The 57,671-nt window shown below is 38.5% G+C and carries 52 protein-coding genes, 1 tRNA gene and 1 other RNA gene (2 of these 54 cut by a window edge); 28 read left to right on the plus strand and 26 right to left on the minus strand.

Features of this window, described 5'->3' with window-relative positions:
* The 5 genes from cyoB to PSE83_RS09745 all read right to left on the minus strand — a co-directional run.
* Positions 1-1,811 carry the 5' portion of a cytochrome o ubiquinol oxidase subunit I gene (gene cyoB / locus PSE83_RS09725; protein WP_036958554.1) on the minus strand. Its footprint begins 181 nt before the window's first position, so 1,811 of the gene's 1,992 nt are visible here — the first part of the coding sequence; the start codon lies at positions 1,809-1,811; its stop codon lies off the left edge, out of view.
* A 4-nt stretch (positions 1,812-1,815) separates the two neighbouring features.
* On the minus strand, positions 1,816-2,787 hold the full coding sequence (gene cyoA, locus PSE83_RS09730; protein WP_004905454.1) for a cytochrome o ubiquinol oxidase subunit II: 972 nt from the start codon (positions 2,785-2,787) through the stop codon (positions 1,816-1,818).
* A 428-nt stretch (positions 2,788-3,215) separates the two neighbouring features.
* Positions 3,216-3,986 (minus strand): nucleoside-specific channel-forming Tsx family protein, encoded by a 771-nt coding sequence (locus PSE83_RS09735; RefSeq protein WP_094962140.1) that lies wholly within the window; start codon positions 3,984-3,986, stop codon positions 3,216-3,218.
* A 272-nt stretch (positions 3,987-4,258) separates the two neighbouring features.
* Complete coding sequence (ampG, locus tag PSE83_RS09740) at positions 4,259-5,761, minus strand: muropeptide MFS transporter AmpG (protein WP_004905450.1); 1,503 nt, start codon at positions 5,759-5,761, stop codon at positions 4,259-4,261.
* Positions 5,762-5,891: 130 nt separating this feature from the next.
* A complete protein-coding gene (locus PSE83_RS09745) occupies positions 5,892-6,473 on the minus strand; it encodes a YajG family lipoprotein (protein ID WP_036958553.1) in 582 nt (193 codons plus the stop codon).
* Positions 6,474-6,730: 257 nt separating this feature from the next.
* On the opposite strand from PSE83_RS09745, the gene bolA reads away from it, so the two are divergent.
* The 9 genes from bolA to PSE83_RS09790 all read left to right on the plus strand — a co-directional run bounded on the left by bolA (position 6,731) and on the right by PSE83_RS09790 (position 17,592).
* Entirely contained in the window at positions 6,731-7,069 is a 339-nt protein-coding gene (gene bolA / locus PSE83_RS09750; RefSeq protein WP_004905448.1) for a transcriptional regulator BolA, read from the plus strand.
* Positions 7,070-7,421: 352 nt separating this feature from the next.
* The gene (gene tig, locus PSE83_RS09755; RefSeq protein WP_004905445.1) at positions 7,422-8,726 is read left to right on the plus strand and encodes a trigger factor; all 1,305 of its coding nucleotides are present in this window, start codon (positions 7,422-7,424) and stop codon (positions 8,724-8,726) included.
* Positions 8,727-9,264: 538 nt separating this feature from the next.
* Complete coding sequence (gene clpP / locus PSE83_RS09760) at positions 9,265-9,885, plus strand: ATP-dependent Clp endopeptidase proteolytic subunit ClpP (RefSeq protein WP_004905443.1); 621 nt, start codon at positions 9,265-9,267, stop codon at positions 9,883-9,885.
* 114 nt (positions 9,886-9,999) lie between these two features.
* Positions 10,000-11,277: an ATP-dependent protease ATP-binding subunit ClpX gene (gene clpX / locus PSE83_RS09765; RefSeq protein WP_094962144.1), complete on the plus strand. Its 1,278-nt coding sequence runs from the start codon at positions 10,000-10,002 to the stop codon at positions 11,275-11,277.
* A 206-nt stretch (positions 11,278-11,483) separates the two neighbouring features.
* On the plus strand, positions 11,484-13,922 hold the full coding sequence (gene lon, locus PSE83_RS09770; RefSeq protein WP_004905440.1) for an endopeptidase La: 2,439 nt from the start codon (positions 11,484-11,486) through the stop codon (positions 13,920-13,922).
* Positions 13,923-14,148: 226 nt separating this feature from the next.
* Complete coding sequence (hupB, locus tag PSE83_RS09775; RefSeq protein WP_004914513.1) at positions 14,149-14,424, plus strand: nucleoid-associated protein HU-beta; 276 nt, start codon at positions 14,149-14,151, stop codon at positions 14,422-14,424.
* Positions 14,425-14,599: 175 nt separating this feature from the next.
* Positions 14,600-16,471 carry a peptidylprolyl isomerase gene (ppiD, locus tag PSE83_RS09780; protein WP_136134841.1) on the plus strand — a complete coding sequence of 624 codons (1,872 nt, stop codon included), beginning with the start codon at positions 14,600-14,602 and terminating at the stop codon, positions 16,469-16,471.
* Positions 16,472-16,615: 144 nt separating this feature from the next.
* A complete protein-coding gene (locus PSE83_RS09785; RefSeq protein WP_036958552.1) occupies positions 16,616-16,987 on the plus strand; it encodes a ComEA family DNA-binding protein in 372 nt (123 codons plus the stop codon).
* A 176-nt stretch (positions 16,988-17,163) separates the two neighbouring features.
* The gene (locus PSE83_RS09790) at positions 17,164-17,592 is read left to right on the plus strand and encodes an acyl-CoA thioesterase (protein ID WP_036958551.1); all 429 of its coding nucleotides are present in this window, start codon (positions 17,164-17,166) and stop codon (positions 17,590-17,592) included.
* Positions 17,593-17,652: 60 nt separating this feature from the next.
* On the opposite strand, the gene queC is transcribed toward PSE83_RS09790, so the two are convergent.
* Positions 17,653-18,342: a 7-cyano-7-deazaguanine synthase QueC gene (queC, locus tag PSE83_RS09795; RefSeq protein WP_036958550.1), complete on the minus strand. Its 690-nt coding sequence runs from the start codon at positions 18,340-18,342 to the stop codon at positions 17,653-17,655.
* Positions 18,343-18,619: 277 nt separating this feature from the next.
* On the opposite strand from queC, the gene PSE83_RS09800 reads away from it, so the two are divergent.
* The 5 genes from PSE83_RS09800 to amtB all read left to right on the plus strand — a co-directional run bounded on the left by PSE83_RS09800 (position 18,620) and on the right by amtB (position 24,491).
* The gene (locus PSE83_RS09800; RefSeq protein WP_004905429.1) at positions 18,620-19,081 is read left to right on the plus strand and encodes an Lrp/AsnC family transcriptional regulator; all 462 of its coding nucleotides are present in this window, start codon (positions 18,620-18,622) and stop codon (positions 19,079-19,081) included.
* A 75-nt stretch (positions 19,082-19,156) separates the two neighbouring features.
* Positions 19,157-20,902 (plus strand): SmdA family multidrug ABC transporter permease/ATP-binding protein, encoded by a 1,746-nt coding sequence (locus tag PSE83_RS09805; protein ID WP_164564616.1) that lies wholly within the window; start codon positions 19,157-19,159, stop codon positions 20,900-20,902.
* Positions 20,899-22,683, plus strand: coding sequence for a SmdB family multidrug efflux ABC transporter permease/ATP-binding protein (locus PSE83_RS09810; RefSeq protein WP_004905423.1), 1,785 nt, complete (start codon positions 20,899-20,901; stop codon positions 22,681-22,683). Before PSE83_RS09805 ends, PSE83_RS09810 begins: the two co-directional genes overlap by 4 nt.
* A 172-nt stretch (positions 22,684-22,855) precedes the next feature.
* Positions 22,856-23,194 (plus strand): P-II family nitrogen regulator, encoded by a 339-nt coding sequence (gene glnK / locus PSE83_RS09815; protein WP_004905421.1) that lies wholly within the window; start codon positions 22,856-22,858, stop codon positions 23,192-23,194.
* A 10-nt stretch (positions 23,195-23,204) separates the two neighbouring features.
* Entirely contained in the window at positions 23,205-24,491 is a 1,287-nt protein-coding gene (gene amtB, locus PSE83_RS09820) for an ammonium transporter AmtB (protein ID WP_096864791.1), read from the plus strand.
* Positions 24,492-24,629: 138 nt separating this feature from the next.
* On the opposite strand, the gene tesB is transcribed toward amtB, so the two are convergent.
* Positions 24,630-25,499 (minus strand): acyl-CoA thioesterase II, encoded by an 870-nt coding sequence (gene tesB / locus PSE83_RS09825; RefSeq protein ID WP_036958583.1) that lies wholly within the window; start codon positions 25,497-25,499, stop codon positions 24,630-24,632.
* A 238-nt stretch (positions 25,500-25,737) separates the two neighbouring features.
* Here tesB and PSE83_RS09830 point away from each other — a divergent pair, with 238 nt between their 5' ends.
* Positions 25,738-26,196, plus strand: a complete 459-nt coding sequence (locus PSE83_RS09830; RefSeq protein ID WP_004905418.1) for a YbaY family lipoprotein — start codon at positions 25,738-25,740, stop codon at positions 26,194-26,196.
* Between the two features lie 141 nt (positions 26,197-26,337).
* Positions 26,338-26,434: signal recognition particle sRNA small type (gene ffs, locus PSE83_RS09835), an RNA gene on the plus strand.
* Positions 26,435-26,779: 345 nt separating this feature from the next.
* On the opposite strand, the gene PSE83_RS09840 is transcribed toward ffs, so the two are convergent.
* From PSE83_RS09840 to gloB, 4 genes are all read right to left on the minus strand, one after another.
* A complete protein-coding gene (locus PSE83_RS09840; protein ID WP_004905417.1) occupies positions 26,780-26,983 on the minus strand; it encodes an HHA domain-containing protein in 204 nt (67 codons plus the stop codon).
* A 74-nt stretch (positions 26,984-27,057) separates the two neighbouring features.
* Entirely contained in the window at positions 27,058-27,426 is a 369-nt protein-coding gene (gene tomB, locus PSE83_RS09845; protein WP_004905413.1) for an Hha toxicity modulator TomB, read from the minus strand.
* Positions 27,427-27,949: 523 nt separating this feature from the next.
* Positions 27,950-29,320: a murein transglycosylase D gene (gene mltD, locus PSE83_RS09850; RefSeq protein WP_110592389.1), complete on the minus strand. Its 1,371-nt coding sequence runs from the start codon at positions 29,318-29,320 to the stop codon at positions 27,950-27,952.
* An 81-nt stretch (positions 29,321-29,401) separates the two neighbouring features.
* Positions 29,402-30,157 carry a hydroxyacylglutathione hydrolase gene (gloB, locus tag PSE83_RS09855; protein ID WP_004905408.1) on the minus strand — a complete coding sequence of 252 codons (756 nt, stop codon included), beginning with the start codon at positions 30,155-30,157 and terminating at the stop codon, positions 29,402-29,404.
* 40 nt (positions 30,158-30,197) lie between these two features.
* Here gloB and PSE83_RS09860 point away from each other — a divergent pair, with 40 nt between their 5' ends.
* Positions 30,198-30,932, plus strand: a complete 735-nt coding sequence (locus PSE83_RS09860; RefSeq protein ID WP_272660831.1) for a class I SAM-dependent methyltransferase — start codon at positions 30,198-30,200, stop codon at positions 30,930-30,932.
* On the opposite strand, the gene rnhA is transcribed toward PSE83_RS09860, so the two are convergent.
* On the minus strand, positions 30,929-31,399 hold the full coding sequence (gene rnhA / locus PSE83_RS09865; RefSeq protein ID WP_004905405.1) for a ribonuclease HI: 471 nt from the start codon (positions 31,397-31,399) through the stop codon (positions 30,929-30,931). The two genes, PSE83_RS09860 and rnhA, sit on opposite strands and share 4 nt — an antisense overlap.
* Before the next feature lie 54 nt (positions 31,400-31,453).
* On the opposite strand from rnhA, the gene dnaQ reads away from it, so the two are divergent.
* Together dnaQ and PSE83_RS09875 are read left to right on the plus strand one after the other, a co-directional pair.
* On the plus strand, positions 31,454-32,215 hold the full coding sequence (dnaQ, locus tag PSE83_RS09870) for a DNA polymerase III subunit epsilon (RefSeq protein WP_094962150.1): 762 nt from the start codon (positions 31,454-31,456) through the stop codon (positions 32,213-32,215).
* Between the two features lie 153 nt (positions 32,216-32,368).
* Positions 32,369-32,445: transfer RNA gene (locus tag PSE83_RS09875), tRNA-Asp, on the plus strand.
* A gap of 273 nt (positions 32,446-32,718) precedes the next feature.
* Here PSE83_RS09875 and PSE83_RS09880 read toward each other — a convergent pair.
* The 9 genes from PSE83_RS09880 to PSE83_RS09920 form a co-directional block, all read right to left on the minus strand.
* On the minus strand, positions 32,719-33,000 hold the full coding sequence (locus PSE83_RS09880) for a helix-turn-helix domain-containing protein (protein WP_004905402.1): 282 nt from the start codon (positions 32,998-33,000) through the stop codon (positions 32,719-32,721).
* 560 nt (positions 33,001-33,560) lie between these two features.
* On the minus strand, positions 33,561-34,055 hold the full coding sequence (locus PSE83_RS09885; protein ID WP_004905400.1) for a FidL-like protein: 495 nt from the start codon (positions 34,053-34,055) through the stop codon (positions 33,561-33,563).
* On the minus strand, positions 34,048-34,773 hold the full coding sequence (locus tag PSE83_RS09890) for a winged helix-turn-helix domain-containing protein (protein WP_164564619.1): 726 nt from the start codon (positions 34,771-34,773) through the stop codon (positions 34,048-34,050). The genes PSE83_RS09885 and PSE83_RS09890 overlap by 8 nt, the downstream gene beginning before the upstream one ends.
* A gap of 525 nt (positions 34,774-35,298) precedes the next feature.
* The gene (locus tag PSE83_RS09895; protein ID WP_136135582.1) at positions 35,299-35,976 is read right to left on the minus strand and encodes a fimbrial protein; all 678 of its coding nucleotides are present in this window, start codon (positions 35,974-35,976) and stop codon (positions 35,299-35,301) included.
* A 94-nt stretch (positions 35,977-36,070) separates the two neighbouring features.
* Complete coding sequence (locus PSE83_RS09900; protein ID WP_096864796.1) at positions 36,071-37,687, minus strand: fimbrial protein; 1,617 nt, start codon at positions 37,685-37,687, stop codon at positions 36,071-36,073.
* Positions 37,688-37,712: 25 nt separating this feature from the next.
* Complete coding sequence (locus PSE83_RS09905; RefSeq protein ID WP_272660832.1) at positions 37,713-40,208, minus strand: TcfC E-set like domain-containing protein; 2,496 nt, start codon at positions 40,206-40,208, stop codon at positions 37,713-37,715.
* Between the two features lie 19 nt (positions 40,209-40,227).
* The gene (locus PSE83_RS09910; RefSeq protein WP_096864798.1) at positions 40,228-40,911 is read right to left on the minus strand and encodes a hypothetical protein; all 684 of its coding nucleotides are present in this window, start codon (positions 40,909-40,911) and stop codon (positions 40,228-40,230) included.
* Between the two features lie 94 nt (positions 40,912-41,005).
* Positions 41,006-41,614 carry a common pilus major fimbrillin subunit EcpA gene (ecpA, locus tag PSE83_RS09915; protein ID WP_004905392.1) on the minus strand — a complete coding sequence of 203 codons (609 nt, stop codon included), beginning with the start codon at positions 41,612-41,614 and terminating at the stop codon, positions 41,006-41,008.
* 97 nt (positions 41,615-41,711) lie between these two features.
* Entirely contained in the window at positions 41,712-42,017 is a 306-nt protein-coding gene (locus PSE83_RS09920; RefSeq protein WP_004905391.1) for a helix-turn-helix domain-containing protein, read from the minus strand.
* A gap of 1,718 nt (positions 42,018-43,735) precedes the next feature.
* Here PSE83_RS09920 and tkt point away from each other — a divergent pair.
* The 4 genes from tkt to fbaA all read left to right on the plus strand — a co-directional run bounded on the left by tkt (position 43,736) and on the right by fbaA (position 49,454).
* The gene (tkt, locus tag PSE83_RS09925; protein ID WP_272660833.1) at positions 43,736-45,730 is read left to right on the plus strand and encodes a transketolase; all 1,995 of its coding nucleotides are present in this window, start codon (positions 43,736-43,738) and stop codon (positions 45,728-45,730) included.
* Between the two features lie 312 nt (positions 45,731-46,042).
* Positions 46,043-47,062, plus strand: coding sequence for an erythrose-4-phosphate dehydrogenase (gene epd, locus PSE83_RS09930; protein WP_004905387.1), 1,020 nt, complete (start codon positions 46,043-46,045; stop codon positions 47,060-47,062).
* Between the two features lie 92 nt (positions 47,063-47,154).
* A complete protein-coding gene (pgk, locus tag PSE83_RS09935; protein ID WP_004905385.1) occupies positions 47,155-48,318 on the plus strand; it encodes a phosphoglycerate kinase in 1,164 nt (387 codons plus the stop codon).
* A gap of 59 nt (positions 48,319-48,377) precedes the next feature.
* Positions 48,378-49,454 (plus strand): class II fructose-bisphosphate aldolase, encoded by a 1,077-nt coding sequence (gene fbaA / locus PSE83_RS09940; protein WP_094962157.1) that lies wholly within the window; start codon positions 48,378-48,380, stop codon positions 49,452-49,454.
* A gap of 65 nt (positions 49,455-49,519) precedes the next feature.
* Here the strand turns inward: fbaA and PSE83_RS09945 are convergent, their stop codons facing one another.
* On the minus strand, positions 49,520-50,401 hold the full coding sequence (locus tag PSE83_RS09945) for a LysR family transcriptional regulator (protein WP_110592383.1): 882 nt from the start codon (positions 50,399-50,401) through the stop codon (positions 49,520-49,522).
* A gap of 317 nt (positions 50,402-50,718) precedes the next feature.
* Here PSE83_RS09945 and PSE83_RS09950 point away from each other — a divergent pair, with 317 nt between their 5' ends.
* Both PSE83_RS09950 and PSE83_RS09955 read left to right on the plus strand, forming a co-directional pair.
* A complete protein-coding gene (locus tag PSE83_RS09950) occupies positions 50,719-51,903 on the plus strand; it encodes a sodium/glutamate symporter (protein ID WP_243750179.1) in 1,185 nt (394 codons plus the stop codon).
* Positions 51,904-51,957: 54 nt separating this feature from the next.
* Entirely contained in the window at positions 51,958-52,923 is a 966-nt protein-coding gene (locus tag PSE83_RS09955) for an agmatinase (protein ID WP_004905379.1), read from the plus strand.
* 57 nt (positions 52,924-52,980) lie between these two features.
* Here the strand turns inward: PSE83_RS09955 and PSE83_RS09960 are convergent, their stop codons facing one another.
* Both PSE83_RS09960 and PSE83_RS09965 read right to left on the minus strand, forming a co-directional pair.
* The gene (locus PSE83_RS09960) at positions 52,981-53,334 is read right to left on the minus strand and encodes a nuclear transport factor 2 family protein (protein ID WP_110592381.1); all 354 of its coding nucleotides are present in this window, start codon (positions 53,332-53,334) and stop codon (positions 52,981-52,983) included.
* Positions 53,331-54,188, minus strand: a complete 858-nt coding sequence (locus PSE83_RS09965) for a LysR substrate-binding domain-containing protein (RefSeq protein WP_272660834.1) — start codon at positions 54,186-54,188, stop codon at positions 53,331-53,333. Before PSE83_RS09965 ends, PSE83_RS09960 begins: the two co-directional genes overlap by 4 nt.
* An 84-nt stretch (positions 54,189-54,272) precedes the next feature.
* On the opposite strand from PSE83_RS09965, the gene PSE83_RS09970 reads away from it, so the two are divergent.
* From PSE83_RS09970 to PSE83_RS09980, 3 genes are read left to right on the plus strand one after another with little or no spacing between them, the layout of a single operon-like run.
* A complete protein-coding gene (locus tag PSE83_RS09970; RefSeq protein WP_004905375.1) occupies positions 54,273-54,959 on the plus strand; it encodes an ankyrin repeat domain-containing protein in 687 nt (228 codons plus the stop codon).
* On the plus strand, positions 54,959-55,426 hold the full coding sequence (locus PSE83_RS09975; RefSeq protein ID WP_096864803.1) for a nucleoside deaminase: 468 nt from the start codon (positions 54,959-54,961) through the stop codon (positions 55,424-55,426). Before PSE83_RS09970 ends, PSE83_RS09975 begins: the two co-directional genes overlap by 1 nt.
* Positions 55,423-56,604 carry a cyanate transporter gene (locus PSE83_RS09980; RefSeq protein ID WP_164564623.1) on the plus strand — a complete coding sequence of 394 codons (1,182 nt, stop codon included), beginning with the start codon at positions 55,423-55,425 and terminating at the stop codon, positions 56,602-56,604. Before PSE83_RS09975 ends, PSE83_RS09980 begins: the two co-directional genes overlap by 4 nt.
* Positions 56,605-56,893: 289 nt before the next feature.
* On the opposite strand, the gene PSE83_RS09985 is transcribed toward PSE83_RS09980, so the two are convergent.
* Both PSE83_RS09985 and PSE83_RS09990 read right to left on the minus strand, forming a co-directional pair.
* Positions 56,894-57,286: a hypothetical protein gene (locus PSE83_RS09985; protein ID WP_004905366.1), complete on the minus strand. Its 393-nt coding sequence runs from the start codon at positions 57,284-57,286 to the stop codon at positions 56,894-56,896.
* A protein-coding gene (locus PSE83_RS09990; RefSeq protein WP_164564627.1) for a LemA family protein crosses the window boundary here: on the minus strand, positions 57,283-57,671 show its 3' portion. It continues 154 nt past the right edge of the window; only the last 389 of its 543 coding nucleotides appear in the window; the start codon falls outside the window, past its right edge — the gene reads right to left on this strand; it ends in the stop codon at positions 57,283-57,285. Before PSE83_RS09990 ends, PSE83_RS09985 begins: the two co-directional genes overlap by 4 nt.

A 57,671-nucleotide genomic window follows, 5' to 3' on the forward strand; every position in this document is an offset into this window, starting at 1 on the left:
AAACCTAAAACTAAGCTAAATGCAGCGATAATAACGCCTGCGCCTGTGTTTTTCGGCATATGAATTTCTTCATATGAAGTTGGTTTCTTATGAGCAAGGCCTTTCTCTTTCAGATCCCACCATGCATCGCGGGTTTGAACGTGTGGTTCAATCGCAAAGTTATAGAAAGGTGGTGGAGAAGATGTTGCCCACTCAAGTGTACGTCCACCCCATGGGTCACCGGTTAAATCACGGTTTTCATGACGGTCACGGATACTCACAATGATTTGGATAACTTGGCATGCAATACCGATTGCGATTAACGCAGCACCGCCTGCAGCAACAACTAACATTGTGTGGTAAGTCGGGTCAATATTCTGACTTAAACGACGGGTCATACCCATAAAGCCAAGAATGTACAGTGGCATAAAGGCTAAGAAGAAACCGATGATCCAGAACCAGAAGGCACGAACACCCCATTTCTCATTTAGCGTGAAGCCATACGCTTTCGGGAACCAGTAAGTCATACCCGCGAAGCACCCGAATACAACACCACCAATGATAACGTTATGGAAGTGAGCAATCAGGAATAGACTGTTATGCAGAACGAAGTTTGCACCTGGAACAGCAAGCAGAACACCAGTCATACCACCAACAGAGAAGGTGATGATGAAACCGATAGTCCACAGCATAGGTGATTTAAACTCGATACGGCCTTGGTACATGGTAAACAACCAGTTGAAGATCTTAACCCCTGTAGGGATTGCGATAATCATTGTGGCGATACCGAAGAAGGCGTTAACGTTAGCTCCTGAACCCATCGTAAAGAAGTGGTGCAACCAAACGATGAAGGACATAACGGTAATAACGATTGTCGCCCAAACTAATGAGGTATAACCGAATAAACGTTTTTTCGAGAAGGTTGCTGCAACTTCAGAGAATACACCGAACACTGGCAGAACAAGGATATACACCTCAGGGTGACCCCATGCCCAAATCAGGTTGATGTACATCATCATGTTGCCGCCCATATCATTAGTGAAGAAATGGGTGCCTAAATAACGGTCTAACGTCAGAAGCGTTAATGTAACAGTTAAGATAGGGAAAGCAGCAACAATCAATACGTTAGTACATAACGCAGCCCAGCTGAATACAGGCATTTTCATCATCGACATACCCGGCGTACGCATACGGATAATAGTCGCGATAAAGTTAACCCCTGTTAATAGTGTACCAATACCGGATATCTGGAGACTCCAGAGCCAGTAATCGACCCCGACCCCAGGGTTGTACTCCAAGCCGGATAATGGCGGATAAGCCAACCAACCAGTTTGTGCGAATTCACCTACCCCTAGAGAGATGTTGATTAACACAACACCAACAACAAAGAACCAGAAGCTCAATGAGTTAAGGAATGGGAACGCAACATCACGTGCACCAATTTGCAGAGGCACAACTAAGTTCATCAGACCGACAACGAATGGAGTTGCCATGAAGAAAATCATGATAACGCCGTGTGCGGTGAAGATTTGGTCATAGTGATGAGGATTCAAGAAACCCTCTTGGCCAGCAGAAGCAAGAACTTGCTGCCCACGCATCATGATAGCATCCGCGAAGCCACGGAATAACATAACCATTGCGACAATGATGTACATGACACCAATTTTCTTATGGTCAACAGAGGTTAACCATTCTTTCCACAACCACTTCCATTTACCAAAGTAAGAAATCACACCTACTAAGCCAAGTCCACCTAGGACAATAGCAATCAGGGTGACAACGATAATCGGCTCATGGAGCGGAATTGCATCTAGTGTTAATTTTCCGAACATGCCCTTATTCCTCAGCGCCAGCAGCATGAGCACTATGGCTCATTTGCATTGAATTGCCTGTAGCATCGTTATGGTCAGTCATTGAATGACTTTGATTTTCTACAGGAGCGTGACCTTTATGGTGCTCATGACCAAACTTCAGAACGATATCTTCATAAAGTTTAGGCTTCACGCTAGAGAAGTAGGTAACAGGAACGTTCATGCTTGGCTTAGCGACTTCGTCGAATGCCTGCATGGTATCCATTGTTTTAGGAGAAGCTTTTACCTTTTGTACCCACTCATCAAAACCTTGACGGTCTGGAGTTGCAATAGCATTGAACTTCATATCAGAGAAGCCATGGCCACTGTAACTTGCTGAGAAGCCTTTGTAGGTACCTGGTTCATTAGCGATTAAATGAAGTTTAGTTTGCATACCTGCCATCGCGTAGATTTGGCCACCTAAAGATGGAATGAAGAATGAGTTCATCACCGAATCTGACGTGATTTTGAAGTTAACTGGCACACCTGTAGGGAATGCGATTTCATTAACTGTTGCAATGCCTTGCTCTGGATAAATAAATATCCATTTCCAGTCAGCAGAAATAACTTCAATAGTGACAGGTTCCTGATCACTCACTAATGGCTGATACGGGTCCAGCTCATGTGTCGTCTTCCAAGTGATAGCACCTAGAATAATGATAATGATGATAGGAACGGTCCAGCAGACTAACTCAATTTTATTTGAGTGAGCCCAATTAGGACGGTAGGTTGCTGACGTGTTGGATTCACGGTATTTTCTTGCGAAGATAATCGTCATGAAAATAACAGGAATAACAACAAGTAGCATTAAGCCAATTGCAATAAGAATTAGCTCTTTTTGTTTAACGCCAACGGCGCCTTTTGGATCCATCAACACCATATCGCAACCACCTAGTAGTAAGGCAGCTACAACGAGTGAGATTGCTCCGATGCTTTTTTTGTAGTTCATAAGTCTCATCCACGACCCCAAATGACAAAGATTCTAATTGTCGTTTCATCAGTGCGGGCATTTTACGGTAAGGTTATGCGAGTGTAAATGATTGTAAGGCAAAGAAACTGAATTGTTAGCTCTTTATGTTAATATGATCACATGTAAAGAACTTATAAACAAAAAGTTAAAATTGATACGGATTATAAGTATGTATTGATAAAACTCTATTAATACTAAATTATCTTGGTAATTTTTCAAAGAAAAATATATACAAAAGAAATGAAAAAATAGTGAAACTGATATAAATGATTAGCAATTTGCTAAGGGAAATTACAGTTTTTATTGCCGATAAAGCTATTTTGGTTGCTTTATCGGCTAAATCATAAAGAAAAATTCTTATTTTACTGATAAAAATAAGAAAATAGTTAACTTCTGATGCAATGTTCTATAGTGCGCTAAAAGGTATACTTTAATGTATAAATGATTGCATCTTGATAGAAAGTATCTCCTAATTTATTATCAGCATAGCGGTATTGTACCCCTGCAGAAACATGGTTTGTTGCATTCCACCAAAAAGCGAGGGCGCCATTTATGCCATTACGCTTATCCCCGTTATAGCGTTTATTCCTCGCGAATTCCATTTCATGCCAGTTTGTTATCATGAAATTTTCTTCGAATACGCTGAAATTATAGCCAGCCACCCAACCTGCTACATATCCATTATTACCTGAATAGAATGTCTGGTCGGTGTAATTAAGAGCAATAAAAGGTTTAAACCATAAATCACCGAATGCAGTGTTATAACCAATACCATATAAAGTATTCACATCGTGGAAATTACCACCATACTTGGCTCCAGGTAATGACCAAGTGCCATAAACGTGCCCGTATAGGTTGAAACCAGTATCACCTAAATAAAAGCGGCCTGTTGTTTTAATGGTATAGCGTTTATTTCGTCCTGAATCGGTGTGTTGGCTATGGAATGGGTTTTCGAGATCAAAAAAGCCATATAACTCACCCCAATTAAAATTGGCACCGCCTTCAAGCTCAATATAGGCAAAATCTTTCTTACGTGTCGTGTTTTCTGTTTTGGTTTCAGTACGATGTGACCAATCTAAATAGTTTACATTGACATCAGCAAAGCCATTTTTATAGCCAATAATATTGTCAGAATATGCCGTACCTGCTAGAGAAATTAAGGCGGTCATGTAAATGATTTTTTTCATATATAGATTATTTTCACTTATTGATTAATGGAATTTAGTAGTGCGTTAGTTATTAACACTTTAGCTAACCAATTTGTAACTTGTGATATATTAGACTTGAAAATTGTAATTAAGAAATATTTTACACGAATGAAGTGATCGAAATCACGATATTTAGATGTTATTGCTTTGTTTTGCTATTTAGATCTAATTTATACAAAAGATCAGATTCCCTAAACAAATAAGCTTTGCTTAGGGAATTATGAAAAGAATGAGAAAGAGTATTGGGAGGGTTATTGCTGTACTGTTTTGCGAACGGCGAGGAAATCTAAACTACCACCAATAACTAAGCTGATAGCACCAATGCTAATACCAGTATTAAAAATAAGGTTTTGGTAGTGGGGTAAACTCAGCCAAAATTCAATGTGTGTCGTAAACAGATAAACTTTCATATCACTAAATGAAAATATAAGTAATGAAAGTAGCCAAATAGCAAGGAAGCTAACGGCAGTAATAAGAGCATAAACGGCAATGCGATACCCTTTCGCATACAGCTGACGCCGTTGAAACAACCCTGTTGTTTGTGTGTAGATTAAGGATGTCCGACAAGCTAATAAAAGCAAAACACCAGGGACTGCAACTGCGATCGAAATAAGGTAGAACAGTGGCCAGCCATAATTACTGACAAAAATACTTGCGACTGGGCCAATATAAACACGACCAACGGCGGAAAGAGCAGAAAGAAGTGCAAACTGCGTTGCGGATAGCGACTTATTACATAGTGTCATTAATAGGGCGACAAAAGCGGCGGTTCCCATACCAGAGAAGATATTTTCTAGAAAGATAATCGACCCCATGGTTAAGATATGGGGCGGTGTTATCGCTAAGAACCAATAGCCTATATTAGAGCCGCCTTGTAGAAGCCCAAAAATAAATAGAGCTTTAAATAAGCTCATATTTTTCATGAGATAACCACCAAGTAACGCTCCAACAATAGTTGCAGCCATACCAACAGTTTTATTGACGGTACCCACTTCGCTTAAACTAAAACCAAGAGCATTTAATAGAAAGTTGGTATTAAGCGCCATGACAAAGGCATCACCGAGCTTGTAAAAAACTAACAGTAGTAAGATTAGCCAAGCATTGTTTCGGCTAAAGAATTCAGCGAGTGGTTCGTATATTGCTTTTTTTAGTGATGTTGGTGCAGCGCAGCTTTCTTCGGGTTCTTTCGCGAGTAATGTTGCGATAACGCCGATAATCATCAGCCCTGCCATGACTAAATATAGTTGTTTCCACGTTAAAAACTTATCCGCTAACCAAAGAGCAAGGCCGCCTGAAACTAACATGCTGATCCGGTAACCCATAACTGAGGTTGCAGCACCAATTCCGCGTTCTTCCGCACTCAGTAAATCAGTTTTATAGGCATCAAAAACAATGTCTTGTGAGGCTGAACAAAATGCAACAGTAACCGCTAGCGCAGCAAGGTACCACAAATGCTCTGAGGGGTTCATAAAGCCCATAGCGGCAATGCTGATAATCAACAGAATTTGCGTGGTTAATAGCCATCCTCTTCGACGACCAAGAAAGGGCGGAGTATAGCGGTCCATCATTGGGGACCAAAGAAATTTCAACACATAAGCCTGTCCGACTAATGAAAAGAAACCAATAGTTTTAATATCGACATTTTCAACAGTTAGCCAAGCTTGTAATGTACCTGCAGTTAAAGCTAAAGGTAGACCAGAAACAAAGCCTAAAAGGATTAAAGTGATGTTATTTGGTAGAGTAAAACGAGGCATTATTTCCCTCTAAGCCAGTGTGATATTGCTGCAATACATTGCGCTGCAGAGGTATTGGCTGCGCTATGCTACCCAAGCTCAATCAGTGAGAGCTTAGGTAGCTTAATACTTAATGATAATGATTGCTCAGTTAATAGCGTGAATTTTGTCTGATAAAATCGGTGATTTCTTGGTCTGTTGCCATATCTGCAATTAAATCAGTGAGTGCGCTATTGATAGCTGTTGCAATCTTGTCATTATTGGCTGCTAATAACTCTTGTGTATTAAAATTGCGGGTAAATGAACGTGTTTTTGTCGAACCATTTGGGGCTGTTGCAATAATACTCACACTGGAGTTTACGGTAATATTATGGCGCAAGCTGCCTTCACTGACTTTGGTATCGAGTTTATTCAATTGAACGACTAGATTCACATTTGCCGGTGATGTCACCATAAAGCCACGTGCAGCCATTTGTTTTTCGACGGCTTCTTGCATCAGATAACGAGGATCGCGTGAAGGGTTCAGTACGACTAAACTGCCATTGCGGTTGACTTCCGCTAAGGATTTATTCGTACGATTGTCTACACTGCTAACACTGATTGAAGTTGCATTCAGTGTGGGGTTTTTTGCAGGTAAAGCTATCTTAGGCTCAAGTGATAATGTATTGCTGCTGGTTGCACAGCCCGCAAGAAGAAATAACCCTAAAAGTGGAAAACACAGTTTTCTTAACATAATTTTTTCCAGTTCATCTTTCCTAATTGAAAATGTTTCGTTATGGTGCGGGTAGCCGTCGTTCAATATAAAGCTTAGCGGCTTATTTATCCTGAACTATTAGACAACAATTTTTGAAAAAATTCGCATCAATGTGCCGCTATCATAACATTGGCAAGTTATTATCGGATATTTCTATAATAAGAAGATAGCAATAATCAACACGTACAATAAAAGATAATTGCCTCTGAGCATAATTTTTAATTAAGGAGCATTTTATGGTCGCTAATGCAGCTCAAAGTATGCAATCTCTTGTGAGCCAAAAATTACAAGCTGCTTTCGAACCTACACATTTGGAGGTAATTAATGAAAGCCACCAACACAATGTGTTACCGGGCTCTGAAAGCCATTTCAAAGTTATTTTAGTGAGTGATAAATTTGAAAATAAACGAATGCTTGCCCGCCACCGCGAAATTTATGCTATTTTAGCCAGCGAATTATCGGGAGGGATCCATGCCCTTGCTTTGCATACATATACGCAACAAGAGTGGAATGAGCTTGCTGACACTGCGTTAAAATCACCTGCTTGTCGTGGTGTCGGCGGTGTTAATCGGTAATTTTTCGTTTCAGTTAATACACTGAGACTATGCTGTACTTAATAAGCCATGCTCGATGATGAGCTTGGTGAATGTTTTTTCTTCAAATTAGGCGAAAAAACAAAAAATTTAGTCAGAAAAGTCACAAATAATGAGGAAAAAACGCTTCTTTTCTCAGCTTTTCTCGACTCAGGGCGCATGCATCGGTATAATGCTGCGTCTAATTTTCAGTAAGGTTTCGGGACGCTTCTGATATCAGGGATTGACCGTTACGAAAGTAACGCCCCCGGTTCTGGAAGGGAGACAGCCGTTATGATTTAATGGCATAACTCTGGAGTAGACCGATCACTAAGATTTATTTTGAGGTAAGAAGATGCAAGTTTCTGTTGAAACGACTCAAGGCCTTGGGCGTCGTGTAACAATCACCGTTCCTGCCACTGATATTGAAAAAGCAGTTAATAGCGAATTAGTTAGTGTTGCTAAAAAAGTACGTGTTGATGGTTTCCGTAAAGGGAAAGTACCAATGAACATCGTTAAACAGCGTTACGGCGCGTCTGTTATGCAAGACGTTCTGGGCGATGTAATGCAACGTAACTTCATCAACGCAATTATTGAACAAAAAATCAATCCAGCGGGTGCGCCTAGCTACAAACCTGAGCAACTCGAAGACGGTAAAGATTTTGTTTATTCAGTTGAATTCGAAGTTTACCCAGAAATCGAATTAACAGGTTTAGAAACGATTGAAGTTGAAAAACCAGCTGTATCTGTAAAAGATGAAGATCTGGAAAACATGTTAGAAACTCTGCGTAAGCAACAAGCGCAGTGGAAAGAAGTTGAAGCGGCAGCAGAAGCTGACTCTCGCATCACTATCAACTTTACCGGTTCTATCGATGGTGAAGAATTCGAAGGCGGAAAAGCAGAAGACTTCGCACTCGTTATGGGCGAAGGTCGTATGATCCCAGGCTTCGAAGAAGGTGTTGTTGGTCATAAAGCGGGTGAAGAATTCGATATCGAAGTTAACTTCCCAGAAGACTACCATGCTGAAAACCTGAAAGGTAAAGCGGCGAAATTTGCTATTGTTCTGAAGAAAGTAGAACAACGTGAACTGCCTGAATTCACTGAAGAATTCATCAAGCGTTTTGGTATCGCTGATGGTTCTTTAGATGGTCTGCGTGCAGAAGTACGTAAAAACATGGAGCGTGAGCTGAAAAATGCCGTGCGTAACCGTGTTAAAGCACAAGTTCTTGATGGCTTAATCAAAGCTAACGACATCGAAGTTCCAGCAGCAGTTGTTGATGGTGAAATTGATGTTCTGCGTCGTCAAGCGGCACAGCGTTTTGGTGGCGACGAAAAACAAGCGATGGAATTACCTCGTGAACTGTTTGAAGAACAAGCAAAACGTCGCGTAGTGATCGGTCTGCTGTTAGGCGAAGTGATCAACAAAAACGAACTGAAAGCTGACGAAGATCGCGTTAAAGCGCTGATCGAGGAAATGGCTTCTGCGTATGAAGATCCAGCTGAAGTTATCGAATACTACAGCAAAAATGAAGAGCTGATGAATAGCGTTCGTAACTTAGCTTTAGAAGAACAAGCTGTTGAAACTGTATTGGCTGTTGCTAAAGTGACAGAAAAAGAAACTAACTTCACTGAACTGATGAACCAAGTTCAAGCAGGTTAATTCTTTCTTGCTGTACAAAATAATGAAACCCGTGGTGTAATACTACGGGTTTTTTGTCAATTAAAGCCTTTAAATTATCACTTTAGCGAATTTAATTAGGATACCCTTGAAAAACACATTTAAACCCTAATTATATTATCTATACTTCAAGTAGTCTAAGTGGGGCTTTAATTGCAATTTGAACTATTTTGAATAGCTTAATATTGTAGAAATAGTGATATTAACCAATCGAGTTATTTCGTCATTTTTGAAAATCAAGTATGGTTTTCTAATGGTATAATTCCGTGTAACCCAATAGACTTGTGTTAAACTCTTTTACAGAGCGTCTTGTTTACTGCAGCATACTTAGCTGCATTTTCTTCTTATTTCGCCAGTTGCTTGGTTAAATATTAGCTAAACTAGAAAATAAGAGAATTGAAAGAGCCTGCAGACACAGGAATTTTTTAAAACCGTTGTTTGTGGCATGATCTCTGCTCAAAATAGCAGGCAGACAGCAAATTAGGCGCAAGCACCGGAACGTTTTTAATAGGAGATTTCGATGTCACATTTTGGCAGTCAGGAACAATTAGCATCTCAAATGGCCCTTGTGCCTATGGTCATAGAGCAAACTTCTCGTGGTGAGCGCTCGTATGATATTTACTCACGTCTATTAAAAGAACGTATTATCTTCCTGACTGGTCAAGTGGAAGACCATATGGCGAATTTAATCGTCGCTCAGATGTTATTCCTTGAAGCAGAAAACCCTGAAAAAGATATTCATTTGTATATTAATTCACCGGGTGGCGTTATTACCGCAGGAATGTCAATTTACGATACGATGCAGTTTATCAAGCCTGATGTAAGTACTATTTGTATGGGACAAGCTTGTTCCATGGGGGCTTTTTTATTGACGGCGGGTACCAAAGGTAAACGTTTCTGCTTACCAAATTCACGCGTGATGATCCACCAACCATTAGGGGGTTATCAAGGTCAAGCGTCAGATATCGAAATTCATGCTCAAGAAATTCTTAAAGTGAAATCTCGAATGAACGAGCTAATGGCTCTACATACTGGTAAATCCATTGAAGAAATTACTCGAGACACAGAGCGTGACCGCTTCTTATCTGCAAATGAAGCAAAAGAGTATGGTTTAGTCGACCAAATTTATAGTAGCCGTTAATGGGTTAACTTTTGGTATAATTAGTTCATACCATAAACTATTTTAAAGAAAATCGTTGTTTTGTTTTTTAATTGAATGAAAACAAAACAATATGGATAAAAGTGAGGTCAACTGATGACAGATAAACGCAAAGAGGGGACAGGAAAACTGCTTTACTGCTCTTTCTGCGGAAAAAGTCAGCATGAAGTTCGTAAGCTGATTGCCGGTCCGTCAGTCTATATTTGTGATGAATGCGTAGATTTATGTCTCGATATCATCCGTGAAGAAATAAAAGAACTTACGCCGCATCGCGAGCGTAGTGAGCTGCCTACGCCACATGAAATCCGACAGCATCTTGACGACTATGTCATCGGCCAAGAAAAAGCGAAGAAAGTCTTAGCGGTTGCGGTATATAACCATTACAAGCGCTTGCGTAATGGTGATAAAACCAGTGATGGCGTTGAATTAGGCAAAAGTAATATTTTGCTAATTGGCCCAACCGGTAGTGGTAAAACGCTTTTAGCTGAAACTTTAGCGCGTTATTTGGATGTACCATTTACAATGGCTGATGCAACGACATTAACTGAAGCTGGTTATGTCGGTGAAGACGTTGAAAATATTATTCAAAAATTACTACAAAAGTGCGATTACGATGTTGAAAAAGCTCAACGTGGTATCGTATATATTGATGAAATTGATAAAATTTCACGTAAGTCAGATAACCCATCAATTACCCGTGACGTTTCTGGTGAAGGTGTGCAACAAGCCCTTCTGAAACTAATCGAGGGAACGGTTGCAGCAGTACCGCCACAAGGGGGACGTAAACACCCTCAGCAAGAGTTCTTGCAGGTTGATACTTCAAAGATCCTCTTTATATGTGGTGGGGCATTTGCAGGGCTCGACAAAGTAATTGGCCAGCGTTTAAATACCCGTTCAGGTATCGGTTTTGCTGCCGAAGTGAAAGGTGAATCAGATAAAGCAACGGAAGGTGAGTTATTAACTCAGGCAGAGCCAGAAGATTTAATTAAATTTGGTTTAATTCCTGAATTTATTGGCCGTTTACCTGTTGTTGCAACATTAACTGAATTAAGTGAAGAAGCATTAATTCAGATTCTGCAAGAGCCTAAAAACGCTTTAACTAAACAATATCAAGCCTTATTTAGCCTTGAAAATACTGAACTCGAATTCCGTGAAGAAGCACTAAAAGCAATAGCTAAGAAAGCTATGGCACGTAAAACCGGAGCTCGTGGTTTACGCTCTATTGTTGAAGCTGCATTGTTAAATACGATGTATGACCTTCCTTCAATGAGTGATGTTGAAAAAGTTGTCGTTGATGAAAACGTCATTAACGAACAATCAGAACCGCTATTGATATATAGCAAACCTGATGCTCAAGCTTCTGGCGATAACTAATCCCATATAAAACGTTCAATAGTTAATCAAACGAAATGAGGGGTTTCCCTCATTTTGTTTTTTATGTTCAACTAGCCATTGAATGCTAAAATCTTGTCCCCATATAGTTTATATTCTGAGGTGTGGTTTCCTTGTTCTAGAAAGTAATTTTAAAACAAGAGATAGAAACCCTTAAACTAGCGTGAGCTAAACGAAGAGAGAGCTTTATGAATCCTGAGCGTTCCGAACGCATTGAAATACCAGTATTGCCTCTGCGTGATGTAGTGGTATACCCACATATGGTGATCCCACTGTTTGTTGGACGTGAAAAATCCATTCACAGTCTGGAAGCAGCGATGGATCATGACAAGCAGGTAATGCTGGTTGCGCAAAAAGAAGCCTCGACTGATGAGCCAGGGGTGAATGATTTATTTGCTGTCGGTACAGTCGCATCCGTTATTCAGATGCTAAAACTGCCTGATGGCACCGTTAAAGTCCTCGTTGAAGGTCTACGACGCGCACGTATTACCAGTTTGACAGATAATGGCGAATATTTCTTAGCGCAAGCAGAATATTTAGCTGCAGAGCAAAATAATGAATCTGAACACGCAGCGTATGATGAAGCGACAGCGGGTTCTCAATCATCAGACGCACTTGATGAAAAAGAAAACGAAGTGTTGTACCGCACTATCGTTAGTCAGTTCGAAAGTTATATAAAACTGAATAAAAAGATTCCACCTGAAGTATTAACCGCGTTACATGCGATTGAACAAGATCAGCTAGACAAACTGGCAGATACCATTGCCTCTCACATGCCACTAAAATTAGCGGATAAACAACGCGTTTTAGAAATGGCAAATATCGCAGAGCGTGTAGAGTTTTTGATGGCCATGATGGAGTCAGAAACTGAGCTGCTGCAAGTGGAAAAACGCATCCGCAATCGTGTTAAAAAACAGATGGAAAAAAGCCAGCGTGAGTATTATCTGAATGAGCAAATGAAAGCCATTCAGAAAGAGCTGGGTGAAATGGACGATGCGCCAGACGAATATGAATCGCTAAAACGTAAAATCGAAGAAGCGAAAATGCCAAAAGAGGCACAAGAGAAAGCAGAAGCAGAATTGCAGAAGCTGAAAATGATGTCGCCAATGTCAGCAGAAGCTACTGTTGTCCGTAGCTATATTGATTGGATGGTGCAGGTACCATGGCATAAACGTAGTAAAGTCAAAAAAGACTTAGTTAAAGCTCAAGAAGTGTTAGATACCGATCACTACGGTTTAGAGCGTGTGAAAGACCGTATTTTAGAGTATTTGGCAGTGCAAAGCCGCGTCAGTAAAATTAAAGGGCCAATCCTTTGTCTGGTTGGGCCTCCGGGCGTGGGTAAAACCTCTTTGGGGCAATCTATTGCTAAGGCTACTGGCCGTCAATACACTCGTATGGCATTAGGTGGGGTGCGTGATGAAGCTGAAATTCGCGGTCACCGTCGTACCTATATCGGTTCAATGCCAGGTAAGCTGATTCAAAAGATGGCAAAAGTAGGGGTCAAAAACCCACTATTTTTATTGGATGAAATTGATAAAATGTCATCTGATATGCGTGGTGACCCAGCCTCTGCATTATTAGAGGTGCTTGATCCAGAACAAAATATTGCCTTTAACGATCACTACTTGGAAGTGGATTACGATTTGTCTGATGTGATGTTTGTTGCAACATCCAACTCGATGAATATTCCAGCACCATTGTTAGATCGTATGGAAGTCATCCGTCTTTCTGGCTATACAGAAGATGAAAAACTGAATATTGCGAAAAAACATTTGCTGTCTAAGCAGATTGAACGTAACGCATTGAAAAAGAATGAGTTAACTATCGATGATAGTGCTTTAATGAGCATTATTCGTTATTACACTCGTGAAGCTGGAGTTCGTGGTTTAGAGCGTGAAATCTCTAAATTGTGTCGTAAAGCGGTTAAAGCGCTGCTCATGGACAAAAAGCTTAAGCACATTGAAATCAACGCTGATAACCTGAAAGATTATCTGGGTGTTCGCCGTTTTGATTATGGCCAAGCAGACACAGAAAACCGTGTTGGGCAAGTTACAGGCCTTGCTTGGACTGAAGTTGGTGGTGACTTACTGACTATTGAAACTGCATGTGTGCCAGGCAAAGGCAAACTAACTTATACCGGTTCTTTAGGTGAAGTCATGCAGGAGTCTATCCAAACGGCATTAACGGTTGTTAGAGCTCGAGCAGAAAAACTGGGTATAAATAGTGATTTCTATGAAAAACGTGATATTCATGTTCACGTACCAGAAGGCGCTACACCAAAAGATGGCCCGAGTGCGGGGATTGCGATGTCAACCGCTTTAGTCTCTTGCTTAACGGGTAATCCAGTTAGAGCTGACGTAGCAATGACAGGTGAAATTACTTTAAGAGGTTTAGTTTTCCCGATAGGCGGCCTGAAAGAAAAATTATTGGCTGCACACCGCGGAGGGATTAAAACCGTATTAATCCCTAAAGAAAACGAACGTGATTTAGAGGAAATTCCTCAAAATGTGATCGCGGATCTCGAAATTCATCCGGTGAAAACAATTGAAGAAGTTCTTTCTTTAGCTTTAGTTAACCCTCCTTTTGGGGCAGAAGTAGTTAAAAAGAAAGCTAAAAGAGTGAGCTGAATCAAGAAGTTTGTATAAAATTAAGACTGACAGCTAATTTAGGGCTTGTCAGTCTTTTTTTTCATCGCTAATTTAACGATGATTCTGATAATTGTTTGTATGCAATCTGTTCTCTTGCCATTGGTAATCAGGATTGATATAACGGCTGCATCATTAATTAACTATACTAATAACTGCTATAGTTAATTAAGAGATTTATAGTCCAACTAATATGGGGATGATAAGAGTGAATAAAGCTCAACTGATTGATCAAATCGCTTCTGATGCGAATATTTCTAAAGCTGCAGCAGGTCGTGTTGTTGACGCGTTCGTTGCTACTGTAACAGGTTCTCTGAGTAAAGGGGATGATGTTGCTCTAGTTGGCTTTGGGACTTTCTCTGTTCGTGAGCGTGCAGCACGTACAGGCCGTAACCCTCAAACGGGTAAAGAAATTAAAATCGCTGCGGCGAAAGTTCCTGCTTTCCGTCCAGGCAAGGGTCTTAAAGACGCTGTAAATAGCTAATTAAGTATTTAAGTTTGTCTTTCTCGTAATTTTGCGAAAACTCAAACTGACGGAATGTCTTTAATCAGCTAATATATAAGCGCACCATTGAAATGGTGCGCTTTTTTTTCTTTCTGAGTTAAGATTAGCGTATTATCAGGAAATTGAATTCAACAAAGCGGAGTTAAGCCTTTTTATGATGGAAAATTTACGCACAAAGGCGAATAGTCCTTTGCTCAAAATAATACTGGCGCTGATTATCCTTTCATTCGTGTTGGGTGGCGTTATGATGGGGGGCCTCGGTGGCAACAGTGCAAATAATGCAGCTGAAGTTAACGGGCAATCAATAAGCCGCGAACAGCTACAGCAGGCTTTTCAACAAGAACGCCAATCATTACAAGAGTACCTAGGGGATAAATTCTCAGAAGTCGCTAGTAATGAAGAAAGTATGAATTTACTGCGTCGTCAAGCTCTTGATAACTTGATTAACAATGAACTGATTAATCAGTATGCTAATGAATTACAGCTCTCAGCAAGTGACCAGCAAATTGAGCAATATATTTTCTCAATGCCTGTTTTCCAGACAGATGGCCGGTTTGATAGCGAAAAATATCGTGAGATCTTAAGTCGTAACAACATTAACGCGGATAGCCTTGCGGCTCAAATTCGCCAAGACCTTACACGAGCTCAGTTAGGAAAAACCTTTACTGGAACGGATTTCGCTTTACCATCAGAAGTTAAAGCATATGCTGAATTATTTATGCAAGAACGTGAAATTCGTACTGCAATCTTAGATTTAGCAGAGGTTCAAGCAAAACAAACAGCTTCTGAAGAAGAATTAAAAGCCTACTATGATGCCAACCAAAATAGCTTTATCTCACCTGAGAAAGTACAAGTAAGCTATGTTGAAATGGATGCAGCATCAATGCCGCCAGCGACAGTGTCAGCTGAGGAAGTAAAAGCGTATTATGATCAAAACCTGAAAAATTATACTCAGGCAGAGCAAAAACAGTACAGCATGATTCAGGTAGCTTCAGAAAAAGAAGCAAATGATATTCTGAATGAATTAAAACAAGGTGCGGACTTTGCAACACTGGCAACTGAAAAATCAACGGATAAATTCAGTGCAGGGCAAAAAGGCTTGATTGGTTGGATGGAAGCGGCATCAACGCCAAGCGAAATTGTGGACGCAAAATTAACAGAAAAAGGGCAACTTTCGGCACCTGTTAAATCACAAAATAGTTATGTTATCTTTCGCTTAGATGATATTAAACCTGAATCTATTAAACCGTTTGAGCAAGTTGAAGAAAGTATTAAAACTAGCTTACTTCAAGATAAAAACATTAAACAATTCTATGACTTACAGCAGAAGGTTAGTGAGGCTGCCACGAGTGATATGGAATCATTAGTTTCGGTTGAATCTGTATCTGGTTTGAAAGCTGTGACAACGGATTGGTTTGATAGAACAAATCCACCTGCCGCACTTAATTTCCCTAAAGTGGTCAGTGAAGTATTTAGCGACCGTTTAGTGGATAAAAATGGTTCTAAAGGGATCAACTCAGATGTTATTAACGTTGAAGGGGACCGTGCATTTGTTGTGCGTGTAACAGAGTACAAACCTGAAAGCGTTGAACCTTTTGATAAGGTTAAGTCCGAAATTGAAACTCTGGTTAAGCGCCAAAAAGCGGATGCAGAGTTGAAAGCTACGAGTGATAAACTTCTTGCTGAGTTAAATGCGGGTAAAGGAACAGAAGCTCTAAATGCGGCGGGGGTTAAATTTTCCGATACTCAAACTGTTTCTCGTTTAATGCCACAAACAGCGGTTATTAATGCAACGATGGAAATGCCGCAACCTGCTGATGGTAAACCAAGTTATGCACTTGCGCGTGATGAGTCCGATAACTATGTGCTTATTCAACTAGATAAAGTTACGCTAGGCCAACCGACGGATGATGAGTTAAAGCAACTGACTCGTGAATACCAAGGTGCTATGAGTTCTGCGGTCAATGAAGCTCTGATGCTTAATTTGCGTGAGAATGCAAAAATTGAAGTGCTGAATATTGAGTAATTGCGAGCAGCTTCGCAAGTAAAATTGTAACTTCATGAATAGAAGGCCACCTTTGGGTGGCCTTTCGTATTTTCAGTATTATTGAAAAGTGTTCCGTATTTTTCTATGGCATCGTTGTGTCTCAACATACACAGGAGAACAAATATGTTATGGAATTCAGTCAATAAATGCAGATTAGGTATTGTTCTGCTCCTTTCTTTATTATGCTCATTCTCTTCTTTTTCTTTGGCTAAGAAAATTGAGCGAGAAAAAGCCACAGAGGCTGTCATTCAAGAAAAACAAGTAAGTAATAACTCACCATCAACGAGCCATGGCCAGTCTGACAAAGTGAATATCAACTTAGCGGGTGAAGAAGAACTTGCAGAAAAACTTACTGGTATAGGTAGGCAAAAAGCGAAAGCAATCGTTGAATATAGGCAAAAATATGGTGCTTTTAATTCCATTGAAAATATTTTAGAAGTTCAGGGTATAGGTCCTGCATTTTTAGAAAAGAATAAAGATAAGTTAACTTTGTAACTAAAATCCCCCATACAGAGTATGGGGGTAATATATTAAAGGTTAATAATTAAGCAGAAAACTAAGCTTTTTATAAATAATTTGCGAGCTAAGTCTTATTATTGATAATCATTCAGCACATTTTCCGTACATTTGTTATTTTTATGTTATTAAAAAATAAACTGGTCGGAGTAGTTATGACAACACACATTAAAGTTCATGGTTATCATATAGATATTTTTCAACATGTTAATAATGCACGTTACTTAGAATTCTACGAAGCGGACCGCTGGGAATGGATGAATAAGCGTAATTTCATTAGTTGGGCGATAAAAAACAATTTAACAATGGCTGCGGTGAATATTAATGTAAATTATATCCAAGGCGTCTTGCTTGGTGATGAGCTGACAGTAGTGACTCGAATGGATAAAATCGGTACTAAAAGCGCAGTCTGTTATCAACAAATAATTCGCAATAAAGCAGGGGCTCAAGAGGTAGTTTCTGATGCTTATGTGACATTTGTATTTATCGATAACATAGAGAATAAAGCGATTGTTATTGATGAACAATTGCGTGAGAAACTAGAGTCATTCAAAGTAGGTTCTGAAGACTTTATTCAAAATTAGCCTACCTAGCTTGAATCGTTATGAATAAGCTAATGGCAGGCTATGTGTTTGACTAATTAATTATAACTTTTGCTTTAGTGAGAGCATGATAGCTTCTTTATCACTTAAATATTCATTTAAGCCCTTGCTCCTTAAATGGCAGGCAGCACATTCACCGCAACCATCACCTTGAATACCATTATAACAAGTCAGTGTTTGCTGCCTGATCGTTTCAAGGTGACCATAGCTGTCGGCAAGTGCCCAGGTTTGGGCTTTATTCAGCCACATTAACGGGGTTTCAAAGCGAATATTTTTGGCAAGACCGAGGTCTACAGCATGGTTGAGAGCTTTGACAAACTCATCTCGGCAGTCCGGGTAACCTGAAAAGTCGGTTTCACAAACCCCCGTTATCACTGCTTCTGCCTGTACTTGGTAAGCATAAATTGCAGCTAATGTGAGGAATAAAATGTTACGCCCTGGAACAAAAGTACTAGGTAACGCACTTGACTCACTTTCAGCGAAATCAGGGACTGGTATGTTGTCTCGGGTTAAGCTGCTGATTGCCAATTCATTGAGTAATGTGACATCTAACACTTTATGTGCTGCAGCACCTAAAGATACGCTTAATTTCTGTGCGACTTCGATTTCAAAACGGTGGCGCTGGCCGTAATCAAAAGTAACACAGTGAACTTCATCATAGTTTTGCAAAGCTTGAATAAGACAGGTTGTTGAGTCTTGGCCCCCGCTAAAAACCACAACTGCGCGTTTCATAGGTACTCCTTGGTGATATATCATTTTCAATATGTAATAAGAAGAGAGCGAAACATGTTAGCGATACTAGGATGCAATTAATAGTTCTATTTTTATCAAGCGAGTTTGATTGAGGTACTATTTATATGTCAATTTGGTTATTTGTGTAAAAATATTCTATAATCGTGGTGTTTGGTAACATTTTTATTGTTTTTTAATTATTCAATTTTGCATAATATGTTTATGCAGCTAATAAAATAACGACAAAAGTACTTACACCTAGATCAAGAGAGCATTCATGTTAGATAAAATAGACAAAAAACTGCTTTGTTTATTGCAAAATGACAGTAGCCTATCCTTAAATACCCTTGCTGAAGCTGTTAATTTAACATCTACTCCGTGCTGGAAAAGATTAAAAAGGCTTGAAGATGAAGGCTATATTCGAGGGCGAGTGACCTTACTCGATGGTGAGAAGCTAGGTTTAGGTTTAACGGTAATTGTGACAATTAAAACACAGCATCATAATAGTGAGTGGTATGAGCAATTTGTTTCTTTTGTTAGTCAACTTCCTGAGGTGCTGATGTTTTATCGCATGGCTGGTGAGTATGATTATCTTATGCAAGTCGAAGTGCATGATATGAAATCATATGACTTATTTTATAAAAAGCTAGTCAATGGCGTTCATGGTCTAATAGATGTAACTTCAAGCTTTGCAATGGAAAAAATCAAATATACGACAGTATTGCCTATCCCTGACTAACCTCGTAATAGCTTAGATAATTACGGTCTCTCATTCTTAGGCATCAATAAATCAATATATTCAAGGCAGTATTACGTGCGATTATTTTCACAACTAGGTTGGTATTTTTTGAGTGAATGGCGGCGCTATCTCGGCGCTGTTTGCTTTTTAATTATCATTGCTATTTTACAATTAGTTCCTCCACGCATTGTTGGTGTTGTCGTTGATGGAATAAGTAAAGGAGCAATGCCGACAAAGCAATTAATCACTTATGTTTTAATCATGCTGTTGATTGCATTGGTTGTGTATGGGTTGCGGTATATTTGGCGTTTATGGTTATTTGGTGCTTCTTATAAGTTAGCTGTACAGCTACGACAAAAGTTTTATCGGCAATTAAGTCTGCAGAATCAAGCGTTTTACCATAAGTATCGAACGGGAGACCTAATTGCACGTACAACGAATGATGTTGACCGAGTCGTGTTCGCAGCTGGTGAAGGTGTTTTAACATTAGTTGACTCATTGGTGATGGGGTGTGCGGTGCTCATCATGATGAGTGTTGAAATTAGTTGGCAGCTTACTTTACTAGCACTTATTCCAATGCCAATTATGGCATTAATCATTAAACGGTATGGAGACCAGCTTCATCAGCGTTTCAAGCATGCTCAAGGGGCATTTTCGTCTTTAAATAATCATGCGCAAGAAAGTTTAACAAGTATTCGTATGATTAAAGCTTTTGGCCTTGAAGATCATCAATCAAATCAATTTGAACAGGTTGCTACTGAGGCAGGGCGTCGCAATATGCATGTTGCTAAAGTTGATGCGCGTTTTGACCCCACCATTTTTATGGCGATTGGTATGGCAAATTTACTCGCTATTGCAGGTGGAAGCTGGATGGTATTAAACGATACATTGACGTTAGGTGAATTAACGAGCTTTGTAATGTATCTAGGGTTAATGATTTGGCCGATGTTAGCGCTTGCTTGGATGTTTAATATCGTTGAACGAGGTAGTGCGGCTTATAGCCGTATTCTAAGTTTACTCAATGAACCGTTAGTCATTCAGGATGGTTCGCATTCATTACAGCCTGAAAAGGGAAACTTGAATGTGAATATTATCAACTTTAGTTATCCAGAAACTAAGCGAATAGCATTACATGATATTAAGTTTGATTTAAAACCTGGACAATTTTTGGGGCTTTGTGGACCGACGGGGTCTGGAAAATCAACGTTGTTGACGTTATTACAGCGTCAATTTGATGTGACGAAAGGGGCGGTTTGCTATCAAGGCTTATCACTACCCGAAATCCGTTTAGATGAATGGCGTGCTCGGTTATCTATCGTAAATCAGTCCCCATTTTTATTTTCAGATACAGTTGCTGGCAATATCGCGCTTGGGCGGCCTAATGCCACTCAAGATGAAATTGAACAGGCTGCGCGTATAGCTTGTGTACATGATGATATTTTACGTTTACCTGAAGGCTATTCCACTCAGGTTGGTGAGCGCGGTGTCATGTTATCTGGCGGGCAGAAACAACGAATTTCTATTGCAAGGGCCATCTTGCAAAATGCAGAAATCTTGGTGTTAGATGATGCGCTTTCTGCTGTTGATGGGCAGACCGAGTTTACAATTTTACAAAATTTAAGCCATTGGCGGCAGGGTAGGACTATGATAATTAGCGCCCATCGTCTATCTGCATTGGTAGAGGCAGACAATATTATTGTGTTATCTCAAGGTGCTATTGTTAGTCGAGGTAAACATGAAGCGCTTATTGAGCAATCGGGTTGGTATAAAGATATGTATCAGTATCAACAGATTGAAGCTGCTCTGGATGGTGAGCTATGAGCCAAAAGAAACCGCTATGGCCAGCACTCAAGCGTTTGCTTGGTTATGGAAAAGCATACCGAGGAACCATGGGTATTGCCATTGCAATGCTATGGTTAGCCGCTATTGCAGAAGTTAGTGGGCCTCTGCTAATCAGCTATTTTATTGATAACATGATAGCGAAAAAACAAATCATCATGCCACTTGCTTTATATATGGCAGTTGGTTTTATATTGCTCCAAGTTATTGCAGCGTTATTACATTACTATCAAATTATTTTATTTAATAAAGCCTCTGTGGGGGTAGTGCAAACATTACGTACAGATGTGATGAATGCAGCCCTTCGACAGCCCCTAAGTGCATTCGATAAGCAACCTGTTGGCCAATTAATTTCACGAGTTACAAATGATACTGAAGTTATTAAAGATCTATTTGTGATGGTTGTGCCGACAGTATTTCGTAGTTTAGCCCTGATTTGTGCCATGTTAGTTGCTATGTTTTCATTGGAATGGCGTATGGCATCAATTGCAGTGATGATTTTTCCTGCAGTATTTGTGGTAATGCTTGTTTATCAGCGTTTAAGTACGCCCATTGTGCGCCGTGTGAGATCTTATCTTGCAGATATTAATAACGGTTTTAACGAAGTCATTAATGGAATGACAGTTATTCAGCAATTTATCCAACAGGCTAGGTTTGGCGAAAAAATGCAAAGTATTAGCCAAGACCATTATTTTGCAAGAATGAAAGCATTAAAACTTGATGGCTTACTATTAAGGCCATTACTAAGTTTACTTTCAGCTTCAGTATTGTGTGGCTTGCTATTGCTATTTGGGTTCGAAGGAACGACTACCATTGGTGTTGGTGTCTTATATGCATTTATTAACTATTTAGGTCGCTTGAATGAGCCGCTTATTGAGTTAACTTCTCAGCAATCAATGCTTCAACAAGCTGTTGTTTCTGGTGAGCGTGTATTTGAATTAATGGATAGTCCGCAGCAAGGTTATGGTGAAAGTATTGAGCCATTACAAGGGGGTTCAATCTCAATTAACCATTTATCTTTCGCTTACCGTGATAACAAAATGGTACTTAAAGATATTAATTTACAAGTGCCTGATAATAACTTCGTTGCATTAGTCGGTCATACAGGCAGCGGTAAAAGTACCATAGCAAATTTAATTATGGGGTATTACCCGTGGCAGGAGGGAGATATTTTATTAGATGGACGTAATTTGAGTTCACTATCCCACCAAGTATTACGTAATGGTATTGCAATGGTACAACAAGACCCTGTTGTCCTCGCTGCTTCTTTTTTTGACAACGTCGCATTAGGACGTGAGATTAGCCAAGACAAAGTTTGGGAAGTTCTTGAAACTGTTCAGCTTGCTGGGTTGGTTCGTGGTTTACCTGATGGACTAGATACCGTGCTTGGTGAACAGGGAAATACCTTGTCTGTAGGGCAAAGACAGTTATTAGCGATGGCCCGAGTTCTTGTGGTGACACCTAAAATTTTAATTTTGGATGAAGCAACCGCGAATATTGACTCAGGGACAGAGCAAGCGATACAAAAAGCGCTAAGAGTGATCCGCCAACATACTACGTTAGTTGTGATCGCCCACCGTTTATCGACAATTGTCGACGCTGACCAAGTCGTTGTGTTACATCGTGGTGCAATTGTTGAGCAAGGTAAACATTTACAGCTTTTGCAACAAAAAGGACGTTATTATCAAATGTACCAGTTGCAGCAAGTTGGAGAATCATTAAATGCCCATAGTGATGCTGAAATTGAGGCTATACCTAGTTAATTATTCTGCACTCTTATAATGCATACCTTAAAACCACTCATTCGAGTGGTTTTTTATTTTGTTCTTTCCTATTGAATTTTATGGATAAATATATTTTGGCACACGGTTTGCTATAAAGTCAGTGCTGTCCGAAGTATTAAGCAGCTTATTCATATGACTTATAGGAGTGAACATGAAATATATCATCGCGATCATTAAGCCATTTAAATTAGATGAAGTTCGAGAGGCACTATCAGATATTGGGGTTCAAGGGCTTACGATTACTGAAGTTCGAGGGTTTGGGCGGCAAAAAGGACATGCCGAATTATATAGAGGAGCTGAATATACCGTCGATTTTTTACCTAAAGTACGTATGGAAATAGCGGTTTCTGATGAGTTGGTAGAGCAGGTGATTGAAACAATTGAAAAAAAAGCTTATACGGGCCAAGTCGGGGATGGAAAAATATTTATTTTGTCATTAGAGCAAGCAGTACGTATTCGTACAGGTGAAAAACAAGACGAAGCACTGTAGGAGAGCAAATATGAGCAAAGGGTTCCAATACTTATTTTTATTGATATCAATGGGTGGTTTTCCAATAACCGTGTTTGCAGCAGAGGAAACCCTAGATAAAGCTGATAACGCATTTATGATGATAGCGACTGCTTTAGTTATTTTTATGATACTGCCAGGTATCGCATTATTTTATGGTGGGTTACTGAGAAGTAAAAATGTTCTTTCTTTAATGGCTCAAACTGCGGTTATTTTCGCTTTAGTGTCTGTTATTTGGATTGTTTATGGATACAGTTTAGCTTTTAGTGAGGGGAATGATTTTATAGGTGGTTTTAGTCAGATTATGTTGAAAAACATCACTGTAGATAGCTTATCTGGGCCGATCCCTCAATTTATTCACGTTGTATTCCAAGGTGCATTTGCATGCTTAACAGTTGCATTAGTGATAGGTGCACTAGGGGAGCGCATTAAATTTTCTGCAATTTTAATATTTACCGTTATCTGGACTACATTTGCTTATTTACCAATGGCACACATGGTATGGGGCGGCGGTATTTTATCCCAAGATGGTGCACTAGATTTTGCAGGGGGGACGGTTGTTCATATTAATGCGGCTGTTGCAGGTTTAGTTGGTGCTTACTTACTTGGACATCGTACCGGATTAGGGAAAGAAGCCATTAAACCTCATAACTTACCTATGGTATTTATGGGAACCTCTATATTATTTATTGGCTGGTTTGGTTTCAATGCAGGTTCGGCAGGAAGTGCAAATAGTATTGCAGCCTTAGCGTTTGTGAACACTATTGCAGCGGCGGCTGGCGCTATTTTATCATGGACTTTAGCAGAGTGGATTTTCAGGGAAAAACCTTCATTATTAGGTGCTTGCTCTGGGTGCTTGGCCGGATTAGTCGGTGTTACGCCAGCGGCGGGCACTGTGGGTGTCGGCGGGGCATTAATCATCGGGCTGCTTTCTGGGCTAGCGGGTTTATGGGGGGTTGTGATTTTAAAACGCCGGTTAAAAGTTGATGATGTGTGCGATGTTTTTGGGGTTCATGGTGTCTGCGGAATTTTAGGTTGTTTACTAACGGGGGTGTTCACCTCAACTGCATTAGGTGGAAGTGGCTATGCAGAAGGTATTACGATGATGAAACAAGTGGGAATTCAAGCTATTAGTATTCTAGTTTGTGTTGTTTGGACTGCAATTGTTGCTTATATTGCATTTAAAATCGCAGCGAAAACGTCTGGCTTACGCATTAATGTTGAAAAAGAAAGGGAAGGTTTAGATATTACTTCTCATGGTGAAAGTGCCTACAATTAACCTTAATGTAATGATAATGACAGGATAATACTGTGTTTTATGTAAATTGATAATGGCAGCTTATTGCTGGCTGCCATTACCTTTTTAAACTGACAATTTTATTTTTCTAAGTAAGTAATCACTTACTTGAAGTCCCTTCTATTTTTGAGGTTGCCTATGGCGGATTACGCCCTCTTGGACAGCCGTTGCAACAAGATCACCTTGTAAATTATAGATTTGTCCTTTCACAAAACCCCTCCCTCCTGATGCTGAAGGGCTTTCTACGGCATACAGTAACCAATCATCAATTTTAAATGGACGATGGAACCACATTGAATGGTCAATCGTTGCAACCTGTAAGTCGCGTTCCATAAAGCCTCTACCATGCGGTTGTAATGCGGCTGGAAGGAAATTGTAATCAGAAGCATAACCTAATAAATAGTGATGAAGTGAAGGTAGGTCAGGTAGCTGCCCTTTTGCTTTGAACCAAATATAGCGAAATGGTTCTTGAGGGGCGGAATCGAATGGGCTGTAAAACTCAACAGGGCGAAACTCAAAGGGAGTTGGCCTAAGAGCGTATTTTTTAACTGCTTCCGGTAATTTATCAGCCAAACTTTGAACAATATCATCTTGAGAAATTAATTTTGTCGGTGGTGGCACATCCGGCATTAAGTTTTGATGGCTATAACCTTCTTCTTGAGATTGAAATGATGCGGTCATAAAGAAGATAGGCTTGCCATTTTGAATGGCACTTACTCGGCGTGCACTAAAACTTCCACCGTCGCGCAAAATTTCAACGTCATAAACAATAGGACGAGAGCTGTCACCGGGGCGCAAAAAATAACTATGAAAAGAATTAATCGCTCTTTCTTCAGGTATGGTTTGTTTCGCAGCATACATGGCTTGCCCAACAACCTGCCCGCCAAAAACTTGAGGCAATCCAAGGTCTTCACTTTGTCCTCGAAAAATCCCTTCTTCAATTTTTTCGAGTTCAATTAGGCTAATTAAATTCTGTAATTCTGGGCTCATAGTCATCTTAGTTCTGTTATATGTAAATGAGATACAGGTATTTTCCCATTATTTACCCTGAATAGGTAGATTAATTGCTATCGAATAAATTGGGGTTACGTATTGTTACATTTAGAAATATAAATGTATTATTCTACCAATATTAGTTATACTTTTTATCATTCCTTGTCAGAAAATGATTTGTCTATTCCGATTATTTAAAAATGTTTTAGTAAACATTGTATTATAGGTAATAACTATGAAGTTTTTTCGCTACATTGTTAGCTTATTAGTGCTTTTAACGTTGGTTGGCTGTGAAGGGAATAGCACAAAGCCCAGTGAAAAAACACTTAATGCTAAAAATAGCAATAATAACCAGACGGTAGATTCAGGGAAAATTGAGGGCCGTGTGGTAATCTTACAGGATACTGTTTTACCCGAAGGTGCGGTTGTTACAATCACTTTGGCAGATACAACAGTTGCGGACTTACCTGCTCTAATATTATCTCAAAAATATTATAATTCGGTGAACAATCGGCCGACTATTCCTTTTGAACTAACTTACCAAAAAAGTGAAGTTAGGCAAGAAGGTACGCTAGTTGTGAATGCAACTATAAGCGCAAACGGAAAACTATTGTATATCAGTGATAGTGTTGTAGAGGTTATCAACAACGGTATTACAAAAAATGTTGAATTATTGATGGTCTCTGCGAATTAGCCAATGTACCGGCTCTTAGTTGAGTCTCTATTTTTATAGGTGTTTGTGTGATAAATCGCCACTTAGCCATGGGTTTCTTGCTATTTCAATGACTATCAAGCATAATGCCCCTGCTTTGAAAGAAGCAATCAATGGGGGCTCTGTTGGTTCTCCCGCAACGCTAACTTGTTAACTTGGTCAGGTCCGGAAGGAAGCAGCCATAGCAGGGGTCGTGTGTGCCGGGATGTCGCTGGCAGGGCTCCCACCCAATTCTAAGACCTTTCCTTGTATATCAATCTCCCTATTCCAATTTATTATAAATATAATTTTTAATTGTTTTTTCTGTTTATTCTTTTTTATTTTTATAAATGTAAATTAAACTTTAAGGTTTAAATGAATTCAAAAGTTAAAAAGAAAAGTTAAGAATACAACATTAATTGTTGAGTATTGTGATAAGAAAAAGTTGGCAGGCTAAAATTTAAAGTAAGAAAATCCTATTAGCATAATAATTATGCCAATAATAAAATGACAAATACATTGCGTTCAGCCGATAAGTGGATTTACCGGCTATAACCATTCACTATCTGTGCGTGTTAATAAGATATTATCTAACAAACTTCCAAACAGACGCTGGGATTTTATCATAAAGCTTATTCATTGTGAGTTCAGCTAAGCGGTGATCTGCTGCTGAATAGAATAGCTCTAGCTCATCATCAGATAATTCATACTTATTTTTTTCAATGACACGCTCAAGTGTTTCAATTGTGGTGCATTTTCTTAAACGCATCAGATAATCAGATTTGGTCATAATACCCTTTCTTTTATGCAAAATTACTTATTAATATACGGTTTTATAGTCTGAACTAAAGGTAAATAATACCTTTAAGTTTTGCTGGTTAGGCACTTTAGGTCATCATCCAGCACAGCGACAAGGCTGTGATTCATTGCTTCCCAGTCTATAATTTCACTAAGTGTGATAACTGGGCTGCCAAATAAATCATAGGTCTCATCGAGGTATTCTTCGATAAGTGATATAACAAGATTTTCTTTTGGGTATTTGATTTTAAACCGCCATACAAATGCAGCGATATGTTCAATGAGTTCATTCAAGGCTGCGCTTTGCGGGGAGCTTAAATCATTAATCCAGTGTGTATTTGTTTTTTGTAAGCTTAAAATAGCGTCTCTATTGAGACTATTACATAAGTATTTTAGTTCTGCTATATCATGTCTTTTGGGTGAGTATTCATCCATAATCACCTCCGCAGGCGAATCTGACTTTTGCTGTGTGTATTTTTTATCAATAATGTCATGTTAACTAATTAAAGCACCTATGTTCAATATAAAAGTTTGCATGTTAGTATATTGAAAAATATAAGATTATTGCTAGTTCGTTAAACTTTCGAAAATTATTAATATAATACATAAGCGATGTTCGAATACGGACTGGCTGCTCGGACTAAACTAGCCGCGATATAATAATAGCATTATTACCACATATGTCACCACCAATAAACGACTTTTTTCTAATTTATTAGTGAGTAGTTGAGGTTTGAGTTACGTATGTTCTGTTTAAACTCAATTTTATGAAGTATTTAAACTATAGTTTAACCATCGGTTATTCTAGTACAGCGAATATGAAACGTTTATACAAAAGATGTTATAAAAATTATTATCCTATTTAATTCATTCAAATAATTAATTTTTACTAATAAGAGAATTCAAAATAAAAAAGCTTTTATCTGAAATAGACAAAAGCTTTTTTGCTGAGATTAACTTAAAGGTAGAGGTTTAAGGTCACCCCTGGTTTCAGGTCGGCCATTTTAACACCTGAATTCCAAGTCATTAAATCATTGAGCTTTATGCCGTGACGCTTAGCAATGCTATAGTAGGAATCGCCTTTTCTTACCTTATAGGTTTTTGCCTTACGGCTACTTGCTGTAGACGCTGGGCTAGCAACTTTTAATACTTGCCCAGGTTTGATGACGCTTGCGGTTTTTAATCCATTTAGCTTTTGAATATCTTTCGCAGTAGTATTGAATTTTTTTGCAATACTTGCGACGGATTCACCTTTGCGTACTTTATATGTTGCTATTTTAGCTCGATTTTGGCGTGCGCTAGAAATTGCAGTAGGTTGCGCTGTTTTAATCTGCTGATTTTGTTGTGCAGCTAAGCGAATCGTGTTTAAAACGTCTTGGTCTGAAAGAGATGTTTTGAATTGTTCGGCTTTAGCAGTAGGTAGCATAATATAATGAGGGCCACTTGGTGATGTTATACCGCGAGTGTAACCAGAATTATATGTTTTTACCGATTCAACTGTTAACCCAGCCAACTCAGCAGCTTGAGATAACGTGATTTGTTGGCCAACATCAATTTGAGTGAGTGCTCTATTTTTATTACTTGTTGGCAAATTAACTTGATACCTTTCAGGATTTTTTAATACTTGGCTAAGCGCTAAGATTTTTGGTACATATTGTTTGGTTTCTTTCGGTAAAGAGAGTGACCAGAAATCAGTTGGTAACCCGGCAGCCTCATTTTTCTTGATAGCATTTTGTACACAGCCTTCACCACAGTTATAGGCAGCTAGAGTGAGCTCCCAGTCATGGCCGAACATAACATTTAAGTTTTCGAGAAGATCGAAGGCCGCTTTAGTTGAAGAAACGACATCTCTGCGTTCATCAACCCATTGTGTTTGTTTTAGGCCATATGAGCGAGCCGTGATAGGGACGATTTGCCATAGGCCTGCAGCTTGTGCTGGAGAAGTTGCTTTAGGATTAAACGAGCTTTCAATAATAGGAATTAAAGCTAACTCCATTGGTAAATTGCGCTCATTAATTTCGTCTACGATGAGGTACATGTATGGCTCAGCTCTTAATGCCACATCGTAGACAAAACGTTGTTTATTTAAATAACTATTTGCTAACTCCCTAATTTGAGGTTTATCAGGGACATCCATTTTTAGTTCATCACTAATATAACCCCATAGGTCATAATCAGATTTAGGTAATTGTCTACTGGCGGCTTGGTTATGTGATGCAACAGTTTCAATTGTATGATTACTAGGAGTTTTGTTCTGCTTAATTTTTTTCGGGGCAGTTTGGCATCCGGCCAACAGAACAATGGCGATAAGCGTCGCGATTATCTTCATTCTTTTCTATTGTTCTTCATTTTAATGTTTAAAAGTCGAACAATAATACTTATCCCACCCCGATATGACAATCATTAAACTTTAATATTGGTCTTTTAATTGACGTAGTAGGGTAAAAATTGCTCTTAAAGGTGGGTTTTGTAGATTAATATTGAGTTTTTTCTGTAGTTGAGGGTTGTCACATTGCAGAAAAATATTTATTTTTTTCTCTATTTTCAATGTGGTAGGTACTGTTGGCTGATGTTTGTCACGTATTTGCGTTATTTTTTGTAAATATTGTGTAATCGCTTCATTTTCAGGCCATATATGGTGTGCAAATTTGAGATTAGATAAAGTATATTCATGAGCACAACAAATTAAGGTTTCATCAGGGAGTGCTGCAATTTTTTGGATAGATTCAAACATTTGCTCGGGCGTTCCTTCAAATATCCGCCCACAGCCCGCAGAGAATAGGGTGTCACCACAGAATAAATAAGGTGCTTGGTAAAAGCCAATATGCTCAGATGTATGGCCTGATAATGAAATAACCTGTAGGTTGAACTCGTCAATTATGACTTTATCACCATTTTCGACTATTTCTGTTGCTCCTTTAGATTGAGTTTCTTTTGGGCCAAAAACGGGAAGAGTTGTAAATTTGCTTAAAATCCCTTTTACGCCACCCGTATGGTCATTATGGTGGTGAGTTAATAGGATTGCGACTGGGGTCAATCGCTTGGCTGTAATTATTTCAAGCACAGGCTCTGCCTCTGCAGGGTCAACGATGATACACTGTTGGTGGCTATCAGCTAAAACCCAAATGTAGTTATCGTTTAAAGCTGGTACTCGAATTAACTCCATAATGACCTCGATACTTGTTAATAGTTAATAGGGGAATTTCATGAAGCCTGCGCGTATTGATAAAAAAATTCAAATGCCTGTTAGTTGGTCTGACATTCCTTTTGGAGAACAATACCGTCAAGCCATAGAAAATCAACTTAGCCCTTGGTGGCCAAAGATATTTGGCTTTCATCTGCTTAAGTTAGGTCATTTAAGTACTGAAATCCAGACCGAAGGCTGTCTTATCTCTCACCAATTTAATGTTGGTACCGGCGATCCGCGTTTTAACCTTGTTGCCAAACCCGAAGCTTTACCATTAACCCAAAAATCCATAGATGCCTGCCTAATGACTCACTGTTTGGCTTATAGCCATGATCCTCATTGGCTCTTGCGGGAGGTTGACCGGATATTAATCGACGATGGCTGGTTAATTATTTCAGGTTTTAACCCTTTCAGTCTTCTTGGAATGGCGAAACTCGTGCCTGTTTTACGTAAACGGCAGCCTTATTGTAGCCGTTTTTTTCCATCCGTTAGGGTATTTGATTGGCTCAGCTTATTAAATTATGAAGTTTTGTATCATCGCAATTGCCAAATAATCCCTTGGCTGGGGGCGAATAGACGAGTGAATAAAAGCTGTGGGGGTGTTGGTGTTTTAAGCGTGATTGTGGCGCGGAAACGGACTTACCCACTAACTCCGACACCACTAAAATTTAAGCAACCAAAAGTTAAGATTGGAACAGCACTCGGTACAGCAAAGGAGATCAGTAAATCAATGAAGATAAACGACCCTTCTTAGTTTTGTGCGGGTTGGTAACCTGTGTCTTCTTTAGTTGGTGCTGAAGCCGCAGCTCGAGCTAATTCATCACATTTCTCGTTTTCGGGGTGGCCAGCATGGCCTTTAACCCAACGCCAATCAATAGTATGTCGTTGGATGGCATCATCGAGGCGTTTCCATAAATCGACATTAACGACAGGGGATTTATCCGCTTTTCGCCATTGTTTACGCTTCCAGCCGTGGATCCATTGTGTTATTCCTTGTCGTACGTACTGGCTATCAGTGGTTAAAATAATATCACAAGGTCTTGTTAGCGATTCTAATGCTTTGATGGCCGCAAGTAGTTCCATTCGGTTATTTGTGGTTAAAAAATAACCTTCACTCAACGTTTTTTCATGCTGTTGGTAGCGTAAAACAACGCCATATCCACCAGGGCCAGGATTGCCCAAACAGGAACCATCCGTGAAAATTTCTACCTGCTTTGTCATTTCTGTTACACTCTATATTATTCGTTCCCCTCTAGTTTGACACAAAAAAACATTATGAGCACGGTGATAACCAGACAAATTGTCCTTGATACTGAAACAACCGGTATGAATAAACTCGGTGTTCATTATGAAGGGCACAACATTATAGAGATTGGTGCGGTTGAAGTGATTAACCGCCGACTAACAGGGCGTAATTTTCATGTGTACATTAAACCTGACCGTTTAGTGGATCCTGAAGCATTCGAAGTGCATGGGATAAGTGATGAATTTTTACAAGATAAACCTGTTTTTGCAGAAATTGCGGATGAGTTCCTTGAATTTATTCGAGGTGCAGAGCTTGTTATTCATAATGCGCCCTTTGATATCGGTTTTATGGATTATGAATTCCGTAAACTTAATAAAGGAATTCCACCCACGCAAGATTTTTGTACCATCACTGATAGCTTAGTATTGGCTCGCAAACTTTTCCCGGGTAAACGGAATAACTTGGATGCGCTATGTGACCGCTATTTAATTGATAACTCTAAGCGAACACTGCACGGGGCTTTACTCGATGCTGAGATTCTGTCAGATGTCTATTTGGCAATGACAGGCGGGCAAACTTCATTATCATTTTCGATGGATTCGGAATCGGCTAATAATGAGCAAGAGTATGAAATTCAAAGAATTGAACGTCCCCAAACTGGCCTTAGGGTGATTTTTGCTTCCGATGAAGAGCTTATTGCTCATGAAGCCCGGCTGGATATTGTTGATAAGAAGGGTGGCAAACCCTGCCTTTGGCGGCAATCTTCCGATGAGGCTGAAAATTTACACTAATGATTGGCGTTATCATTAATGGTTGCTTAGGAAAATGCATAGAAAAGCCTCTCAAGGCTAAAAACTGTTCAACTGCGCGATTTAACAAGAAAAAGTGTTGACGGGGTCCTTAAGTATTCGTAATATGCATGGCGTTCCCAGTAGGGAACATCAGGAGCGGTAGTTCAGTTGGTTAGAATACCTGCCTGTCACGCAGGGGGTCGCGGGTTCGAGTCCCGTCCGTTCCGCCAAATTATAACGCCACGCTAATTTATTAGCGTGGCGTTTTTTTTTATCATGACGGTATTTAACTGCATTAAGAGTTCCTTTCTTTTTGTATCACTTTTTTGTTGAATGATACATTTTTTGCTTCTAATGACTTCTTTGAGTTAATTTTTGATATAATGAGATCTATAAATAATAGATTTATGCGAATAATTCACATTCTTTTTAATCATATTAACTATTCTTAGGTTTTGTTGTGACTTTATCGAAATTATAAGTTTAAATTTTGTATAATTGTATTAATAGTAATTCGCATGAACTCTAACTAAGATAACAGATCTGAAATAATCTAACCAATCTTTACCTAATGCTTTAAGGTATATATGAAGGCTATCAATAGAAATAGCAGATTGGCCATTCTCATACCTTGATATTTGTTGTTGGCTCAAATTTAATAATTTTCCTAATTCTGTTCCTGTTAATGATTTTTCAATACGTGCGGATTTCAAGTATTTTGCGGTAGCCATAACAATATCTAGGTCATTACTTTTATTCAATTCTTTAGTATTGATATATTTCATTTCATATTCTCTCTATTAGGAACTTATTATTTTAAAGTTAGCTATTGAAGATGGCATTACTTTAAATTTTTTGATTTTCTCTATGAGGAGTAGATTATATTTTTTAGTTACCAATGTGAAATTGTTTTAATGAATCAAAAATAGTTTATTTGATAGCTTCTGTCTATTGATATAGGTATAAATAATGAATATAGACTATTGAATCAAAATATAGGTTTTTATAATTCAATAAAAACAATGTCTTATGTCAATCTTAGGGATTGGCTTAAAAGTGAGAATATAATAGACAATAAATGAAAAAAATGCATTTATAGTCATATAAAAGTAAGTATTTATATTTTTACATAAAATTACAAAAAAGTATTTATAGATTAAGTTGAAATAGTGATTTATTTAGGGTTGATTTGGTACTTATCGGTAGGTAGCATATAAATTTAATTATAGGTAAAAGTATAATCAAGCCTACTTAGTTGGAGAAAAAATGAAAAGATTAATAGGAATCAGAGATGTAATATTAGCGATTACCTGAGCGAACTACTTTATAAGTAGAACGCTATGTGTTAAATTGTATTTAATTTATCTTGCCTGCTACAGACAAAATAAGGGCCAAACGAACTGGAAAAAAGGTACCAATCAGAAGTTATCTCATCAATTTCTACATATGCAATTGAGTTTAGATTGAATGCTTTGAAATATTTTTCGAATATATCATCAGGAACATTGTCATTTGAAGATTTTCTATCATAACTTATGGTTAACTTTAAATCTTTTATATACTTTCTTGATGATTGATTGAAATGAACAACTCGATTAACAGTATATGTCTTATCAGTTGTAATTGTTCCTAATAATTTAATATATCCACTGTTATCATTGTTTTTTACTAATTTCATATTTAGTGTATATGATGATTTATTATTAGCTAATATGAAATTAGAGGAAACAGTTGCTTCACAATATTGTGTTTTACTTTTTTCTAAATTTAAGTTAAATAACAAGAAAACGATAATTAATGAAAATAATAGTATCAATGAATATAGTGTTTTATTAGTCATTTTTATCCTGCCAATTTACTCTTGTTGAAATGCATTCTTTATTTTTTTTGCATTTTACTAATAAGCTATGTTTGTTTTTCCCTAAGTTTTGTATATTGTTATAATAATAAAAAACATCAGAATCTTCACAGGTTAAGTTAAAATCAATTGCTTGTTTACTTATTGTGTCACTCATATTTTTTTCATAGTTATCTTTAAACCCATAAACAGGGCAATCTCCAATTGTGCTAATTTTGTATGACTGTATTGATGCATATGGAAATTTTATTGCATGAATTTGATTTATAAGGTAAATAATCACCAAAAGTAAAAAAACACTAATTATCAATAATGTTTTTTTAATAATATGATTTTTATCACTAAGTAATAGTGATTTGTTAGATTTATTGCTTGAAGTGGGAGGGGGGACTAGGCTTTTCTCTATTTTATTATTGAATTTGGCAATCGATTCTTCAATTTGAATTTCAGAAGAGATAACAAGGCCTTTTTTTGATATGCTTAGAATTGCATTTTCAACTAAAAGCTGTTGATGTAATACTTTTCTTAATGTACTAATGTATTGGTTAAGGGTGTTTATCGAAACTTTTAGGTCATATTTATTTAGTATTTTTTTTAGTATCTCTTCACGAGTGATAGTCGTTTTATTATTCTGAATTAGTATTATAAAAATATAATTCAACACGGGTGTTAATTTCATTACACTGAGTTCTGTGTCCACCCTAAATATTTCACCTAAGTCAGAATTATATTTTATTATGTTGTTCAGTATATATATCATACATGACTCTTATTTAGTTATTAAAATATGTGCTTAGTTTGTTCACTTTAGCTAACATGATAGTCATTGATTTTAAAGTAATTATATCAGTGTAATATACTACTCTTTTTTTGAGAAGAAAATATGAAAATAAATTTTTGTTTATAACGATTGGTTATATATGTAATGACAAAAATTTCAGTGTATTGTATTAATGAAACTGACATTTTTTGTTTTGATGTTTTATATACAGATAAAAAGCAGTATTAACCACTATTTCAAGTCATGGAAACCTAAATTAATTTGCTATTTTTAATAGGCTGAAATGATTTTTTAGAACTGAATTTTATGAATTTGTAATGCTTTAAGGTAATTATAGATACAGAGTACCTGTCGAATTATGATTAGATAATTCAATGTTTATTTTAATAGTAGTATAGCCAAATTTGTCATTTTGTTTTTTTAATTAATTGATATGATTGGATTTTAGGTGCAGTTGCCAATTGGGTAATATTTATCAAATATTACAATATATTTACGACTTTTCTTTTTAAGACGCTCATCTTTAGATTCTTGGCCAGGTAATAAGTAAAATAGATAAGGCTCGGAATCATCATTAGCATCACAGTTTTCATGTAAGAGTACTCTAAAATAGGTATTACCCGTATTTTTTAGAATACTAGTGATTGGATTAAGCTCATATTTAAAATCTGGTTTTTTAGGTCTCACAACAAAATAGGTTTCTAGGCTAACCGTTGGATAAAATAAAGGTCGCTTTTTTTGTTCATCATCATTACGCATATCAAGAGGGGTTTCGCTAATGATAATCTTATAATAGCGCTCGGTCTCATCGGCTTCTCCTCGATAAAAAATCTTAAAAAATTCTTGTTCCCCAGGTAATAAAATTTTCTTCAATGGAGTAAAAATAATCTCGCCATTATGGAGAGGTGCCCCATGTTCTTGGTTACCTGGTTTATCAATTTTGTAGGCACTAAAATTATATAAATTAGTTTTATCTGTGTCGTTGATGTATGGCTTAGAAAAAAACTCTTGCCCTGACTCCATCGAAGAAATATCTGCATTGATATATAAAGCAATAGCATTATTGCAAGACACTGATAGCAAAACCAATAATAGGATTTTAAGTAAATAAAATGGTTTCATATTAAAAAATCCAACTAAAATTTAAGAGTAGATGGGGTTCAATAAAAGGGCCACTTGAACTTTTACAAGTAGCCCCAAAAGTAGTCATTAGATATTATTGAATATCGGGCCCGGTCCAAATTGCTTTGACAGTTATTGTGCCACTTGCAGAAACGGTTCCTAACCAATCAATACCATCCAATGTAAAAAATGATTCAGAGTCATTCATTGGGAATGATAAATCTAAGTTAGTTCGATAAAAAGATCCTAAATCCTCATTAGGTCTATCCCATGGTGTTTCAGACCATAATGCATTTTTTAATGAAATTTCATTATTATCACAACTTGCTCGGTGTGATTCTTTAGTACCATTTTCATTTTTAAATGAAAGATAAGCGGAAAAAGGGACATTAAGTTTATTATCGCTCGAGGTAAATAAGCAGTATGACTGTCCTTTTAATGTTGTGTTTGGTCCTTCAACTTTTGCTGTAATAGAATCCGCTTGCCTTGGCCCGCTAGTCGTGACGATATAATTAAATTCTATCGGTGGTTCATCATTGCCGACTTTTCCTGTTTTGGATTGGTTTGGATTAAAATCTGCTGGAATAATGCTAATTCCATAATCTCTCGGCTTAATTATTAAGAAATTTGAAGGTGTAAATTCGTAAAATCCAGATTGAGGAAGTGGTGATTGAAAACCAAAAGTATATACACTATCAGCAAGTGTGACCGTTGAATTAGGTGAAGCGTCAACAATTGATTTTAAATATTCATTTGAGAGAAAAACTTCAATATTTTGTGAACCATTATTAAAGATCTCTGACATGTTTGTTGTTGATGACCAATTTGTCCAGCGCGTGCTGTTACTTCCTTTATATTGAATAAGTGCAGCACGGGGGTCCCTAGCTAAACCTAACTTTGCACTATCAATATACATACGAACTGTAAATGTACCGCCGATAGATTGTCCTTGGGTTTCTAATTCAACCAACTTACAAATAATTCCAGAAGTATTTCCAACAATCCCTGTCGAGCAAAAATTAGAACCGAGTCCAATAGTTGGATTGCCATTGCTATCCACAAAGACTTCTTGTAAGGCGCCCGTTCCTTTTAGAATAATATTGCCTTTTTTATTGGTTGGAATGTAGTGTTGTTGTGTTGTCGTTCTTCCTCCACTCGTCATACAGGTCGTATTACTTAAATCATAATCGTCGCGGCTTGTGCAGGTTCTTAAATCAAAAGTATATTCTGTTCCTGGTGGTATTTCGGCTAACCAGCGATAAAAAGATTCAGAAAATATCGGTCTTGAATATCCAGACTCACCCGGTGTTCCTGTTTGTTGGATTTTATATGCACCATTATCTCGTAACTGCTGAGCTGACCAATAAGACGTTGCCGGGCAATTTCGGTTATTTGTCATGCAACGATTCCCGATAAAAGGTTGGCTTACGGGAGAATTTTCTAACCAGATATCACCTGTATTATAAGTTGAGCTAAAAGGTGTTCCTGTATATCCCATATAGCCTAAACTATATTGGCTATTGCGCTGGTATTTTGTGAATACATTTGAGCCCGAGAAGCGAGGGTCAACTCTATTAGCAACAATAAAGAATTCGTTATCAACTTGGTTTTCAACAATGACATACTCTTGTAATGGTGCTGTTGCAGAAAACGAATTCGGTATTAGAACCGAAAATGAAATAAAAAGTGCTGTTATCGATAATAATCGCATATTAAATTAGCCTTTAAAGTGATAATTAACGTTTAGCAAATGCTTCTTGAGGTTCACATGTCACCTCACCGACCCACAATGCACCACGTGCACCTTGAAGGTTTAAATCTGCTTCGCAAATTGTTTGCTGATCATCTTGTAATAACGATATCACTGGATATCGGACGTCAACATCCATGGAAAACTCACCATTTTGGTCCGTTTTTGTTCGACCAATATGATTTCGAATTGAGGCATATTTTATATATTCACCATTTGGTGATTTCAGACGACCAAATACCGTGACTAGTTGCCTTACCTCAGGTTGATAAAGAGCAATGTTTCCTGGGTATAATGTGACGGATTTATTTCGCCCTGAAACAATATCAAAACTGTCTTTTGATTTTCCGTCATTCATTAGTTGAATGTCATAATCCGAATAAGGGGATAATGGAATAAAGGTATTTTTTCCACTAATTGGGTAATTCTGCCCATTTACTTTTGCGACCATACTGCCGCTACCTTTTATATCGGAATTAATAATGACGCCTGATTTACCTTGCTGCCCACTTGGCATGATCATGCCGTTGCTATATGCCACAGAGCCACGAGAGGTTAAATTGCCATTAAGTCTGTTATTATCGGGGCGATTAATCGTTACGGTACCTGAATTATATTTAGTATCATAAGAAGCATAGCCTAATGTTGAAAAATTGGATTCACCATTATCTTTATCTCGGACTAATTTGGAGACAGAAACCCCTGCATTGGTAATCACTGAATTTTCAAAATTTTTATTCGCATAAATATTTGCTTTCACATTACCATTTGTTGAGGAAACACCCGTACTCAACCATGTTGATAAAGGTAAGGAAAAATCGAGGTTAATATATTTTTCGTTGGTACTATTTTGATTATCATAATGATAACGCTGTACACCTGCTCTTAGCCCCACGGTTCCATAACGGCCAGAGAATAATGTATTCGCATATTCATAGTTAATTGAATCACTGCCAATACGGCGATCTTTAGTATTACTAATAGTCAGTGACCCAGTTCTATCAATTATTTTGTCAAAATTAATGGTTCCGCCATAAGAATAACTGTCAGCATCATAAAGTGGTAAATCACCGCTCACTACAGTTTTTTCTTTAGATGCCCATAAAGAACCGTAACCTTCAGGTATATTGATAGAAAGAGTCGCAATGTTCCGATAACTACCATGGTTTTCTAGCATCCCTTGCCAGTTAACTGAGATATAGTTATTTAAAGCCGCGTTAATACTCGTTTCTTGTACAACAAATTTATCAAACCCATAATTTGACATTTGAAAACGCACGCCAGACAACACTGGGAAGTTATAAGCGAAAGAGGCTCCGATTAAATGGCTTTTACTCGGAGTTTGGCTCGTTGAGCCTTCATTTCTTACATAATGGCGCTTGTCAAAGTCAATATAACCACCATAAATTTCCCAATTGAGTTTATCAAAACCGCCTGTTATCGCACCGAAGGATTTATTAATTGTTTGGTGCTGTGTTGTGACAATTTTGCCATCGATAACCGTCTCAATAGTGACGTCGTAAATACCATAGGGTAGTACACTGGTATCAACTTCAAAATTACCCATTGGAAAATTTTGAATATTTAATAATTTACCTTGTCGATAAATGCGTACTTCGCCTGGGCTATTTAAAAAAGCATAAATCGGTGTAAGTGATTGCTGCTTATTTGTCACCATACTTGAGGAATTGTTTCCTATTGATGCCGCATAAATTTTACTGCTGCTAAGGGTAGTTAAGCTGGCAATAGACTGTAAATTCCACGTACTCATGAGCCCAAGTGCAAAACGAAATCCGTTGAAATCACGCTCATACATTGCACGATACAGCTCAACATTAGAATTAGATTTTCCAATGCTATATGCTGATGCATTTACATTAAAGTGATGTTCCGCAGCTGCGAATAATGTATCTAAATTGAAATAGCTGCTGGATGTATCTTTTGAATCTTTAACACGGCTCTGGAATACCCCTAAATCATAGTTAGCTACCGCTGAAAATGAATTAACTGAAGAATTTCCTAGTACAGATTGCCGCGCATGTTCTTTTGGCGAAAAAGCAGCTTTATCAACATCTAATGATAAATTAAAAGAAGAAATGTTTAATTGAAGGGTTGCATTATTATCAATAATAATACCATTACTTTCATTAAAAATGGCATCCTTTTTTTCTTCAAGTTTATCAACTAGTAAATTATTTAATTTCGCACCTTGCTCATTTTCAATGAGATGAATACTTGATAATTTAATATTACCATGATCGATTACAATAACTGCATCTGCAATTTTACTTTCGCTCTGATTGGTTGCTGCATCATCATTTAGTCGTAAAAAAACAGGTACAGACATTCCTTCTTCCAATGCACTAACAAATGCAGGAGGAATAATATATCCACCGATCTTAATGCTTTTCATTTCATTGGCATTAATTGTATTCGAAAAAATAATACTTAATATTGATAAAGCAATAGCACTCTTACGCATAATTTAAGTCCATTCTTAATTATTTGACAACAATGAACTCTCCTTTGTGCCAAATACCTACGCTTGATTTTTTATTTGTGACATCGACAAATTGTAATTTGACGGCTAAGTTTGGCATGAGGTAATAACGCTCGCGACAAATACCATCCACTCCATATTTTTGTTTTTCTGCTAAACAAGGGCCTGAAGCCACTACACGGAAGGTGCTATTTCCAGTATTTGAAACTTGGGCATTAGTATATTTATAATTAAAGTTTTCAATTCTTGGTGCGACAACAAGAATTGTGCTAATTGTTGCTGATGTTGTTGCTGATGCCGATTTCGCACTTTGTGTAACACCACTCTCGCCAATAGGATCATCTTTCCAATTTAATCGATAGTAACGTTCTTTATTATCTTTTGGGCCTTGATAAATTATCTTAAATATATCTTTTGCATGGCCTGGAAGAATTAAATTAGCGGGTGTTGATAATATTTCATTAGGATCAGTAACTGTAATTACTTTTCCAGTATCAAGTGGTGAATCTATTTTTTCTATCGTTAAATTTACCAATCTTGCTGTATCTACTGTGTTTTCAATTTCTTTAGATAAGGTGTCTTCATTCGATGATATTATTTCAGTAATATTTCCCACGTTGACAGCAAAACTGCTTTTTAATGGTAACCATGATAATAAAATTAATGCTAATGTTATCTTTTTCATAATCGTAAATTTCAAAAATGAATGACGATAAAGATATTATTTCCCTATAGTATCTTTATCGTAATATTTAGTTATCTAATAAGGGGATATTGAATTAAGGAGCTGGCGTGAAATCACCGTCCCAAGTTGCAGTAAATTGAACTTTCACATCACCATCCCATGTACCATCAGTCAGTGCTTTAAAGTCAGTCGCTGCACCATCAGCTTCAGCGCCAGCAATAACAAAGGTGAATTCACCGCGATCTGCTGCACGCTCAGAGCCATTATAGATGCCATCAGCCGCTAAATTGTCTAAACCAGAAGTTAAACCGGTTGATGTATCAATTAATACTAAATCATTATTTTTAGTCAAATCTTCGCCATTCCATTTAACCCCAACAGTTAATTTAGAATCGTCAGTTGTTCTTGCTAATGTATTAGCAATAATTTTTGACGCTAATTTAAAATCTGTTGCACCAGCTTGGCCTTGAATAGCGATATCAAATGCTCCATTCTGTTGGTTAAAGCTTTTTTGGCCTTCGGCATAATTAAAAGTTAAACTTCTTAATGGAGTTACAACTAACATACTTGTCGTGTCTTTAATTGCAGTCGCTTGCCATGTTGCTGTTGCTTGAGCGGTACGTGTATCTGCATTTGCAGCTGTAGCAAAAGAAGCTGCGATAATTGTTGATAACAATACAGAAGCCATTTTTTTATTTAACATACTAATCTCTCTTTTTATATTGATAGAAAACAATAGTAAAATTAGTTATTTAATTTTTACATATTGATATGGTTTTATTGAATTTAAAATAGAATATTTAAATGTCTTTCATGCTATTTAGTAATATTTCGATTGTTTTTTTACTTAAATTTATATTGTTTCTTTTATTTTCTTCAGAGAAACAATCAATATAGTAAATCATTTCAATCCATCTTTTGTCTAAAACGGTTAATATTTCATTTAATTGATCTAGCGATAATGAACTGCTACCAGTTTCATAGCGAGATACCTGTTGTTGGCTAATATTAATTAATTCTGCCAACTGTTTTCCTGTCATGTTTTTTTCTTTGCGTGATTTTCGTAAATAATTTCCTACATGACTACTAATTATATTAGCTTTCATTTTTTCAGCCTCTAATATTAATAGATCTATTTATATGATATTCGTTAGCTCACTCGCTTGCTTAATTGAGTGTTATAATAAATACATTAAAAAAAGAGTAAATGGCAGGATTTCTATTAAAGATTTACTTTTAATAGGTTTTTTCTATTAACTCTGTTTTTTTTAGCATTATCTAATTAAAAAATATCTTCTCACCAGTTTAATTGGTTAAAAATACACTTAATAGTGTTGAAATTAGGGAGATCAATAAAAAAATACACCAAATAAGCGTAAAATTATTATAGTTGTTAACAAATGTATATTTAATTAAGAAGCATAAAGAATCTACATTGAAAGTTACAATTTATTACAATTAAAGGGTGGGAAGAATTTAGAATAAAGGCAGGAAACCAGTTATATTGGTAAAATTATAATTTGTAATGTGTTTTTAGCCCTCTTATTTATTAATAACTCAACTAACTAGTTTAATGTGTATGATGTTAAAATTACACTTTGCTAACTAGATATATGATATGACATCAGTGTCTAGTAGGTTGATACTATAGTATCAACTTTTTAATATCATGACCCTATTGTGGCACATGGGGCTTAGACCTGAAATTTCGTCTTACAGGCCAATTTATTTTCTATAGTCTCATCAGGTATTTTACCAGTGAAAATAGAATCAGCGATAGGTTACTACGTTCTCTAGTGCCCCTTATTTTAATTTCAGCAATATCAATTATGATGTCTTTATCTGTGGATGTCGTGTGCTATAGAAATAATAATGGGAAAGCTTCCTCTTTGTAATTAGGTCACTAAATGAATATAGGTTTTGCAGTGCCTAATACTATACACGTTTGTTCTAAAAGCAATTCTTCACTTAGAGATTCGCTAATTATTACTTAATAAGTTAGATATACCGATTTACCTAGCCGCTAATTAAGATTGCACTGCGGGCTTTTGAAAGCCACTTTTATTCAAAACTATACATATAAGAACTGTGATCTGTATAGGAATTTCTGTTGTAAAAACGTTGGTTGTTAGAAGTGCACGCACTATCTATATATGATGAGCAATCTAGATAAGCTTTGCAGAATAGCTTATCTAGATTATTTTGAACGATTCTTATTTTCTCCTTGTTAGGTGTGGAGATAGACCATTCTATAGGCTATAGGCAACTGCGATTAGCCAGTAATATTTATTGCTACTGTTTTTTCAATTCATGTTACTTCTATTTATTTCTAATCATTGGAAGGGTTGGGTATTTGACTTAATCTAAACAAAAATATTCGGGCATATTGAGGCTTTTTTTTGTCTAAAACTTTGCCAATTATCACTAATGTGGCAGCTAAATGCGCTAGATGCATAAATCACCTTGATCCCAGACACTGAACTCAGGTTTAATAAGGTTAGTCACTTGCGCAAAAATGTAAGCATTAAGGGATATTTTGCGCAATGGAATGGATTCAGCTTTGCGGCAGTTCAATTTATTAGCGATCTGCTGCCATGAACATAGCAAATATTGCGGTATGGGTAGAATTGGGTTACTTTCAATCGCTCTATTCGTGAAATGCTCAGTTTGTTGTCGATGTGTTGTGGCTCCTTAGATAAGGAGACCGATGGCGATACCTCGGTAAATTGATACTTTCATGTTGCAGCGAAATTAAAGTAGCACTATCCGTATTGCGTTGTAAAAATTGGTTTAAGTACGTTTTTATCCTACCTGGAGTATACTGATGACGACTCGTAAAACCCTTGCTAATGCTATCCGCTTTCTAAGTATGGATGCGGTTCAAAAAGCAAAATCAGGGCATCCTGGCGCGCCAATGGGCATGGCTGATATCGCTGAAGTACTGTGGCGTGACCATATGAATCATAACCCAGCAGACCCTCACTGGGCAGATCGTGACCGTTTTGTACTGTCAAACGGCCATGGCTCAATGTTGATTTATAGCTTACTGCACCTCACTGGTTATGACTTATCTATTGAAGAGTTAAAAAACTTCCGCCAATTACATTCTAAAACACCGGGCCACCCAGAATATGGCTATACTCCAGGTGTTGAAACAACAACCGGTCCTTTAGGTCAAGGCATTGCAAATGCAGTGGGTTTTGCGATTGCAGAACGTACATTAGCAGCGCAATTTAACCGCCCTAATCATGATGTTGTTGACCACCACACTTATGTGTTCATGGGTGATGGTTGTATGATGGAAGGTATCTCGCACGAAGCGTGTTCTTTAGCGGGTACACTGAAATTAAATAAACTGATCGCATTCTATGATGACAACGGTATCTCTATTGATGGTGAAGTTGAAGGTTGGTTTACTGACGATACCGCTGCACGTTTCGAATCTTACGGTTGGCATGTTATCCGTGATATCGACGGCCATGATGCATCACAGATCAACGCGGCAGTGAATGAAGCGAAAAGCCAAACTGATAAACCAACACTGATTATGTGTAAAACTATCATTGGTTTTGGTTCACCAAACAAAGCGGGTTCTGAGTCTGTTCACGGTGCGCCTTTAGGTGATGCTGAAATTGCAGCAACTCGTGAAGCTCTGGGTTGGAGCTACGGCCCATTCGAAATTCCTAAAGATATCTATGAAGCTTGGGATGCTCGTACTGCAGGTAAAGAAAAACAAAGCGCATGGGATAAAAAATTCGCCGCGTATGCAGCGCAATTCCCTGAACTAGCTGCGGAATTCACTCGTCGTATGAATGGTGAATTACCTGCTAACTTTGACGCGGATGCAAAACAATTTGTTGAAAATCTGCAACAAAACCCAGCGAATATCGCAAGCCGTAAAGCATCACAAAATGCATTAGAAGCATTTGGTAAAGTATTACCTGAATTTATGGGCGGTTCTGCGGACTTAGCGCCAAGTAACTTAACCATGTGGTCAGGCTCCAAAGCACTGAACGTAGACCCAGCGGGCAACTACATTCACTACGGTGTTCGTGAATTTGGTATGTCAGCTATCATGAACGGTATCGCGTTACATGGTGGTTTCATTCCTTACGGTGCGACATTCCTGATGTTCGTTGAATACGCACGTAATGCGGTTCGTATGGCAGCACTGATGAAAGTGCGTAGCATCTTTGTTTATACTCACGACTCTATTGGTCTGGGTGAAGATGGCCCAACTCACCAACCGGTTGAGCAACTGGCAAGTCTGCGTGTGACACCAAATGTCAGCACATGGCGCCCTTGTGACCAAGTTGAATCTGCTGTGGCGTGGAAATATGCTATCGAACGTAAAGATGGCCCAAGCGCATTAATCTTCTCTCGTCAAAATTTAGAGCAACAACCTCGTACTACTGAGCAATTAGCCAATATTGAGAAAGGGGCTTACATTCTGAAAGATTGCGCAGGCACGCCTGAGTTAATCTTTATTGCTACAGGTTCTGAAGTGGAACTGGCCGTTAAAGCGGCTGAGCAATTAACATCAGAAGGCCGTAAGGTCCGTGTTGTTTCTATGCCATCAACTGATACATTTGATAAACAAGATGCGGCATACCGCGAAGCTGTTTTACCTGCCAATGTGACAGCACGTGTTGCTATCGAAGCGGGTATTGCAGATTACTGGTTCAAGTACACTGGTTTAAACGGTGCCATCATCGGTATGCATACCTTTGGTGAATCTGCTCCAGCCGAAGTTCTGTTTAAAGAATTCGGTATTACAGTAGAGAAAGCGGTTGAAGCTGCTAAATCTTTACTGAAATAAAATAAGAAGGAATGAGTCCCGAATTTTGGTTCTCATTTCTAATTATCTTGCTGAACAACGCCTAGTGATAAGCTAGGCGTTGTTTTTTTGTGCACCAATATAGGATTTTCTATTGCGTTCTGTAAATATATCCCTTAATCTAACCTTAGATAAGCTGAACCGTTTCAGTCGTGTGTTGCTGAATGAAAATATTTTTTAAAAATGTCGGTTGAAGCACACTTTTGATGTTTCACAGCTAAAATGAGCAGTAGAGTTGGTGTGAGTCAGTTATCCTTAGCAACCGTGTGATTTTGCTCAGATACAAGGTGTAGAATGGCAATCAGGGTAGCAATAAACGGCTTTGGCCGCATTGGTCGAAGTGTTCTAAGAGCGTTGTATGAATCTGGCCGTCGGGCAGAGATTATCGTGGTGGCGGTTAACGAGCTTGCTGAACCTGAAGGTATTGCGCATTTGCTGAAGTATGATTCCAGCCATGGGCGTTTTGCTTGGGATGTACGGCTTAACGGAACACTTTTACAAGTTGGTGATGATAATATTCGTTTATTTCATCAACGTGAGCTGCATGAGTTGCCTTGGAAAGAGCTGGGTATTGATGTCGTTTTAGATTGCAGTGGGGCTTATGGCTCACGGGATGATGGGTTACTGCATTTAGCGGCAGGGGCGAAAAAAGTATTATTTTCTCACCCGGGTACTGACGACCTTGATGCCACTATCGTTTATGGTGTTAACCATGAAAGCCTAACCGCTCAAGACAAGATTGTTTCCAATGCTTCTTGTACCACCAATTGTATTATTCCAATTATTAAATTACTCGATGAGGCATTTTCGATTGAATCGGGGACAGTGACGACGATTCACGCGTCAATGAATGACCAACCCGTTATCGATGCCTATCATAAAGATTTACGCAGAACTCGCGCAGCGAGTCAGTCAATTATTCCTGTTGATACCAAGTTAGCCGCAGGAATTACACGAATTTTTCCGAAATTTAAAGACCACTTTGAAGCCATTTCTGTTCGTGTACCGACGACGAATGTGACAGCGATTGATTTGAGTGTTACCGTACATGACGATGTTTGTGTTGAAAAAGTCAACCAACTACTGCGAAGCGCTGCACAAGGGCATTTTCGTGGTATAGTGGACTACACAGAATTACCGCTAGTCTCGATGGATTTCAATCATGATCCACACAGTGCTATTATTGATGGTACACAAACGCGAGTTAGTGGTAAGCATTTAATTAAAACCCTGGTTTGGTGTGATAACGAATGGGGGTTTGCTAACCGGATGCTAGATACAACATTAGCAATGGCAGCGACAGGTTTAAACTAATTGGCGACTGACAGACAGCAGGGCATGATAACTTTATTGTTTTGCACAGTCGCTGATGGAAACTTTATAGAGAATCAACGAGAGGATTCACCATGTCTGTAATTAAGATGACCGATTTAGACTTAGCGGGTAAACGCGTATTCATCCGTTCTGACTTAAACGTTCCTGTAAAAGATGGCAAAGTTACTTCTGATGCGCGTATTCGTGCTTCATTACCAACAATTGAAGCTGCTCTGAAACAAGGCGCTAAAGTCATGGTCACTTCTCACCTTGGTCGCCCGACCGAAGGCGAGTACAACGAAGAGTTTTCACTGCAACCTGTTGTTGACTATCTGGCCGATAAAATGGATTACCCAGTCCGTTTAGTTAAAGACTACCTTAACGGTGTTGATATCGAAGCTGGCGAGTTAGTTGTGCTGGAAAACGTTCGCTTTAATAAAGGCGAGAAAAAAGACGACGAAACGCTGTCAAAACAATATGCGGCATTGTGTGATGTTTATGTGATGGATGCGTTTGGTACGGCTCACCGTGCACAAGCGTCAACACATGGTGTTGCTAAATTCTCTCCAGTGGCTTGTGCTGGCCCACTACTGAGTGGTGAGTTAGAAGCATTAGGTAAAGCATTAGATAACCCAGCTCGCCCAATGGTTGCGATTGTTGGTGGTTCTAAAGTGTCAACTAAACTGACTGTATTAGATTCTCTATCTAAAATTGCAGACCAGTTAATTGTTGGTGGCGGTATTGCGAATACCTTTATCGCAGCGGAAGGCAACAATGTTGGTCGCTCATTATATGAAGCAGACTTAATCCCTGAAGCGAAAAAATTACTGGCAAACTGCCAAATTCCAGTACCGACTGATGTTCGCGTTGCAACTGAGTTCTCCGAAACTGCACCTGCAACTCTGAAAGCAAGTACTGAAATTAAAGACGACGAACAAATTCTGGATTTAGGTGACGAATCTGCACAGCGTTTGGCTGAGATCCTGAAAAATGCCAAAACCATTCTTTGGAATGGCCCAGTAGGCGTGTTTGAGTTCCCTAACTTCCGTAAAGGTACTGAGATCGTTGCAAAAGCGATTGCTGATAGCGACGCATTCTCTATCGCTGGTGGTGGTGACACCCTAGCGGCTATCGATTTATTCGACATTGCTGACAAAATTTCATATATCTCTACTGGTGGCGGTGCTTTCCTTGAGTTCGTTGAAGGCAAAAAGCTCCCTGCCGTTGTGATGCTAGAAGAACGTGCTAAAGCGTAATTAATTGTTCATACACAACAGGCAGCGTAGGCTGCCTGTTTACCACAGGACCTTTTCACATGTCTAAAATTTTTGATTTTGTTAAACCGGGTGTTCTTACTGGTGATGATGTACAGAAAGTTTTCGCAGTTGCTAAAGAAAATAACTTTGCATTGCCAGCGGTGAACTGTGTTGGTACGGATTCAATTAACGCCGTACTTGAAGCGGCCGCTAAAGTTCGTGCTCCAGTTATTGTTCAGTTTTCTAATGGCGGTGCTGCATTTATCGCAGGTAAAGGCCTGAAAGCTGAAGGCCAACAAGCTGCAATTTTAGGTGCGATCTCTGGTGCTTATCATGTACACCAAATGGCTGAGCACTATGGTGTTCCTGTTATTCTGCATACTGACCACTGTGCGAAGAAATTACTGCCATGGATCGATGGCCTGTTAGATGCAGGTGAAAAACACTACGCAAAAACCGGTAAACCACTGTTCTCTTCTCACATGATTGACCTGTCAGAAGAAACACTGGAAGAAAACATCGAAATCTGTGCTAAATATTTAGCGCGTATGGCTAAAATCGATATGACTCTGGAAATCGAACTAGGCTGTACTGGTGGTGAAGAAGACGGTGTTGATAACACAGGTATGGACAGTTCTGAGCTGTATACTCAACCAGAAGATGTTGCATATGCATACGAAAAACTGAATGCAGTAAGCCCGCGTTTCACTATCGCGGCTTCTTTCGGTAACGTTCACGGTGTTTATAAACCAGGTAACGTTCAGTTAACGCCAAAAATCCTGCGTAATTCACAAGACTACGTTTCAGAAAAATATAACCTGCCACACAACAGCTTAGACTTCGTATTCCACGGTGGTTCTGGCTCAAGTGCTGCTGAAATCAAAGAAGCAGTTAGCTACGGTGTTATCAAAATGAACATCGATACTGATACTCAGTGGGCAACTTGGGATGGTATTTTACAGTACTACAAAAAGAACGAAGGCTATCTGCAAGGTCAGTTAGGTAACCCAGAAGGTGCGGATAAACCTAACAAAAAATACTATGACCCACGTGTGTGGCTGCGTAAAGCACAAGATTCAATGGTTGTTCGTTTAGAACAAGCATTCAAAGAACTGAACTGTGTTGATGTACTGTAATTAACGCGCATTAAGTTTTTTGTGATTAATCCCCTAGTAAGGTAAGTTGCTGGGGGATTTTTTGATCATGTAGATACTGGTGCTTTACTTAATTGTGAAAGTAGTTTTAAAAACAGCGCTTCACTTTGTGTTAGCGGTTTACTCGCCTCGGTGATTGCACATATGCGGTTATGAAAGACAGGGGAGTCGCTCATTTCTATGAGTGAATGGCGGAAATTAATATGTGAGGCATAGTTTTCCGGTAAAATACCCACATAGTGGCCTGAAGCGATAAAGGTAGCTACAGCCTCAAGGCCAGCGGCTTCAGGGCCTCGGCTAAATTCACCCGATGCTAAAATACTTTCAGTGAATGGGTGTGGCCGATAAACTAATGCTAGATTATGTTTGTTGTTGGCGGTATTGGCAGAAACATAAAGTTTATGGTTTTCTATAAATAAGAATTGATAATTATAACGGTTATTTTCGTGATATTGCCCGCGAATACCGATTTGAATTGTTCTGTCACTAAGCGCTTTATTTAATTGATTATGGTTGAGGATGCTTAGCTCTAATTTAACATTAGGCGCCTCTTGGGTAAATTGAGCAATAGTGGCTGATAGATGACAGAGTGGATCCGTTAATATATGTTCAATAACACCAATAACTAATGTTCCAGATAAAATCCCATGGCGTTCATCGACTTCAGTTTTGATATTATCTAATGCTTTCAAAGCAGTATTGGCTTTTTCGATAACAAATAAACCTGACTCAGTTAGCTTAAAACCAGAAGGGCCTCTTTCACACAATTGGACACCGAGTTTTTCTTCAATTTCACGGATATGGCGGCTTATTGATGCTTTTGACATATTTAGTTTTTTTTCTGCAATGGTAAAGCCACCAGCTTCTGCAACGGAAGTAAAAACACGTAATGATTTTAAGTCTTTTTCAGTTAATTTTTTATTATGCATATTTATACCTATTACGTGAAATCAATCACTAAATGCTAATCTATCTTATTTTTTATTGGGATACAAATAGCATAATTAATACTATTTTATTTTAATTATTAAAATTGTTTTTATTTATATAAAAGGTTTCATTTTATGAAACCATAGGATCAAAAATATCACTTTTATTCCTAGCGGATACGTATATCTTAAAGTTGTAGTTGTTAATAGATTATTACCAAAGTGGCGCCACAAAATAATAATTAATCCAAATATATATAAATACAAAAGGATTCTAATTTATGGTCACAGATGAATTGTTAACAATAAAATTAGATATGATTACATTTACAGCATTAGGGGCCTTATTATTAATTACTAGTAATGTAATCATAAAGAAATTTCCATTTTTTATGAAATATTCAATTCCTAGCCCGGTGATCGGCGGGTTTATGTTTTCTATTGTAATGTGGTTAGCTTATCAATTTAATATTGTTGAGCTTAATTTTGATAACACATTATATGACTTATCGATGTATATATTTTTCGTCACAATAGGTTTAATGACAGGTGTTAAATTATTAGTGAGTGGTGGAAAAATATTGCTAATTTATATGGTGATTTGCTGGGGGCTGGCATTTATGCAAAATGGCGTCAGCATTGGTTTATCATATGTTTTAGATATTGAGCCACTAGTTGCTATGATGGCAGGCCAAGCCTCGATGCAAGGTGGTCATGGTATGGCGGCATCTTTAGCACCGCTGATTGAGTCCTTTGGTCACGACCAAGCCCTGAATGTTGGGTTAGCGGCTTCGACTTTTGGTTTGATTGCAGGGTCAATTCTAGGAGGGCCTGTTGGGAACTGGTTGATCCAAAGAAATAAATTAAAAATTGAAACTGACCATGTTGATTTGGAAAATTTAGCGGAAAGTAACGATACCGAAGATAAAATTACGGCTCAACAATGTATTATTACAGGAGCAGTTATTTTAAGCATACTCGCTATCGGAATGCCGACAGCAAAATGGATAAGTACAGTAACAGGGTTTACTATTCCTGGACATATTTTTAGTTTGTTTGTTGGTGTTATATTTCATTCAATCAATGAAAGAAAACCAATAATTAAAATATCTCGCAATACAGTAGTATTAATTTCTACTTTATCACTAGAAATGTTTTTAGTGATGGCTATGATGAAATTAAAACTTTGGGAACTATATGAGTTAGCATTACCACTAACGATTATATTAATATCTCAGGTCATTACAACAATATTAGTTGCCATATTTGTTGTTTATCGCGCATTAGGTAAAAACTATGATGCTGCTGTTATGTCCGCTGGTTTTATTGGACATGGTTTAGGTGCAACACCAAATGGCTTAGTGGTTATGGACGCTATTTGTAATAAATATGGTTTATTTTCACGAAAGGCATTCATTATTATACCAATCGCCGGAACAGTATTAACGGATATTGTTGGTGTCCCTCTATTTGTATTCCTAGCTAACACATTTGGTGGCTAAGAAATAAAAAAACAACAAAAGAAAGAAAACTAAATCTAAGAAGGAATAGTTTGTATGAAAAAATTAACGACACCCCCACATGTTGGCCATAAAACATTTTTATATTCAGAATTAGTGACTGAATTGACCAACATTGAAGCGGATATTGCCATACTAGGGATGCCATTTAGTTCAGCTTATAGTGCTCATGCATTTACCAACGACCAATCTCGTGCTCCACAATATTTACGTGATATGAGTGACCGAATTGTTAGGCATCCAGATCATTATGATTTTGATATTGATGGGCCACTACTCCAAGGCCGTAAAGATATTAAATTTGTTGACTGTGGTGATGTTATTCCTGATTTATCAAAGCCTTTGGGGGAGCACCATCAGCGTGCAGCTGAGGCAATTCGACAGTTATTAAGAGCTAAAGCACTTCCCATTGTTTTAGGGGGCGATCATGGGATCACAACGCCTATTTTGCAGGGATTTGATGAAGTAGGGCCGATTACACTTGTGCATATTGATGCACATTTAGATTGGCGTGAAGAGGTTAATGGGGTGGATACCGGCCTTTCAAGCCCGATCCGCCGCGCTTCTGAAATGAAGCATATAGGTGAAATTTTCCAAATTGGTTTACGTGCACAAGGTAGCGGACGCCCTGCGGATTACCAAGCGGCTAAAGACTATGGTGCGCATGTTATTCCGGCCTATGAACTGCATGAGGTTGGCATGCAAGCCATTTTAGACCGCATTCCAGATAATTCGAACTACTATATTAGTATTGATGCCGATGGTATTGACCCGAGTATCATGCCTGGAGTTGATGGCCCAGCTCCTGGTGGGGTGACTTATTTGCAAGCTCGTAGCCTAATTCACGGTTTAGTGAAAAAAGGTCGCGTTGTTGGTATGGATATCGTTGAAATTACACCCGCAAAAGATATTCCCTCTAAGCTAACTGGGGTGACTGCTGGGCGTTTTGTTGTGAATTTAATTGGAGCATCCATTCGCGCAGGGTATTTTAATAAGAAATGACGCAGCCAATTAATGTTGTGCTAACAATAAAGTGGGAGATACATTTCCACTTTATTGTTAATTTGCAGGTGTCCCTTGATGAAACCTTAATTGCCATTGGTTTGCTGAATTTTTTAGCCAAATAGATGAGCGGTTAGTTAGCTTGGTTTTACCCCCATCTTGTTGTTCAAAACTGATATAAGTCATTAACACCGTATTATCACTCAATTGCGAGCAGTGGAAGTTTTCGGCGTAAATCGTTTTAGCTGTTTCATTAGCCAATGACGCTAAGGTATCGAGTTTATCGATTGAAAAGCCAGAACGACCAAATTCAAAAAAATCCTCATGTAATATCTCGCGAAGAAAATTGCTATTCTGTCGGTTAGTACTGTTATGTAATTTTTTTTCTAATTCAATCAGTTTATTTATCACTCGCGTTCCCCCAATTGTTGTGCCAGTTTCTCGGCGAGTTGCGTAATGATATCCGAGGTATTAGCATGGAAATGCATGGCAATTTCCATTTCTTGAGCAGCTGGGAAACCTTCTTCTTCTGTTAAAATTCGATGTTGAGGAAGTTTTGCTCGTAAAGGTAATAAACTAACACCTAACCCATCTGCGATAGCACTTTGAATACCTGCAAGGCTAGAACAAGTATAAGTTATGTGCCAAGGACGCTGTTCACTATCTAATAATTTGAACATATCATTACGGTAGAGACCGTTTTCAGGAAAAACCACCAAAGGTACTGAATCATTACTTAAACGTTTATATTGGTTGCTTGTTAGCCAACACAAAGGCTCCGGCCAATGGTAATCACTTTTAAATTCCCCTTTTTTCTGTTTCACAATAATTAAATCTAATTCGCCATGTTGGTAGCGCTGATGAAGTTGTCGGCTTAGGCCACTCGTGACTTCTAACCGCAGATTGGGGTTAGCTTGCATAAATGCGGCCAGTGTCGGCGTGACTTGGCCAGAAGCGAGGTCTTCAGGAAAACCGAGCCGAATAGTTTGAATGACGGCATTGCCAGTGATTTTCATAAAGAAGGTATCATTGAGCGCCAATATATTTTTTGCATAACTCAACAAAACTTCACCAGTTTCGGTTAAGGTTAGTATGCGGTGCCCTCGGACAAATAAAGGCTGACCGACTAAAGCTTCTAGCCGTTGAATTTGCTGGCTCAATGTTGATTGTGTTGAATTTAAATGCTGTGAAGCCACGGTGAAATTCCCTGTTTCAGCAACAGTGACAAAGGTTTTTAACAAAACAAGATTGAGCAATGGATTCATTTTATAAATACCAGTCATTTAGTTATTTAATTTTTAAATAGCATACTTTTTCAGTAGATTAAAGGGTCATAGGGGAGATTAATCATGAAAACATTCTTTTTACGTGCAAAATGGTTGGTTCACTTAGCTAGCATTCTTATGATTTCATTGATATTTATGGGGAAAGGTATGGCAAACCCACAAGCTAACTCTTTGGTATCATTGGCTGAGCAAGGTAACTTACAAGGTGTTAAGTCCTTAGTTGAGCAAGGTGTGGATATTGAACAGCGTGATTCACGCCAACGTACTGCGTTGATGGCGGCAACCCATGAAAACCATCTTGAAGTTGCCCGTTTTTTGATTGAGCAAGGTGCGGACGTTAATGCACGGGATAATATGCAAGATTCCCCTTATTTGTACGCAGGGGCGCGTGGTTTGCAAGAGATACTAATATTGACTCTACAACATGGCGCTGATTTAAAAAGTACCAATCGCTACGGGGGAACTGCTTTGATCCCTGCGGCAGAACGTGGACATGTTGCAACGGTTAAAACCTTGATTGATGCGGGTGTTGATGTCAATCATGTTAATCGATTGGGTTGGACGGCACTAATTGAAGCGATTATTTTGGGTGATGGTAGCGATAAGTATGCACAAATTGTCACTGAATTAATCAAAGGTGGCGCAGATGTTAACTTAGCTGATGGTTCGGGGATATCACCGCTGACGTTGGCAAAAAGTAAAGGTTACCGTAACTTGATTGAAATTCTTGAGAATTCAGGAGCGAAATAATGTCGGATACGCAATTTTTACAACAAGCTATCAACTTAGCAATGGAAAACGTGCGAGCTGGCGGGCGGCCTTTTGGCGCAATTGTTGTCTGTGATGGGCAAGTTGTTGCGAGTGGCGTTAATCAAATACTTGAGCTCAATGACCCAACCGCCCATGCGGAGCTAATGGCATTGCGTCAAGCAGGGCAAAAATTAAGCCGCGTGAAATTAGATGACTGTGTGGTTTATGCAAGTGGGCAGCCTTGCCCGATGTGCTTGGCCGCGATGCGAATGGCGGGTATCTCTCGGGTCGTCTACGCCTATTCAAATGATGACGCCGCACCTTTTGGGCTTTCTACAGATGCGATTGCAAAAGCGCTGAGGGTCGTTCCTGAGCAGCAATCAGGTTTACGGTTTGAGCAACTAAAACCCAATGATGAAACGCGCAGTACACTGTACCAACAGTGGTGGGAACGGCAATCTAAATGAGTAAAGCGGCACCATCTTCGCTGGCGTTAGTACTGACCATTGTTTTAGTCGGGGTGAACTTACGCCCCTTTATGACGGGCCCAGGGCCTGTTATCGACAATATCATTCAAACGACAGGGATGAGTTATCAAAGCATTTCGCTTTTAACATTGTTACCCATGTTATTGATGGGGGTTGGCGCATTGGTTGTACCAATGCTAAACCAACGAATAGGTGAACGTGCGGGTATCAGTAGCGCAATGCTATTACTGCTGGTCGGTTCACTCGCTCGTTACTTTGTGGTTGATGGTGCAGCTTTATTATTAACCGCTTTTTTATGTGGAGTGGGTGCGGCTTATATCCAGTCGGTATTTCCAGGGCTCATCAAAGCGAATTTCCCCCAAAAAATGGCGATGATGACAGGATTATATTCAGCCACGTTAATGGCAGGGGGAGCTATTGGCGCACAGATCACGCCTTTGGTTGAAGAAATGACAGGCCATTGGCAGAGTGCCTTAGCATGGCTTGCTTTCCCTGCTTTGTTGGCGCTGTTGGCTATTTGGGCGAATGTACACACGGAGCGGGGCTCAAAAGCAGAGCAGGTCTCAGTGTTGACATTCTTACGAAGACCGAGAGCATGGTTGTTGATGGCAGGTTTTGGGCTGATTAATGCGGGCTATGGCACCGTAGTGACTTGGCTAGCGCCTTTTTTCCAAGAACAGGGAATGAGTGCTGCACAAAGTGGCACTTTTGTTGCCATATTAACGGTGTTTCAGGCGTTATCTGCACTCATGATCCCCGTGTTTGCTTCGCATAATATTGATCGTCGTTTTTGGCTGATTGTCACGCTCAGTTGCCAAGCTCTTGGTTTTTCTGGGTTGATGCTGTTTACCAGCGATGTGCCACTTTTATGGGTCGCGTTATTAGGTATGGGGCTAGGCGGCTGCTTTGCATTAAGTATTATTACTGCTTTGGATCACTTACCCCATCCGGTTAGTGCAGGCGCATTGACTTCGTTGATGCAGGCTGGAGGATTTATTATTGCAGCCTTTGGGCCATTATGCGCCGCGTGGATACAGCAATTGAGCCAAAGTTTTACATGGGTATGGGCAATGCATGTGATTTTTGTATTAGTAACATTGATTCTTTATTTGCGTTTGAACCCTAAAAGCTACAGTCAAATCTTCAATTTAAAATAATTAATTTCCTCTTTATTTATTGCGAATGATAATTATTGTTATCTTGGTGTTTTTTTGTCACTATACTGTTTATTTATTCGTCTAGGTAAGAGCCCTATGCAGCAGCGTATCGAAGATAAATTCACACAAGCGCATTCAGCCCGTGAAGAGCACTCTGCTGGTGAGTTTATTCTGGCGGTTTTATATTGGGGGCGTTAATTGCCTTTATAGCGTTGCTAATGACATTCTCACATTACCGTTATGTGCAAAGATTAGAAGCAGAGCAAGTTTAATATAAATAGAGTCGGTGCTATTTTTTACGTTTCTTATTTTGTTTTTTTACTTCTTTATTCACTTTCTTTTCAATGGAATTGAAGTAGATATCTAAATAATGCCGGTTGCTTAAAAATGAAATTAAGCAACTGGCAACAATCACCACCCAAACAAGTTGCAACTTAATTGAGTTTTCAATACTGAAAAGTAGTAATAGTGGGATCATGACCATCATGCTTATGAAAATGGAGCACAATAACGCGCCAGCAATATAGAGTGAGTACTTTTTTAACCCGAATATATTGAGGGTGGTAAGCACGACAAAAGTTAACAGTAGCGTACCAAATGTCGCAAACATAATGATTAGCCCAGCCTCTTGCTCAATAAGCCAATCCGTGAAACCAAACCAAGAAAAAGGGATACTTATCATTGTAAGCGCTCCTGTTTACTAAATAGTAGGGGGATATCTTTAAAACGAAATAACCTGGCAAAAATAACATTGGGGAAAACATGAATATCTGTATTGTAGAGTGTGACGGTTTGGTTGAAAAACTCACGTCGGTCTGCAATTTGGTCTTCAATATGTTTTACTTGGGTTTGCAATTCCAGTAACACCCCTTTACTTATCAGCGTTGGATAGTTTTCAGCGATAGCAATCAGCGGTTTTATTTTTGCTGGAAGTTGATTTGCAGTATCGACTTTGGTTTCAATAGCGGTACTGGATAAATAGCGCTGACGGCTGGCAATCAACTCCTTAAATAGCTGTTTTTCATGTGCCATCGCTTTATCTGCAACTTGAGTTAATACAGGAACTA

The organism is Providencia sp. PROV150, assembly GCF_028481025.1.
GTDB lineage: Bacteria > Pseudomonadota > Gammaproteobacteria > Enterobacterales > Enterobacteriaceae > Providencia > Providencia hangzhouensis.

Bases quoted from the DNA above. Each gene is read 5' to 3' on its own strand.
- cyoA (WP_004905454.1), bottom strand. From the start codon at position 2,787: ATGAGACTTATGAACTACAAAAAAAGCATCGGAGCAATCTCACTCGTT.
- PSE83_RS09735 (WP_094962140.1), bottom strand. From the start codon at position 3,986: ATGAAAAAAATCATTTACATGACCGCCTTAATTTCTCTAGCAGGTACG.
- ampG (WP_004905450.1), bottom strand. From the start codon at position 5,761: ATGCCTCGTTTTACTCTACCAAATAACATCACTTTAATCCTTTTAGGC.
- PSE83_RS09745 (WP_036958553.1), bottom strand. From the start codon at position 6,473: ATGTTAAGAAAACTGTGTTTTCCACTTTTAGGGTTATTTCTTCTTGCG.
- bolA (WP_004905448.1), top strand. From the start codon at position 6,731: ATGGTCGCTAATGCAGCTCAAAGTATGCAATCTCTTGTGAGCCAAAAA.
- tig (WP_004905445.1), top strand. From the start codon at position 7,422: ATGCAAGTTTCTGTTGAAACGACTCAAGGCCTTGGGCGTCGTGTAACA.
- clpP (WP_004905443.1), top strand. From the start codon at position 9,265: ATGTCACATTTTGGCAGTCAGGAACAATTAGCATCTCAAATGGCCCTT.
- clpX (WP_094962144.1), top strand. From the start codon at position 10,000: ATGACAGATAAACGCAAAGAGGGGACAGGAAAACTGCTTTACTGCTCT.
- lon (WP_004905440.1), top strand. From the start codon at position 11,484: ATGAATCCTGAGCGTTCCGAACGCATTGAAATACCAGTATTGCCTCTG.
- ppiD (WP_136134841.1), top strand. From the start codon at position 14,600: ATGATGGAAAATTTACGCACAAAGGCGAATAGTCCTTTGCTCAAAATA.
- PSE83_RS09785 (WP_036958552.1), top strand. From the start codon at position 16,616: ATGTTATGGAATTCAGTCAATAAATGCAGATTAGGTATTGTTCTGCTC.
- PSE83_RS09790 (WP_036958551.1), top strand. From the start codon at position 17,164: ATGACAACACACATTAAAGTTCATGGTTATCATATAGATATTTTTCAA.
- queC (WP_036958550.1), bottom strand. From the start codon at position 18,342: ATGAAACGCGCAGTTGTGGTTTTTAGCGGGGGCCAAGACTCAACAACC.
- PSE83_RS09800 (WP_004905429.1), top strand. From the start codon at position 18,620: ATGTTAGATAAAATAGACAAAAAACTGCTTTGTTTATTGCAAAATGAC.
- PSE83_RS09810 (WP_004905423.1), top strand. From the start codon at position 20,899: ATGAGCCAAAAGAAACCGCTATGGCCAGCACTCAAGCGTTTGCTTGGT.
- glnK (WP_004905421.1), top strand. From the start codon at position 22,856: ATGAAATATATCATCGCGATCATTAAGCCATTTAAATTAGATGAAGTT.
- amtB (WP_096864791.1), top strand. From the start codon at position 23,205: ATGAGCAAAGGGTTCCAATACTTATTTTTATTGATATCAATGGGTGGT.
- tesB (WP_036958583.1), bottom strand. From the start codon at position 25,499: ATGAGCCCAGAATTACAGAATTTAATTAGCCTAATTGAACTCGAAAAA.
- PSE83_RS09830 (WP_004905418.1), top strand. From the start codon at position 25,738: ATGAAGTTTTTTCGCTACATTGTTAGCTTATTAGTGCTTTTAACGTTG.
- PSE83_RS09840 (WP_004905417.1), bottom strand. From the start codon at position 26,983: ATGACCAAATCTGATTATCTGATGCGTTTAAGAAAATGCACCACAATT.
- tomB (WP_004905413.1), bottom strand. From the start codon at position 27,426: ATGGATGAATACTCACCCAAAAGACATGATATAGCAGAACTAAAATAC.
- mltD (WP_110592389.1), bottom strand. From the start codon at position 29,320: ATGAAGATAATCGCGACGCTTATCGCCATTGTTCTGTTGGCCGGATGC.
- gloB (WP_004905408.1), bottom strand. From the start codon at position 30,157: ATGGAGTTAATTCGAGTACCAGCTTTAAACGATAACTACATTTGGGTT.
- PSE83_RS09860 (WP_272660831.1), top strand. From the start codon at position 30,198: ATGAAGCCTGCGCGTATTGATAAAAAAATTCAAATGCCTGTTAGTTGG.
- rnhA (WP_004905405.1), bottom strand. From the start codon at position 31,399: ATGACAAAGCAGGTAGAAATTTTCACGGATGGTTCCTGTTTGGGCAAT.
- dnaQ (WP_094962150.1), top strand. From the start codon at position 31,454: ATGAGCACGGTGATAACCAGACAAATTGTCCTTGATACTGAAACAACC.
- PSE83_RS09880 (WP_004905402.1), bottom strand. From the start codon at position 33,000: ATGAAATATATCAATACTAAAGAATTGAATAAAAGTAATGACCTAGAT.
- PSE83_RS09885 (WP_004905400.1), bottom strand. From the start codon at position 34,055: ATGACTAATAAAACACTATATTCATTGATACTATTATTTTCATTAATT.
- PSE83_RS09895 (WP_136135582.1), bottom strand. From the start codon at position 35,976: ATGAAACCATTTTATTTACTTAAAATCCTATTATTGGTTTTGCTATCA.
- PSE83_RS09900 (WP_096864796.1), bottom strand. From the start codon at position 37,687: ATGCGATTATTATCGATAACAGCACTTTTTATTTCATTTTCGGTTCTA.
- PSE83_RS09905 (WP_272660832.1), bottom strand. From the start codon at position 40,208: ATGCGTAAGAGTGCTATTGCTTTATCAATATTAAGTATTATTTTTTCG.
- PSE83_RS09910 (WP_096864798.1), bottom strand. From the start codon at position 40,911: ATGAAAAAGATAACATTAGCATTAATTTTATTATCATGGTTACCATTA.
- ecpA (WP_004905392.1), bottom strand. From the start codon at position 41,614: ATGTTAAATAAAAAAATGGCTTCTGTATTGTTATCAACAATTATCGCA.
- PSE83_RS09920 (WP_004905391.1), bottom strand. From the start codon at position 42,017: ATGAAAGCTAATATAATTAGTAGTCATGTAGGAAATTATTTACGAAAA.
- tkt (WP_272660833.1), top strand. From the start codon at position 43,736: ATGACGACTCGTAAAACCCTTGCTAATGCTATCCGCTTTCTAAGTATG.
- epd (WP_004905387.1), top strand. From the start codon at position 46,043: ATGGCAATCAGGGTAGCAATAAACGGCTTTGGCCGCATTGGTCGAAGT.
- pgk (WP_004905385.1), top strand. From the start codon at position 47,155: ATGTCTGTAATTAAGATGACCGATTTAGACTTAGCGGGTAAACGCGTA.
- fbaA (WP_094962157.1), top strand. From the start codon at position 48,378: ATGTCTAAAATTTTTGATTTTGTTAAACCGGGTGTTCTTACTGGTGAT.
- PSE83_RS09945 (WP_110592383.1), bottom strand. From the start codon at position 50,401: ATGCATAATAAAAAATTAACTGAAAAAGACTTAAAATCATTACGTGTT.
- PSE83_RS09950 (WP_243750179.1), top strand. From the start codon at position 50,719: ATGATTACATTTACAGCATTAGGGGCCTTATTATTAATTACTAGTAAT.
- PSE83_RS09955 (WP_004905379.1), top strand. From the start codon at position 51,958: ATGAAAAAATTAACGACACCCCCACATGTTGGCCATAAAACATTTTTA.
- PSE83_RS09965 (WP_272660834.1), bottom strand. From the start codon at position 54,188: ATGAATCCATTGCTCAATCTTGTTTTGTTAAAAACCTTTGTCACTGTT.
- PSE83_RS09970 (WP_004905375.1), top strand. From the start codon at position 54,273: ATGAAAACATTCTTTTTACGTGCAAAATGGTTGGTTCACTTAGCTAGC.
- PSE83_RS09975 (WP_096864803.1), top strand. From the start codon at position 54,959: ATGTCGGATACGCAATTTTTACAACAAGCTATCAACTTAGCAATGGAA.
- PSE83_RS09980 (WP_164564623.1), top strand. From the start codon at position 55,423: ATGAGTAAAGCGGCACCATCTTCGCTGGCGTTAGTACTGACCATTGTT.
- PSE83_RS09985 (WP_004905366.1), bottom strand. From the start codon at position 57,286: ATGATAAGTATCCCTTTTTCTTGGTTTGGTTTCACGGATTGGCTTATT.